Annotated in this window: 40 protein-coding genes, 2 pseudogenes and 1 riboswitch (1 of these 43 cut by a window edge); of the genes and pseudogenes, 21 read left to right on the top strand and 21 right to left on the bottom strand. The window is 70.4% G+C overall.

Annotation, left to right across the window (positions count from 1 at the left end; all coding sequences use genetic code 11):
• The 9 genes and pseudogenes from ACTWQE_RS07500 to def form a co-directional block, all read left to right on the top strand.
• A protein-coding gene (locus ACTWQE_RS07500; protein ID WP_443328022.1) for an SOS response-associated peptidase crosses the window boundary here: on the top strand, positions 1-486 show its 3' portion. Its footprint begins 330 nt before the window's first position; the window shows 486 of its 816 coding nt (coding positions 331-816); its start codon lies beyond the left edge, outside the window; its stop codon occupies positions 484-486.
• A 124-nt stretch (positions 487-610) separates the two neighbouring features.
• Positions 611-1,243 (top strand): alpha/beta hydrolase family protein, encoded by a 633-nt coding sequence (locus ACTWQE_RS07505; RefSeq protein WP_443328023.1) that lies wholly within the window; start codon positions 611-613, stop codon positions 1,241-1,243.
• 320 nt (positions 1,244-1,563) lie between these two features.
• Positions 1,564-2,223: a sigma-70 family RNA polymerase sigma factor gene (locus ACTWQE_RS07510; protein WP_443328057.1), complete on the top strand. Its 660-nt coding sequence runs from the start codon at positions 1,564-1,566 to the stop codon at positions 2,221-2,223.
• Positions 2,220-2,585, top strand: a complete 366-nt coding sequence (rsrA, locus tag ACTWQE_RS07515) for a mycothiol system anti-sigma-R factor (protein ID WP_443328024.1) — start codon at positions 2,220-2,222, stop codon at positions 2,583-2,585. Before ACTWQE_RS07510 ends, rsrA begins: the two co-directional genes overlap by 4 nt.
• 181 nt (positions 2,586-2,766) lie before the next feature.
• A pseudogene (locus ACTWQE_RS07520) lies at positions 2,767-4,140 on the top strand (HD-GYP domain-containing protein); the annotation flags it as partial.
• A 428-nt stretch (positions 4,141-4,568) separates the two neighbouring features.
• A complete protein-coding gene (locus ACTWQE_RS07525; RefSeq protein ID WP_443328058.1) occupies positions 4,569-5,777 on the top strand; it encodes an HD-GYP domain-containing protein in 1,209 nt (402 codons plus the stop codon).
• 254 nt (positions 5,778-6,031) lie between these two features.
• Positions 6,032-6,181: a hypothetical protein gene (locus ACTWQE_RS07530; protein WP_443328025.1), complete on the top strand. Its 150-nt coding sequence runs from the start codon at positions 6,032-6,034 to the stop codon at positions 6,179-6,181.
• 104 nt (positions 6,182-6,285) lie between these two features.
• The gene (locus ACTWQE_RS07535) at positions 6,286-7,269 is read left to right on the top strand and encodes a tetratricopeptide repeat protein (RefSeq protein ID WP_443328026.1); all 984 of its coding nucleotides are present in this window, start codon (positions 6,286-6,288) and stop codon (positions 7,267-7,269) included.
• Between the two features lie 79 nt (positions 7,270-7,348).
• Entirely contained in the window at positions 7,349-7,996 is a 648-nt protein-coding gene (gene def / locus ACTWQE_RS07540) for a peptide deformylase (protein WP_443328027.1), read from the top strand.
• An 86-nt stretch (positions 7,997-8,082) separates the two neighbouring features.
• Here def and ACTWQE_RS07545 read toward each other — a convergent pair whose 3' ends face one another.
• The 5 genes from ACTWQE_RS07545 to ACTWQE_RS07565 all read right to left on the bottom strand — a co-directional run bounded on the left by ACTWQE_RS07545 (position 8,083) and on the right by ACTWQE_RS07565 (position 14,909).
• The gene (locus ACTWQE_RS07545; protein ID WP_443328028.1) at positions 8,083-9,108 is read right to left on the bottom strand and encodes a ribonucleotide-diphosphate reductase subunit beta; all 1,026 of its coding nucleotides are present in this window, start codon (positions 9,106-9,108) and stop codon (positions 8,083-8,085) included.
• A complete protein-coding gene (locus tag ACTWQE_RS07550) occupies positions 9,108-11,507 on the bottom strand; it encodes a ribonucleoside-diphosphate reductase subunit alpha (RefSeq protein ID WP_443328029.1) in 2,400 nt (799 codons plus the stop codon). The genes ACTWQE_RS07545 and ACTWQE_RS07550 overlap by 1 nt, the downstream gene beginning before the upstream one ends.
• 149 nt (positions 11,508-11,656) lie before the next feature.
• A riboswitch (cobalamin riboswitch) is annotated at positions 11,657-11,810 on the bottom strand.
• 202 nt (positions 11,811-12,012) lie between these two features.
• Positions 12,013-13,656 carry a monocarboxylate uptake permease MctP gene (gene mctP, locus ACTWQE_RS07555; protein WP_443328030.1) on the bottom strand — a complete coding sequence of 548 codons (1,644 nt, stop codon included), beginning with the start codon at positions 13,654-13,656 and terminating at the stop codon, positions 12,013-12,015.
• Positions 13,653-13,916: a DUF3311 domain-containing protein gene (locus ACTWQE_RS07560; protein WP_443328031.1), complete on the bottom strand. Its 264-nt coding sequence runs from the start codon at positions 13,914-13,916 to the stop codon at positions 13,653-13,655. Before ACTWQE_RS07560 ends, mctP begins: the two co-directional genes overlap by 4 nt.
• Positions 13,917-14,126: 210 nt before the next feature.
• Positions 14,127-14,909 carry a GntR family transcriptional regulator gene (locus ACTWQE_RS07565; RefSeq protein ID WP_443328059.1) on the bottom strand — a complete coding sequence of 261 codons (783 nt, stop codon included), beginning with the start codon at positions 14,907-14,909 and terminating at the stop codon, positions 14,127-14,129.
• A gap of 310 nt (positions 14,910-15,219) precedes the next feature.
• Between ACTWQE_RS07565 and ACTWQE_RS07570 the strand changes: the two genes are divergently transcribed.
• From ACTWQE_RS07570 to ACTWQE_RS07595, 6 genes are all read left to right on the top strand, one after another.
• A complete protein-coding gene (locus ACTWQE_RS07570) occupies positions 15,220-16,491 on the top strand; it encodes an extracellular solute-binding protein (RefSeq protein ID WP_443328032.1) in 1,272 nt (423 codons plus the stop codon).
• A gap of 91 nt (positions 16,492-16,582) precedes the next feature.
• Positions 16,583-17,578, top strand: coding sequence for a carbohydrate ABC transporter permease (locus ACTWQE_RS07575; protein ID WP_443328033.1), 996 nt, complete (start codon positions 16,583-16,585; stop codon positions 17,576-17,578).
• Positions 17,575-18,405: a carbohydrate ABC transporter permease gene (locus tag ACTWQE_RS07580; protein WP_443328034.1), complete on the top strand. Its 831-nt coding sequence runs from the start codon at positions 17,575-17,577 to the stop codon at positions 18,403-18,405. Before ACTWQE_RS07575 ends, ACTWQE_RS07580 begins: the two co-directional genes overlap by 4 nt.
• An 8-nt stretch (positions 18,406-18,413) precedes the next feature.
• A complete protein-coding gene (locus ACTWQE_RS07585) occupies positions 18,414-19,946 on the top strand; it encodes a glycoside hydrolase family 3 protein (RefSeq protein ID WP_443328035.1) in 1,533 nt (510 codons plus the stop codon).
• A gap of 43 nt (positions 19,947-19,989) precedes the next feature.
• Complete coding sequence (locus tag ACTWQE_RS07590; RefSeq protein ID WP_443328036.1) at positions 19,990-21,060, top strand: SIS domain-containing protein; 1,071 nt, start codon at positions 19,990-19,992, stop codon at positions 21,058-21,060.
• A 469-nt stretch (positions 21,061-21,529) separates the two neighbouring features.
• Positions 21,530-23,026 carry a sensor histidine kinase gene (locus ACTWQE_RS07595; RefSeq protein WP_443328037.1) on the top strand — a complete coding sequence of 499 codons (1,497 nt, stop codon included), beginning with the start codon at positions 21,530-21,532 and terminating at the stop codon, positions 23,024-23,026.
• 291 nt (positions 23,027-23,317) lie between these two features.
• On the opposite strand, the gene ACTWQE_RS07600 is transcribed toward ACTWQE_RS07595, so the two are convergent.
• Together ACTWQE_RS07600 and ACTWQE_RS07605 are read right to left on the bottom strand one after the other, a co-directional pair.
• On the bottom strand, positions 23,318-23,575 hold the full coding sequence (locus ACTWQE_RS07600) for a WhiB family transcriptional regulator (protein ID WP_003983230.1): 258 nt from the start codon (positions 23,573-23,575) through the stop codon (positions 23,318-23,320).
• 317 nt (positions 23,576-23,892) lie between these two features.
• Entirely contained in the window at positions 23,893-24,861 is a 969-nt protein-coding gene (locus ACTWQE_RS07605; protein WP_443328038.1) for a diacylglycerol/lipid kinase family protein, read from the bottom strand.
• Between the two features lie 304 nt (positions 24,862-25,165).
• Here ACTWQE_RS07605 and ACTWQE_RS07610 point away from each other — a divergent pair, with 304 nt between their 5' ends.
• Positions 25,166-25,603, top strand: a complete 438-nt coding sequence (locus ACTWQE_RS07610; protein ID WP_443328039.1) for a hypothetical protein — start codon at positions 25,166-25,168, stop codon at positions 25,601-25,603.
• 117 nt (positions 25,604-25,720) lie between these two features.
• Here ACTWQE_RS07610 and ACTWQE_RS07615 read toward each other — a convergent pair whose 3' ends face one another.
• From ACTWQE_RS07615 to ACTWQE_RS07625, 3 genes are all read right to left on the bottom strand, one after another.
• Entirely contained in the window at positions 25,721-26,689 is a 969-nt protein-coding gene (locus ACTWQE_RS07615; RefSeq protein WP_443328040.1) for an RNA polymerase sigma factor SigF, read from the bottom strand.
• Complete coding sequence (locus tag ACTWQE_RS07620) at positions 26,686-27,099, bottom strand: hypothetical protein (RefSeq protein ID WP_055471204.1); 414 nt, start codon at positions 27,097-27,099, stop codon at positions 26,686-26,688. Before ACTWQE_RS07620 ends, ACTWQE_RS07615 begins: the two co-directional genes overlap by 4 nt.
• Positions 27,100-27,331: 232 nt before the next feature.
• Positions 27,332-27,592, bottom strand: coding sequence for a UBP-type zinc finger domain-containing protein (locus tag ACTWQE_RS07625; RefSeq protein WP_443328041.1), 261 nt, complete (start codon positions 27,590-27,592; stop codon positions 27,332-27,334).
• Between the two features lie 74 nt (positions 27,593-27,666).
• On the opposite strand from ACTWQE_RS07625, the gene ACTWQE_RS07630 reads away from it, so the two are divergent.
• Positions 27,667-29,253 carry a Na+/H+ antiporter gene (locus ACTWQE_RS07630; RefSeq protein ID WP_443328042.1) on the top strand — a complete coding sequence of 529 codons (1,587 nt, stop codon included), beginning with the start codon at positions 27,667-27,669 and terminating at the stop codon, positions 29,251-29,253.
• Positions 29,254-29,442: 189 nt separating this feature from the next.
• Here the strand turns inward: ACTWQE_RS07630 and ACTWQE_RS07635 are convergent, their stop codons facing one another.
• Positions 29,443-30,351: a 1-aminocyclopropane-1-carboxylate deaminase/D-cysteine desulfhydrase gene (locus ACTWQE_RS07635; protein ID WP_443328043.1), complete on the bottom strand. Its 909-nt coding sequence runs from the start codon at positions 30,349-30,351 to the stop codon at positions 29,443-29,445.
• Positions 30,352-30,462: 111 nt separating this feature from the next.
• Positions 30,463-30,696, bottom strand: a complete 234-nt coding sequence (locus tag ACTWQE_RS07640) for a hypothetical protein (RefSeq protein ID WP_443328044.1) — start codon at positions 30,694-30,696, stop codon at positions 30,463-30,465.
• Between the two features lie 405 nt (positions 30,697-31,101).
• Here ACTWQE_RS07640 and ACTWQE_RS07645 point away from each other — a divergent pair, with 405 nt between their 5' ends.
• Positions 31,102-32,220, top strand: coding sequence for a family 2 encapsulin nanocompartment cargo protein polyprenyl transferase (locus ACTWQE_RS07645; protein WP_443328045.1), 1,119 nt, complete (start codon positions 31,102-31,104; stop codon positions 32,218-32,220).
• 56 nt (positions 32,221-32,276) lie between these two features.
• Here the strand turns inward: ACTWQE_RS07645 and ACTWQE_RS07650 are convergent, their stop codons facing one another.
• The 5 genes from ACTWQE_RS07650 to ACTWQE_RS07670 all read right to left on the bottom strand — a co-directional run bounded on the left by ACTWQE_RS07650 (position 32,277) and on the right by ACTWQE_RS07670 (position 37,546).
• Complete coding sequence (locus ACTWQE_RS07650) at positions 32,277-33,227, bottom strand: beta-ketoacyl-ACP synthase III (protein ID WP_443328060.1); 951 nt, start codon at positions 33,225-33,227, stop codon at positions 32,277-32,279.
• Positions 33,228-33,586: 359 nt separating this feature from the next.
• Positions 33,587-33,796, bottom strand: coding sequence for a hypothetical protein (locus tag ACTWQE_RS07655; protein ID WP_443328046.1), 210 nt, complete (start codon positions 33,794-33,796; stop codon positions 33,587-33,589).
• A gap of 530 nt (positions 33,797-34,326) precedes the next feature.
• Positions 34,327-35,811 (bottom strand): UDP-N-acetylmuramoyl-L-alanyl-D-glutamate--2,6-diaminopimelate ligase, encoded by a 1,485-nt coding sequence (locus ACTWQE_RS07660; protein ID WP_443328047.1) that lies wholly within the window; start codon positions 35,809-35,811, stop codon positions 34,327-34,329.
• 1,005 nt (positions 35,812-36,816) lie between these two features.
• A complete protein-coding gene (sodN, locus tag ACTWQE_RS07665; protein ID WP_443328048.1) occupies positions 36,817-37,212 on the bottom strand; it encodes a superoxide dismutase, Ni in 396 nt (131 codons plus the stop codon).
• A gap of 82 nt (positions 37,213-37,294) precedes the next feature.
• Positions 37,295-37,546, bottom strand: coding sequence for a hypothetical protein (locus ACTWQE_RS07670; RefSeq protein ID WP_443328061.1), 252 nt, complete (start codon positions 37,544-37,546; stop codon positions 37,295-37,297).
• Between ACTWQE_RS07670 and ACTWQE_RS07675 the strand changes: the two are divergent.
• A pseudogene (locus ACTWQE_RS07675) lies at positions 37,493-37,633 on the top strand (nickel-type superoxide dismutase maturation protease); the annotation flags it as partial. The gene ACTWQE_RS07670 and the pseudogene ACTWQE_RS07675 overlap by 54 nt on opposite strands.
• A 92-nt stretch (positions 37,634-37,725) precedes the next feature.
• On the opposite strand, the gene ACTWQE_RS07680 reads toward ACTWQE_RS07675, so the two are convergent.
• Positions 37,726-38,403 (bottom strand): CGNR zinc finger domain-containing protein, encoded by a 678-nt coding sequence (locus ACTWQE_RS07680; protein WP_443328049.1) that lies wholly within the window; start codon positions 38,401-38,403, stop codon positions 37,726-37,728.
• Between the two features lie 101 nt (positions 38,404-38,504).
• Here ACTWQE_RS07680 and ACTWQE_RS07685 point away from each other — a divergent pair, with 101 nt between their 5' ends.
• Positions 38,505-39,281, top strand: a complete 777-nt coding sequence (locus ACTWQE_RS07685) for a class I SAM-dependent methyltransferase (RefSeq protein ID WP_443328050.1) — start codon at positions 38,505-38,507, stop codon at positions 39,279-39,281.
• A gap of 479 nt (positions 39,282-39,760) precedes the next feature.
• Here ACTWQE_RS07685 and ACTWQE_RS07690 read toward each other — a convergent pair whose 3' ends face one another.
• The 3 genes from ACTWQE_RS07690 to ACTWQE_RS07700 are packed head-to-tail and all read right to left on the bottom strand — an operon-like array spanning position 39,761 to position 42,463.
• Entirely contained in the window at positions 39,761-40,522 is a 762-nt protein-coding gene (locus ACTWQE_RS07690; RefSeq protein ID WP_443328051.1) for an amino acid ABC transporter ATP-binding protein, read from the bottom strand.
• Positions 40,523-40,525: 3 nt separating this feature from the next.
• Positions 40,526-41,479 carry an amino acid ABC transporter permease gene (locus tag ACTWQE_RS07695; protein WP_443328052.1) on the bottom strand — a complete coding sequence of 318 codons (954 nt, stop codon included), beginning with the start codon at positions 41,477-41,479 and terminating at the stop codon, positions 40,526-40,528.
• A gap of 27 nt (positions 41,480-41,506) precedes the next feature.
• Positions 41,507-42,463, bottom strand: a complete 957-nt coding sequence (locus ACTWQE_RS07700; protein ID WP_443328053.1) for an ABC transporter substrate-binding protein — start codon at positions 42,461-42,463, stop codon at positions 41,507-41,509.
• A gap of 512 nt (positions 42,464-42,975) precedes the next feature.
• Between ACTWQE_RS07700 and ACTWQE_RS07705 the strand changes: the two genes are divergently transcribed.
• Positions 42,976-44,181 (top strand): NAD(P)-dependent malic enzyme, encoded by a 1,206-nt coding sequence (locus tag ACTWQE_RS07705; protein ID WP_443328054.1) that lies wholly within the window; start codon positions 42,976-42,978, stop codon positions 44,179-44,181.
• Positions 44,182-44,211: the final 30 nt, after the last annotated feature.

A 44,211-nucleotide genomic window follows, 5' to 3' on the forward strand; every position in this document is an offset into this window, starting at 1 on the left:
GGCTACTACGAGTGGGTCACCGGCTCCGCCGAGCGCAGTCTGGAGGAGCAGGGGAAGCGGAAGCGCTCGCGCAAGCAGCCGTACTTCGTGACTCCGGCCGACGGCTCGGTGATGGCCATGGCGGGGTTGTACGAGTTCTGGCGGGACCGCTCGCTGCCCGGTGACCATCCACGGGGGTGGTGGGTGACCTGCTCGGTCGTCACGACCGAGGCGGAGACCACACCGCTGCCCGGGGCCTCCGGCGGCGGTCCCCGCTCGCTCGCGGAGATCCATCCTCGTATGCCGCTGGCGCTGCCCGAGGACCGCTGGGCGGCATGGCTCGACCCGTCGCGCACGGACCCGGACGACCTGCGCTCACTGCTCGCCCCGCCGCCGGCCGGGATGGTGCGGGCGTATCCGGTCTCGACGGAGGTCAGCAACGTCCAGAACAACGGTCCGGAGCTGCTGGCCGAACTCGCCGCCCCCGAGGAGGAAACCCTCTTCTGAGAGCCCCCGGGCCGCGCCCTGCACGGCAGGTCGTGCATGTCATGTCCCGCACGGCCCCCTTCATGCCATGTCGCGCACGTCCTTCACGTGCATGACGTGCCCTACACGTCAGGATGGTCGGGTGATGGAGACCGAGATCGTTCCCACTCCCGCGGGTGACGCCCGCATCACCTGGCACCGGGCGTCGAGGAAGCCCCGCCTCGCCCTGGCCCTGAGCCACGGCGCCGGTGGCGGCATCGAGGCCCGGGACCTCCAGGCGCTCGCCGCCGAGCTGCCCGGCGGCGGCGTCACCGTCGCTCTCGTCGAGCAGCCCTGGCGGGTCGCCGGCAAGAGACTCGCCCCCGCGCCGAAGACCCTCGACACCGCCTGGACCGCGCTGTGGCCCGCGCTGGAGAAGCCGGGGCTCCCGGTCGTCGCGGGCGGCCGCAGCGCCGGGGCGCGCGTCGCCTGCCGTACGGCGCGCGGTCTCGGTGCGAGCGCCGTCCTGGCGTTGTCCTTCCCTCTCCACCCGCCCGGCCGCCCGGAGAAGTCCCGCGCCGAGGAGCTGACGGGCGCCGGGGTGCCCACCCTGGTCGTCCAGGGCGGGCGCGATCCCTTCGGCCGCCCGGAGGAGTTCCCGGCGGGCCCGGAAATCGTCGAGGTGCCGTACGCGGACCACGGCTTCGCCGTACCGAAGAAGGCCGGGCCGACGCAGGACGAGACGCTGGGCATCATCACCGGCGCGGTCGCCGCATGGCTGGACCGCATCCCAGGCTGACCCCTCCATGAACCGCGGCCGTGAACCGCGGCGGGACTCCGGGCCGCCGCGCGGCGGAGCGTCCGCTTCCGCGGTCGGGAATGCGCCATGGTCCGCCCGCGTTGTGCGGGGTGTCCGTAGACACAGCACTCGCACGAGGAGAGGGAGTCCGCCGCATGGGTTCGATCCAATGCCCGCCCCGTCCGCAGACCGCCGGCACCGAGTGGTCCCGGACCGTGGTGGCACAGCCCGCTCCGCGCGAGGCGGCGGGCGGAGCGGATCGTCGTCTATTCTCCGATTCGAGCGGGTCCACAACCGGCCCCGCCACGGCGTTGGAGGAGGTGGGTCCGGTCACTGGGACCGACGCAGGGACCGACGACGGCCAGGCACAGGAGACCGCGGCCGAGCGCAATGCGCGCTTCGAGCGGGATGCCCTCGGCTTCCTTGACCAGATGTACTCCGCCGCACTGCGTATGACGCGCAATCCGGCGGACGCCGAGGACCTCGTGCAGGAGACGTATGCCAAGGCGTACGGCTCGTTCCATCAGTTCCGCGAGGGCACCAATCTGAAGGCGTGGCTCTACCGCATCCTCACGAACACCTTCATCAACTCCTACCGCAAGAAGCAGCGTGAGCCGCAGCGCAGCGCTGCCGAGGAGATCGAGGACTGGCAGCTGGCCCGCGCCGAGTCGCATATGTCGACCGGGCTGCGCTCCGCCGAGTCGCAGGCGCTCGACCACCTGCCCGACTCGGATGTGAAGGCGGCGCTGCAGGCGATCCCCGAGGAGTTCCGCATCGCGGTCTATCTCGCGGACGTCGAGGGGTTTGCGTACAAGGAGATCGCGGACATCATGGCTACACCCATCGGCACGGTGATGTCGCGGCTGCACCGCGGCCGCCGCCAGCTGCGCGGTCTGCTGGAGGACTACGCCCGTGAGCGCGGCCTGGTTCCCGCGGGAGCCGGCGCCGCGGCGGACGATCGGAAAGGCTCGGGATCATGAGCTGCGGACAGCCGCACGAGACGGACTGCTCAGAGGTCCTCGACCACCTGTATGAGTTCCTCGACCACGAGATGCCCGAGGGCGAGTGCGCCAAGTTCGAGGTGCACATCGACGAGTGCTCGCCGTGCCTCGAGAAGTACGGCCTCGAGCAGGCCGTGAAGAAGCTGGTGAAGCGCTGCTGCGGCCATGACGACGTGCCCGCGGACCTCCGTTCGAAGGTCATGGGCAGGATCGAGCTGATCCGGGCCGGTGAGGCCGTGCCCGAGCAGACCGTGATGGAACAGGCGGTGGCCGACCAGCAGGCCGCGCAGTCCGAAGCCGGAACCTCCGCGGCGTCCGCCCGCGCCGCCGACTCGGCCTGACCGCGACCGGTCGGCTCCACGGGCCATGGCCGGGGCCTGCTGTCACCCGAAGGTGCGAATCCGGCCCCCCCGGACGGCCTAATACGCCGATGCGCCTGTCCCCGGACGGGCGCGGGCTTATTCTCCCCATCCTGACGCGCACACGAAGTTCGAGCGCACGGGAACCATGGGGAGGAGCGCCATGCGAGCTGTGCCGCCGGGGGCGCGCGCGTATGTACTGTGCGCCGTGTTCGCCGCAGTGGTGTGCGCCGGGCCCGCCTTACGCCCCGGCGCCGGCACCCGGTGGGGCGCCGTCGCCCTCCTGGCCCTCCTCTACGCCGCATCCGAACAGCTGACCCGGTGCCCGTTCCTGGGGCGCCGGGCCCCCTCCGGGACGGGCTCCTTCGTCCCCGTGCTGCTCGCGGGGGCCTTTCTGCTGCCGCCCGCAGCCGCCGCCCTCGTCGCCGTACCCGGCGCGCTCATCGGCCGTGTCGAACAGCAGCCGGTCCGGCTGCGCCGCGTGTGGCGCGCCGCCCAGCTGGCGCTGGCGTCGTGCGCCGCGGCCTACGCCTTCGGCGGCGGGAACCTCATCGAGGACGGCCGGGCCGCCGTCTCCGCCGCGGACTTCCCCTACGCGCTGCTGCCCGCGGCCGCCGCCGCCCTCACCTTCTGCCTGGTCGTCGCCCTCCTCGACGGAGGCATCCTGGTCACTGCCGAGCGCTGCCCACCCCGTACCGCCTGGCGCGGACTGCTGCTGTGCTCGCCGGCGCCGCATCTGGTGCACGGGCTGGCCGGTCTGATGATGGCCGTCCTCTGGCGCAGTCCGTACGGGCCGGTCACGGCCCTGCTCGTGCTCCTGCCCATGTACATCTCCTGCTGGGTCTTCGCGCAGTACCACCGCGAGCGCGCGGCCCACCACGCCACCATCCGCGCCCTGGTCCAGGCCGTCGACATCAAGGACCGCTATACCCGGGGCCACAGCGAGCGCGTCGGCCGCGCCTCCGTGATGATCGCGCGGGAACTCGGCATGGACGGGGACCGCCTGGAAGCGCTGCGCTTCGCGGGGATACTCCACGACGTCGGCAAGCTCGGTGTCCCCACGAGGCTGCTGCGCAAGGACGGGCCGCTCACCCCCGAGGAGCGCCGGGTCATCGAGCTGCACCCCGAGTACGGGCACGAGATGGTGCGGGGCATCGGCTTCCTGGGGGAGGCGCGATCGGCGATTCTGCACCACCATGAGCGGCTGGACGGGCGCGGCTACCCCTATGGACTCTCCGGGCGGCAGATCCCGGAGTTCGCGAGGGTGGTGGCGGTCGCGGACGCGTTCGACGCGATGACGTCCACGCGGTCCTATCGCCGGGCGCGGCCGGTGGCGGCGGCGGTGGCGGAACTCCGCCGGTGCGCGGGGAAGCAGTTCGACCCACGTATGGTCCGGGCGCTGACCCGCGCGCTCGACCGGCACGGCTGGCATCCCAGTGTCACGGCGGACGCCGGCCTGCCTGCGGGCCTCAGCGGAAACGTCCCGCCAAGGGGCCCGGAGGTGCCCTGCCCGGAGGCCGGCACCGTACCCGGACCGGAGACCGGGCCGGGGCCTGGCGCGCACGGGGTGGCGGATTCCGGGCCGGGCGGGCACGCGGAGACGGGGCCGGAGAGCGCGCACGCGGCGATGAGCTCGGGGCCGGGCGGGCACGCGGCGGCGGACTCCGGGCCGGGCGCGCAGACGGAGGGGCCGGGGCGCGTCCCGGTGCCGGACGCCCTGCCCCGGCACACCGCGGACCGTACGCCGTACGCGACCCGGCCGCACCGGGGAGGCCGCCGGTGACCGGCCGGTCGGAGCGGGGGCCGGCGGCCGGACAGGCGGATCCGGATCCGGACCCGGACCCACCGGCGCTCGCGTCCGCGCCCGACGCGGCCCACGCGCCGCGGGAGCACGGGCGGCACCGGGCGGGGCGTACGCCCGATGCCGCGCGCCAGGGTCCCGCGCGGGCGCCCTGGGCCGTACTGGTGGTGCGGTGCGCCGCCGGCGGGCTCGGGGGCGTGGGGTTCGGATGGACGCTCTGGCACGGGATCGAGGAGCCCGGCACCGCGCTCGCCTTCGGGGTGCTCATCGCCGTCGGCGAGCTGGTGCGCTGGGGATCCCACGGCCGCGAGACCGCTCCGCTCGGGGCAGCCGGTGCCCTCGCCTACGCGCTGCTCGGCGAGGTCGCCGGGCGCCACACCGGCCATGGCGTCCTTCAGGTCGTCACCGTCGTCGGTGCCGCCGCTCTCGCCGGCACCGCCACGCATGTGGCCTTCGGCCGCACCACCTCCTCCGACCACCTGACACGCCGCGTCCTCACCGCCGGATTCGCCGCCACCTGCTTCCAACCGCTCTACGACTCCGGCACCTTGGACCGGTGGACCGGCCACGGCCCGTACTATGCGCTTCTGCTGCTCCTCCTGCTCTGCCTCACCGCCCTCTGCGACGCCGTTCTGACCGCTGCCCTCGCCCGCGCCCGTACCGGCTGGCCGTACGGCCCGCTGCTCCGCGACGAGCTGCGCTCCCTGCTCGGCATCGGCTCGGCGATCTGTGCGACCGGGGTGGTGATGGCCCTCGGGGTGGCCGTCGCCGGACTCTGGGCGGTGCCGGTGTTCTGTGTGCCGCTGCTGCTGACGCAGTTCTCCTTCCGCCGCTACGCGGCCGTGAAGGCCACCTACCGGCAGACCATCGCCTCCCTGGCGCGTGCCACCGAGATCGCCGGATACACCCCCGCGGGCCACGCCCGCCGGGTCGCCTGCCTCAGCCGGGCCGTCGGCCGGGAGCTGGGGCTGTCCAAGCCCGACCTGACCGTGCTCGAGTACGCGGCCCTGATGCACGACATCGGCCAGCTCTCCCTTCTCGACCCGGTCCCGGCGGGTGCCACCGAGCCGCTGCCGCCCGAGGAACGGCGCCGGATCGCGCTGCTCGGCGGGGCGGTGGTCCGGCAGACCGGGGTTCCCTCCGAGGTGGCCGTCGTTGTCGAGCGGCAGGCCGACCCGTACCGCGAACAGCCGCTGATCGCCCGTATCGTCCGCACCGTCAACGCCTATGACGATCTGGCGGCCGGCGGCGGTCGCCTGGGCGGGCCGCTGGGCGCCCTGGAGCGGCTCCGGCTGGCCACCGCTCACGACCATGAACCGGGGGTCGTGGAAGCCCTGGCGCGTGTGCTGGCGCGCGGCGACCCACCGCTGTGAACAGCGGGCCCCCGGTACGGGCCGCTTCCCCGCGGCCCCGGACAAGCCCCGGTCAGCCCCCGGACATCGCGGGCCCGCCGCCGAGCACCGGCAGCGTCACCGCGCACGGACGGTCCCCGCCGTGAGGGCGCCCCGGTGCATCCGGGACAGCCGCCCGGCACCGGAACCCACGGGTAATGAGCGCCCGCCGAGATGGGCATGGTTGGATGCGGAGAGAGGGGGTTCGGGGGCCGCTGCGGCGGCAAGGAGCAGTGGTGAGCGTCGAGATCCGGGCTGAGATGGTGGCCGATGTGTGGCAGGTTGTCCTCAGGAAGGGCGACGCCGTCCGCGCAGGCGGCACCGTAGTCGTCCCGGACTCGACGATGACGGAGTTCCGGCGCGCAGCGAAACGCCGGGAACGGTGACCGGGAGCAAGGTGACCGAGGGGGACGTCGTGCAGAAGGGGGACGTCCTGGCCGTCACCGGCTGACCCGGACACGGCACAGCACTGAATCGGCAGGCGGGAATCGTGAGGATCTTCGGCAAGGTACGGCACCGGCCCTCCGCCTCGTGGCGGCAGGCGACCGACCGGGCTTTCACGCTGATCGGCGACGGTCGGTACGAGGACGCAGGCGCGCTGCTCACCCGGGCCGCCGACCTCGAGCCCTGGCTGTCCGAGTCGTGGTTCAACCTCGCCCTGCTGCACAAGTTCCGGCACGACTGGGAGCAGGCGCGCGCCGCGGGGCTGCGCGCCGTCGCCCTCCTCGACCGCGAGGCGGGCGCCCCGGACTGGTGGAACGTCGGTATCGCCGCCACCGCCCTCCAGGACTGGCCGCTCGCCCGCCGCGCCTGGCAGGCGTACGGGCTGAAGGTGCCCGGTGAAGGCGCTCCCTCCGACGAGCCGGTCGGCATGGAGCTGGGCAGCGCGGCGGTGCGGCTCTCCCCGGAGGGCGAGGCCGAGGTGGTGTGGGGCCGTCGGCTCGACCCCGCGCGGATAGAGGTGCTCAGCATTCCGCTGCCCTCGTCCGGACGGCGCTGGGGCGAGGTCGTGCTGCACGACGGCGTCCCGCACGGCGAGCGGGTGACCTCGGCCGGCCCCTCGTACCCGGTGTTCGACGAGATCGAGCTGTGGGCACCGTCGCCGGTGCCCACCTGGGTGGTGCTGCTGGAGGCGGCCACGGAGGCCGACCGGGACGCGCTGGAACGGCTCGCGGCCGATGCCGGTTTCGCCGCCGAGGACTGGTCGTCGTCGGTGCGGCTGCTGTGCCGCTCCTGCTCGGAGAGCAGGATGCCCAGCGACGAGGGCGACGGCGAGCAGCATCTCGACCCGCACGACCACAGTGAGCCGGGTCACCCGGGTCCGCTGGGGCACCGTACGGCGGGCGACCTCTGGGTGCCGGAGCGGGAGTGCGGAATCGCGGCGCCGTCGGGGCTCGTACGCGGTCTGCTCGACGGCTGGGTCGCCGACAGCCCGGACACCCGCGAATGGCGCGATCTCGAAGAGGTCTGCTGAGGCCTTCGCGTGGGGGCCGTAGTCTGTACGAGGCCCCGTTACGGGGGCGGATCAGGCATGAGGAAGGCTTACGGCGGACATGGCGCAGCAGGACAGCGGGCAGCAGGTGGCGGAGGCCGAGGCGAGCGCCTCGGAGTTCCTGGACGACACGGTGGACGCCGAGGCCCGTGAGCAGGCACACCGCGAGCGCGGCACGGCCCGCCCGATCACCGTCGTCGGCAACCCGGTGCTGCACCGTCGGTGCCAGGACGTGACCGAGTTCGACGACGCGCTCGCCCGGCTCGTCGACGACATGTTCGCCAGCCAGCGAGCGGCCGAGGGTGTGGGTCTCGCCGCCAACCAGATCGGCGTCGACCTGCGGGTCTTCGTCTACGACTGCCCGGACGACGACGGCGTACGGCACGTGGGTGCGATCTGCAACCCGGTGATCGACGAGCTGCCCGCCGAGCGGCGGGTGCTCGACGACTCCAACGAGGGCTGTCTGTCGGTCCCCACCGCGTACGCCGCCCTGCCCCGCCCCGACTACGCGGTCTGCCGCGGCCAGGACCTCCAGGGCAACCCGGTCGCGGTCGAGGGCACCGGCTACTTCGCGCGCTGCCTGCAGCATGAGACCGACCACTTGAACGGCTACCTCTACATCGACCGTCTCTCCAAGCGAGACCGCAAGGACGCGCTGCGGCAGATGGAGGAGGGCACCCCGCGCTACGACACGGTGCCCAACGACTGACCAAGCTGTACGTGTAAGGGGCGGCCTCATGCATGGAGGCCGCCCTTACCCGTGCGCCCGACAGCAGGGCTGTTCGGATGCGCCGCTCAGAAGTCGTCGTCGAAGGCGACCGAGCCCTCCACCGCCACCTGGTAGGCGGAGACCCGGCGCTCGAAGAAGTTGGTCAGCTCCTGGACGTTCTGCAGCTCCATGAAGGAGAACGGGTTCTCCGAGCCATAGCGCACCGGCAGCCCCAGGCGACGCAGCCGCTGGTCGGCGACGCACTGCAGATACTCCCGCATCGAAGCGGTGTTCATACCGGGCATCCCGTCCCCGCACAGATCGCGGGCGAACTGCAACTCGGCCTCGACGGCCTCCTCCAGCATCGCCGTGACCTGCTTGCCCATCTCCTCGTCGAAGAGATCCGGCTCTTCCTCGCGGACGGTGTCCACGACCGAGAAGGCGAAGTCCATATGCATGGACTCATCACGGAAGACCCAGTTCGTCCCGGTCGCCAGACCGTGCAGCAGGCCCCGTGAGCGGAACCAGTAGACGTAGGCGAAGGCACCGTAGAAGAACAGTCCCTCGATACAGGCCGCGAAGCAGATGAGGTTCAGCAGGAAGCGCCGGCGCTCCTCCCTCGACTCCAGATGGTCGATCTTCTCGACGGAGTCCATCCACCGGAAGCAGAACTGGGCCTTCTCACGGATGGAGGGAATGTTCTCCACCGCGGCGAAGGCGGCCGCGCGGTCGTCGGGGTCGGGGAGGTAGGTGTCCAGCAGCGTCAGATAGAACTGGACGTGCACGGCCTCCTCGAAGAGCTGGCGGGACAGATAGAGCCGCGCCTCCGGGGAGTTGATGTGCTTGTAGAGGGTGAGCACGAGGTTGTTGGCCACGATCGAGTCACCGGTCGCGAAGAAGGCGACCAGACGCCCGATCATGTGCTGCTCGCCGGCCGAGAGCTTGGCGAGGTCGGCCACATCGGAGTGGAGATCGACCTCCTCCACGGTCCAGGTGTTCTTGATCGCGTCCCGGTAGCGCTCGTAGAAGTCGGGGTAGCGCATCGGACGCAGGGTGAGTTCGAAGCCCGGGTCGAGCAGGTTCTTCTCGTCGCGGTCGGTGGGGGTGGACATTACTGGCAGGCCTCGCAGGACTCGGGGTTCTCCAGCGAACAGGCCACGGCGTCCGCCGGTTCGGCCGTCTGCTGGACGGGGATGGGGGCGGCGGACGCCCCGCCGCCCGCCGCGCGGGCGATCCGGGTGGCCGGGCGCGAGCGCAGGTAGTACGTGGTCTTGAGCCCCTTCTTCCAGGCGTAGGCGTACATCGAGCTGAGCTTGCCGATGGTCGGCGAGGCCATGAAGAGGTTCAGCGACTGGCTCTGGTCGAGATACGGCGTACGGGCCGCCGCCATGTCGATCAGTGCGCGCTGCGGGATCTCCCAGGCCGTGCGGTACAGCGAACGGACGTCGGCGGGGATCCAGTCGAGGTCCTGCACGGAGCCGTTGGACTCCCGCAGGGCCTCCCGGGTCTGCGCGTCCCACACGCCGAGCCGCTTCAACTCCTCCACCAGATAGGAGTTCACCTGGAGGAACTCACCCGACAGGGTCTCGCGCTTGAAGAGATTGGAGACCTGCGGCTCGATGCACTCGTACACGCCCGCGATCGAGGCGATGGTGGCGGTCGGCGCGATGGCCAGCAGCAGGGAGTTGCGCATACCGGTGGTGGCGATGCGGGCGCGCAGCGCCTCCCACCGCGCCGCCCAGTCCGGCTCCCCGGAGGCGCTGGTGAAGTGGTCCGGGTGCAGCACACCGCGCGAGGCGCGGGTGGAGGACCAGGCCGGGTGCGCGCCGTGCCGCTCGGCGAGGTCGCAGGAGGCCTCGTACGCGGCCAGCATGATGCGCTCGGCGATCCGGGTGGAGAGCCGTGCCGCCTCGGGGGAGTCGAAGGGCAGCTTCAGCCGGAAGAAGACGTCCTGGAGGCCCATGACGCCGAGGCCGACCGGCCGCCAGCGCCGGTTCGACGCGGCGGCCTGCCGCGTCGGGTAGAAGTTGATGTCCACGACCCGGTCGAGGAACGTCACGGCGGTACGGACCGTGGCGTCCAGCCGCTCCCAGTCCATCTCCCCGTCCGTGCCCAGGTGCGCCCCGAGATTGACCGAGCCCAGGTTGCAAACGGCGGTCTCCCCGTCGTCCGTCACCTCCAGGATCTCGGTGCAGAGGTTGGAGGAGTGGATGACCTTCCCCGGCTCCGCGGTCTGGTTGGCGGTACGGTTCGCGGCGTCCTTGAACGTCATCCAGCCGTTGCCGGTCTGGGCGAGCGTACGCATCATCCGCGCGTAGAGGGCCCGTGCCGGGACCTGCTTCTGCGCCAGTCCCGCGGCCTCCGCCTCGCGGTAGGCGGTGTCGAACTCATCGCCCCACAGATCGACGAGTTCCGGCACGTCGGAGGGGGAGAACAGCGACCACGGCGCGTCGGCCTCGACCCGGCGCATGAACTCGTCCGGGATCCAGTGGGCGAGGTTGAGATTGTGGGTGCGGCGCGCGTCCTCACCGGTGCTGTCGCGCAGCTCCAGGAACTCCTCCAGGTCCGCGTGCCAGGTCTCCAGGTAGACACAGGCGGCGCCCTTGCGCCGGCCGCCCTGGTTGACCGCGGCGACCGAGGCGTCCAGCGTCCGCAGGAACGGCACGATGCCGTTGGAGTGCCCGTTCGTGCCACGGATGAGGGAACCGCGGGACCGGACGCGGCTGTACGGCAGGCCGATGCCGCCCGCGTGCTTCGACAGCCGGGCGACCTGGTGGTAGCGGTCGTAGATCGAGTCGAGCTCGTCCAGCGGTGAGTCCAGCAGATAGCAGGACGACATCTGCGGGTGCCGGGTGCCGGAGTTGAAGAGGGTGGGGGAGCTCGGGAGGTAGTCGAGACGGCTCATCAGCCGGTAGAGCGCGGCAACTTCGCCGACCGACCGCTCCGACCGGTCCTCCGCGAGACCGCAGGCCACACGGAGCATGAAGTGCTGCGGGGTCTCGATGACCTGACGGGTGATGGGGTGGCGCAGCAGATAACGGCTGTGGAGGGTGCGCAGCCCGAAGTAACCGAAGCGGTCGTCGGCCCCGTCGGCGAGCGCGACCTCGACCAGTGTGTCGAGCCGGTTGGCGTGGGTGCGGACGAACTCCGCGGTGCCGTCGGCGATCAGACCTTCCCGGTGGCCCACCCCGACCGACGCGGAGAAGGAGACGGCGCCCTGGCCGGCGGCCTCGTCGGCGATCGCACGCGTGAGCAGACGCGCGGCCAGCTGCGAGTACTCGGGGTCGTCGGAGATCAGGCCTGCGGCCGCCTCGGTGGCCAGCTCCCGCAACTCGGCCTCGTCGGAGCCCGCGTGCCGGCCCCGGAGGGCGGCCGCGGCGACCCTGCCCGGGTCGGTCGCGGGCAGATCGGCGGTGAGGTCGGTCAGGGTGCGCAGCAGCGCGGTGCCGGGGCCGTCAGCCGTGGTCACCTCGGCCGTGCCCGAGGCCGGATCGGCTGGCGCGATGGTCACGTGGTGCTCTCCCTCGCTCGGCGGGGGCCGCGGGGGGAGGGGCTCGAAGGGCGCCGGCGCGCGTACCTCACCCGGAGCAGGGCAGCACACAGCGCAACGTCCCCCGGCCCAACCCGCGAGGCCCGGACGATTCGTGGCCCGGTTCGGTCGAGCCGGGCAGGCCGTCGGCAGGTCTTCGGACTTGGGCGCGCGGAAGCGTCACTTCATACCGTTGCGGGACAGTTCCGGATTCGCACCGGATTCCCCTGCGGTGACAGCGAGCATGAGCATACATCTTGTGTCGCCGTCCGCATGCAACACCACATCTTGTGTCAGTGGTGAGGGTGGTGCGCTTTGCAGGGGAACACTTGTGGTAACGGCGTCAGGGCGCCGCAGGACGGGGGAGCGGACGCGCCGGGCGGCCCGGATTCCCTTTCGGGATCGCTCCGCGCGGCCGTCAACGACGAGGGCCGCCGCCCCTCGGAGGAGGAGCGGCGGCCCTGTGCCGTACGGCGGGGACAGTCCGTCAGTGCCCGCCGGGCGCCCCCACGGTGGCCGGGGGGAGGTCCCTCTGCACGCCCGGGTCGCCCGCGTCCGCGGTGTAGTCGGACGCGGTGGTCTCATCGATGCCGTCGGGCGCCTTGACCGCCCGGAGCACCACGGTCAGCGCCACGGTGACCACGACGTTGAGGACGAACGCCGTGAGGCCGATGTAGCCGATCTCACCGATGCCGGGGATGATGTCCGCGCTGCCGCCGAAGTGCTTCTGGGCGGGGTTCGTCGGGCTCGGTATGCCGTAGGCCGCGACCGTGCCGTACACCATGCCGACCGCCCAGCCGGCGAGCAGCGCCCAGCGGTGGAACCAGCGGGTGAACAGTCCGCCCACCAGCGCCGGGAACGTCTGGAGGATCCAGATGCCGCCCAGGAGCTGGAAGTTGATCGCCACGGTCTTGTCCATGGTGAGGACGAAGACCAGGGCACCGACCTTGACCAGCAGCGACGCGACCTTGGAGACCTGGGTCTCCTGCGCGGGCGTCGCGTCCGGCTTGATGAAGTCCTTGTAGATGTTCCGGGTGAAGAGGTTGGCGGCGGCGATGGACATGATGGCAGCCGGCACCAGAGCGCCGATGCCGATCGCCGCGAAGGCGACGCCCGCGAACCAGTCGGGGAACATGTTCTCGAACAGCTGCGGGATGGCCAGCTGGCCGTTCTTCACCTTGATCCCGGCGGCGATCGCCATGAAGCCGAGGAAGGCCAGCAGCCCCAGCATCAGCGAGTACAGCGGCAGGATGGTGGTGTTGCGGCGGATCACCTCACGGCTGCGGCTGGAGAGCGTCGCCGTGATCGAGTGCGGGTACATGAACAGCGCGAGCGCCGAGCCGAGAGCCAGCGTGGCGTACGTCCACTGCGCGGGCTCACCGGCCACGAGCGAGCCGCGTGGCTTGTCCGTCACGGGATTGACCTCGGTGAACGCCTCGCCGGCCTTCGCGAAGACGGTGTCGAAGCCGCCGAGCTGGATCGGGATGTAGATGATCGCCACGGCGATGACGATGTAGATCAGCGTGTCCTTGACGAAGGCGATCAGCGCGGGTGCGCGCAGCCCCGAGGAGTAGGTGTACGCCGCGAGCACACCGAAGGCGATCAGCAGCGGAAGGTCCTTGACGAACCAGTGGGTCGACTCGCCGCCGCCCACGCCCATCACATCCAGCACCGCCTGTATCCCCACGAGCTGGAGGGCGATGTACGGCATGGTGGCGAGGATCCCGGTGACGGCGACGGCCAGCGACAGGCCCCTGGAGCCGAACCGGCCGCGCACGAAGTCCGAGGTGGTGACGTAGCCGTGCTTGTGCGACACCGACCACAGGCGCGGCAGAAAGGTGAAGATCAGCGGGTACACGAGGATGGTGTACGGCACGGCGAAGAAGCCCGCCGCGCCCGCCGCGTAGATCGCGGCCGGTACGGCGACGAAGGTGTACGCGGTGTACAGGTCGCCGCCCAGCAGGAACCAGGTGACCCAGGTGCCGAAGCTGCGGCCGCCCAGACCCCATTCGTCCAGGCTCGCGGCATTCTCGGCCCGCCGCCAGCGCGCCGCCAGGAAGCCCATGGCGGTGACCACCGCGAAGAAGAAGATGAAGACGCCGAGTGCGACGCCGTTCACGCCCTCGTTCATTCCGGCGTCCCTCCCTTGCGGACCCGCCGCTCACGGCGGACCAGTATGTAGGCGACCGAGGTGAGAGCGGTGGACAACAGCACCCAGGCCATCTGGTACCAGTAGAAGAAGGGGATACCGATGACGGCCGGTTCGACGCGGGCGTACGAGCCGACCCACAGCATGGCCACGAACGGAGCGATCAGGCACAGGGCCACGATCACACGCGACGGTGTGATCGCGGATGTGATCTCTCCGCTTCTCGGTGGTTGTTCAGACATCGCTGCTGCTCCGTCCCTGGGGTGATCACCTTGCAGTGCGCAGGAAATCTAAGCGAGGGCACCGGCCAGCGTCAGCCCCTGTCCGCATTTCGGTACGGACACACTTGAGAGAACCGCAGGTCAGAGCCGTTCCGGGAGACGGCCTCGGACCGCGGTGCGCGTCCCTGGGCGGCTGGATCCTCAGTCGTCCGGATCCTCATTCGTCCGGTCTCAGTCGTTCGGCCGCCGCAGCCTGGCCACGAACTTGTACCGGTCGCCGCGGTAGACCGACCGCACCCACTCCACCGGCTCGCCGTCGGTGTCGCGCGAGTGCCGCGAGAGCATCAGCATCGGCAGCCCGACGTCCGTACCGAGCAGCCCGGCCTCGCGCGGGGTGGCGAGGGAGGTCTCGATGGTCTCCTCGGCTTCCGCGAGGCGGACACCGTAAACCTCCGCCAGAGCCGTATAGAGGGAGGTGTACTTGGCCAGGCTCCGGCGCAGGGCCGGAAAGCGCTTCGCCGACAGATGCGTGGTCTCGATCGCCATCGGCTCACCGCTCGCCAGCCGCAGCCGTTCGATCCGCAGCACCCGCCCGCCGGTCGCGATGTCGAGCAGGCCCGCCAGTCGGTCGTCGGCCGTCACATAGCCGATGTCGAGCAGCTGAGAGGTGGGCTCGAGGCCCTGTGCCTTCATGTCCTCGGTGTAGGAGGTGAGTTGCAGGGCCTGCGAGACCTTGGGCTTGGCGACGAACGTCCCCTTTCCCTGGATCCGCTCGAGCCGGCCCTCGACGACGAGCTCCTGCAGCGCCTGACGCACGGTGGTACGGGAGGTGTCGAACTCGGCCGCGAGCGTGCGCTCCGGGGGGACCGGGGTGCCGGGCGGGAGTGTCTCGGTCATCTCCAGCAAGTGCCGCTTCAGCCCGTAGTACTTGGGCACGCGAGCCGTACGGTTCGCGCTCCCCGCGCCCCCGGCGCCGCTCGGCCCGCCGCCGTCGGCGCCCCCTTCGGTCCCCATGGCCAGCCTTCCCGACTCGTGTCCTGCTGCCGTCACCGGCTCCTCCGTCATCAGCGGTCACATCGTGGCACGGTCCGGCCTCGTCAGGGCATGGCTCCCGCCCAGGTGTCGGTCCGGTAACGGACTCGACAGCGACTCTTATACACCCTTGACACCCCAAAAGGTCTAGGCCAGGCTGCCAGCACTGGTCTAAACCACTAAAGACCATGTCTCAGAGCCACAGACGGTGCGCGCCCGTGACGAGTCGATCGCGGCCGAGCGGACTCCGGATTGTGGGGGGAGATTTCTGGCGTCCCTTGAGGAGGGTGGCGTGAAGCGGAAGCTCATCGCGGCGGTGGGTGTCGCGGCCATGATGGCCGGAGTCGCGGCCTGTGGGTCCGGCGACGAGGACGGCAAGTCCGGTGCGGACGGATTCAAGGGCGAGACCCTGACCGTCTGGTTCATGGACGGGTCGAATCCCGAGAAGTGGACCAAGGACCTCAAGGCCGAGTTCGAGAAGAAGACCGGTGCCAAGCTGGATGTCCAGGTCCAGCAGTGGAACGGGATCCAGCAGAAACTGACCACCGCCCTGTCGGAGTCCAGCCCGCCGGATGTCGTCGAGATCGGCAACACCCAGACGCCGGCGTACGCGGCGACCGGCGGTCTGGCCGACCTGACCGACTTCAGGAAGGAGGCCGGCGGCGAGGACTGGGTCGAGTCCATGAACAAGCCCGCGGTGCTGGACGGCAAGCAGTACGCCGCCCCCTGGTTCGTCCTCAACCGGGTGGTCGTCTACAACAAGAAGATCTGGGCCGACGCGGGTATCAAGGAGCTTCCGAGGACCCGCGACGCGTTCTTCGAGGACCTCGGAAAGATCAGGGCCAAGGGCAAGGAACCGCTCTATCTGCCCGGACAGAACTGGTACTTCCTCGACGGTCTGCTCGTCGAGAAGGGCGTCGACCCGGTGAAGAAGGACGGGAAGAAGTGGGTCAGCAACCTCGCCGACCCCAAGGTCGCCGAGGCCATGAAGCTCTACAAGAAGTTCCAGTCCTACAGCAAGGCGCCCAAGGACAAGGACGAGGCCACACCGCAGCAGGCCGAGGTCTTCGCCAAGGGGAACGTCGGTGCGTTCTTCGGAATGAGCTGGGAGGCGGCCACCGCCATCAAGGCCAATCCGGAGATCGAGAAGCAGATCGGCTACTTCACCATCCCCGGTGAGACCGCCGACAAGCCCTCGGGTGTCTTCCTCGGCGGCTCGAACCTGGCCATTGCGGCGGGAAGCGAGAAGCAGGAGCTCGCCAAGGAGTTCCTGAAGCTCGCGCTGTCGGACACCTTCGAGGGTGCGCTCTCCGAGGAGAGCGGTGTCATCCCGAACAAGAGGTCGCTCCAGTCCCACCTCGAGGGCAATGCGGCAGCCGAAGCCGCCGCCCCCGCTGTGGCCTCCGGCGGCACGACCCCGCTGATTCCCGAGTGGGCCGCGGTGGAGAACGCACCGAACCCGATCAAGACGTATATGACCGCTGTGCTGTCCGGCAGGACGCCGGCCCAAGCGGCCGAGTCGGTCGAGGCCGAGATCAACAAGAGGCTCGCCCAGAAGCAGTGACACGAGCGGGTTCCGTACGAGCCGGTCGCCCGGCCCGTACGGAACCGCGGCTCGAGGGACCATGCGCGGGCGCGGGGAGGAAGACAGCAGGATGTCCGTACAGTCCGAAGAGGCCAGGAGGACCGGCCTTCCGGCCCGGGTGACCGTACCCGGCCGGCCGCCACCGGGACCGGGGGGTGGGCGTGGCGGCCCGCGACGGCTCGCCGCCGCGGCCCCGTATCTGCTGATCCTGCCCGCCGTCGCGGCGACGGTCCTGCTGCTGGGGTGGCCGCTGCTGAAGAACGGCATGCTGTCGCTGCAGAACCTCAATATGCGGCAGCTGATCCAGCACCTCACGGAGTGGAACGGAATCGGCAACTACCGTGAGGTCCTGGCCAGTTACGAATTCTGGGCCGTCACCGGGCGCACGATCGTCTTCACCGCCGCCAACGTCACGTTGATCATGGTGGCAGGAAGTCTGGTCGGGCTGCTGCTGGGCCGCCTCGGCACGAGAATGCGGCTCCTGTTGTCGCTCGGTCTGGTCCTTGCCTGGGCCATGCCGATCATCGCCGCCACCACCGTGTACCAGTGGCTCTTCGACGCGCGGTTCGGGGTCGTCAACTGGCTGCTGGACACGCTCGGCTGGCACTCGATGGCCGCATTCAACTGGGCCGGCGGACAGTTCTCCACCTTCTTTGTGATCACCCTGCTGATCGTCTGGCAGTCGGTTCCCTTTGTCGCCTTCAATCTCTACGCGGCTCTGACGACGATCCCCCGGGAGCTGTACGAAGCGGCCCGGATGGATGGCGCCGGCGCCTGGAAGTCCTTCACCTCCGTCACCTTCCCCATCCTCAGGCCGTTCTTCCTCGCCACGACCTTCCTCGAAATCATCTGGATCTTCAAAGCCTTCACCCAGGTCTTCGCGATCAATGAAGGCGGTCCCGAACACCTCACCGAGACGCTTCCGGTCTACGCGTACATCCAGGGCATGGGCAATCAGCACTACGGCATGGGCGCGGCCATCTCGGTGCTCACCATCCTGTTGCTGCTGGCCCTGATGTCCACCTACTTCCGGATCGTTCTCCGGCAGGAGAAGGAGGAGCTGTGAGGCGTTCGCTCCCGGCCCGCGTCTGGCCGAACGCGACGGCCCTGGTGCTGTTCGTCGCCTTCGCGTTCCCCGTGTACTGGATGGTGTCCACGGCGTTCAAGCCGAACAGGGACATCATCAGCGAGACCCCGGTGTGGTTCCCCACCGACGCCACCCTCGATCACTTCTCGACAGCGGTGCGCGCGGACGGCTTCTGGACCCTGGTCGGCAACTCCTTCACGGTCACGGTCGTCGCGGTGCTGCTGTCGCTGGTCATCGCGCTGCTCGCGTCCTTCGCCGTCGCCCGTATGCGCTTCCGGGGCCGCCGGGGGTTCGTGCTGGCCGTGATGGTGGCACAGATGGCCCCGTGGGAGGTCATGACCATCGCCATCTACATGATCACGCGGGACGCCGACCTGCTGAACAGTCTCGTACCGCTGACCTTCTTCTACATGATCATGGTGTTGCCGTTCACGATCTGGACGCTCCGGGGCTTCATCGCCGCGGTGCCCAAGGAACTGGAGGAGTCGGCGATGGTCGACGGCTGCACCCGGACCCAGGCATTCCTCAAGGTCGTCTTTCCGCTGCTCGCGCCGGGCCTGATGGCCACCTCGCTCTTCGGCTTCATCACCGCCTGGAACGAGTTCCCGCTGGTGCTCATCCTCAACAAACAGGCCGACCACCAGACCCTCCCGCTGTGGCTGTCCCAGTTCCAGACCGCCTTCGGTGACGACTGGGGCGCCACCATGGCCGCCTCGTCGCTCTTCACCGTTCCCGTGCTGATCGTCTTCCTGATCCTGCAGCGCAAGGCGGTCGGCGGCCTCACCTCCGGCGCAGTGAAGGGATAACGCAGCCCATGACGACCCTCGCACGCGGCACCGACACCCTCACCCGGGACGCTCTCGCCGTTCTCCAGCCCGGATTCACCGGCACCACGGCCCCCGACTGGCTGCTGCGCCGGCTCGGCGAAGGTCTCACCTCGGTGGGGCTGTTCGGACGCAACATCCACTCGCCCGGACAGCTCGCCTCCCTCACCGCCCGGCTACGCTCCGAGCGCGACGACGTGCTCGTCGCCATCGATGAGGAGGGCGGTGACGTCACCCGTCTGGAAGTCCGCGCGGGCTCCTCCTTCCCCGGCAACCACGCCCTCGGCGCGGTCGACGACCCCGCCCTGACCCGGGCCGTCGCCGGTGAACTGGGCCGACGGCTCGCCGCCTGCGGGATCAACCTCAACTGGGCGCCATCGGCCGACGTCAACTCCGACCCGGACAACCCCGTCATCGGCGTACGCTCCTTCGGCTCCGACCCGGAGCTCGTCGCCCGGCACACCGCCGCGTACATCGAGGGGCTCCAGGCCTCCGGAGTCGCCGCCTGCACCAAGCACTTCCCCGGCCACGGCGACACGAATGTCGACTCCCACCACGATCTGCCGCGTATCGGCGCCGATCTGACGACGCTGTACGCCCGCGAGCTCGTGCCCTTCCGGGCCGCCGTCAGGGCGGGCACCAAGGCCGTCATGAGCGCGCACATCCTGCTGCCCGCGCTCGACCCGGACCGCCCCGCGACGCTCAGCCCCCAGGTCCTCGGCAGTCTGCTGCGCGCACCGGAGTCCGAGGGCGGGCTCGGCTTCGACGGTCCGGTCGTCACCGACGGCATGGAGATGCGCGCCATCTCGGAGGTGTACGGCATCGAGCGCGGCAGCGTCCTCGCGATCGCCGCGGGCGCCGACGCCATCTGTGTCGGCGGCGGCCGGGCCGACGAGGACACCGTGCTCCGCCTGCGCGACGCGCTCGTCGCGGCCGTACGCGCGGGTGAACTCGGTGCCGAGCGGCTCGCCGACGCCGCCGACCGGGTCCGCGCCCTGGCACGCTGGACTCTCGCCGCCGGTGCCGCGGAGCGTGCCGCCCCCGCGCCCGACGCCGGACTGACCGCCGCCCGGCGCGCCCTGGAGGTCACCGGCCGAGGCGTGTACGAGCCGCTGCGCGAGCCTCCCTACGTCGCCGCGTTCACCCCGGTCGCGAACATCGCCGTGGGGGACGAGACGCCCTGGGGGATCGCGGCGGAGCTGGCACGGCTGCTCCCCGGAACCCTCAGCGGCACCTACGGCAGTGAGGCCGCGGCCGACGGGCCGTCCGCCATGGCCGCACATGTGCTCGGGGAAGCGGCTGACCGTAGGATCGTCGCAGTGGTCCGCGACACTCATCGGCACCCCTGGATGGCCGGTGCGCTCAACGCCCTGCTCGCCGCCCGGCCCGACACGGTCGTGGTCGAGATGGGAGTCCCCCAGGCGCCGCCCGCCGGAGCCCTGCACATCGCCACCCATGGAGCCGCCCGCGTCTGCGGACGGGCCGCCGCGGAGGTCATCACCGGCGAGCAGCCCGGGAACTGACGGCCGTGGGACACGAACACAGAGCCAACTGGAGGCACCCAGCATGTCCGCCACGACTCCGGCCCAGCACAGCCAGCAGCCGGGCCGGATCATGTCCGGAGAGATGGCCGAGCAGCCCGCGGTCCTGAGCAGGCTCCTCGAGGAGGGCGCGCCCAGGATCCGGGAGACCGCCGAGCGGATCGCGGCGCGGGGCCCCCGCTTCGTCCTGCTGACCGCGCGCGGTACCTCCGACAACGCGGCCCTGTACGCGAAGTACCTGCTGGAGGTGTTGCTGGGCAAGCCGTGCGGGCTGACCTCCATGTCCACCACCACGGCCTACGGCGCCGAGCCCGACCTCACCGACGTACTGGTCATCACCGTCAGCCAGTCCGGCGGCTCCCCGGACCTGGTGGCCTCCACCGAGGCCGCGCGCGAGGCCGGCGCGATCACCCTCGCCGTGACCAACAACGCGGACTCCCCGCTCGCCGCCGTCTCCGAGTTCCATATCGATGTCCTCGCGGGCCCCGAGAAGGCGCTCCCGGCCACCAAGACGTACACCGCGGAGCTGCTGGCGCTCTATCTGTTCGTCGAGGGCTTGCGCGGCGGCGACTCATCGGCCGCCAAGGTGCTGCCGGAGCTCGCCCGGCAGATCCTCTCCCGCCGGGAGGAGGTCAGGGCGCTGGCCGCTCGCTACCGCTTCGCCGAGCGGATGGTGCTCACCTCCCGCGGCTACGGCTACCCGACCGCCAAGGAGGCGGCGCTGAAGCTGATGGAGACCAGCTACATCCCGGCCCTCTCCTACTCCGGTGCCGATCTCCTGCACGGCCCGCTCGCCATGGTCGACAACATCTCGCCGGTCATCGCGATCGTCACCGAGGGCAAGGGCGGCGAGGCCCTGCAGCCGGTCCTCGACCGGCTGCGCGGCCGCGGAGCGGACCTCGTCGTCATCGGCAGCCAGGCGGAGGTCGACAAAGCGTCCGCGGGCTTCGCGCTGCCGACCTCCGGAGTGGCCGAGGAGGTCCAGCCGGTCCTCGAGATCCTGCCCCTGCAGATGCTGGCGTACGAGGTCGCCATCGCCCGCGGCCAGGACCCGGACGCCCCGCGTGCGCTCGCGAAGGTCACCGAGACCCACTGACCGGCCACGCTGCGCACAGGGCGCGGCTCTTCCGCCCCCGCGGGGCTGCCTCGTTCCCGCCCCCGCCGGGCTGCCCGGCCGCCTCGTGCGCTTCCCGAAGGCGGACGGGAGCGATCACGGGCGGAGGGATCGGGAGCCGGCCCGGCGAGCGCGTCCGGCCCGGAAACCACTTCGGGCCACGGCGCCGGGACAGGACCCTCAACCTGTCCGGCACCGCAGCCCGGAGCTGATGCCGGCCGACCGCTGTGCGAGGTGTGCGGTTCCCCGCGGGCGATCGGACCGACCGGGAGGCCACGGCGCAGTCAGGGCAGAGAGCGCCGTATGCCTCATTCCATCCTCCTGTGCGGGGAGGATGGAGGCTTTACCTTTTCATTGTGGACTAGACCATTGACCTCTGTCTACGCGTTCGCGGGCTGTTCACCAAGGCTTCAACGCACTCTGCCACAGGTAGGCTCGCACCGTGCCCTCCATGAACGACCTTGTACGCCAGCACACGGCCCTCAGTGAATCCGACCTCGAGTGGCTGCACCTGCTGGTCTCGGAGTGGCAGCTGCTCTCCGACCTCTCCTTCGCGGATCTCGTGCTGTGGGTGCCCACCCTCGACGGCACCCGCTATGTCTCCGTCGCGCAGATGCGGCCCAACACCGGGCCCACGTCCTACCAGGACGACATGGTCGGTCACCTGGTCCCGCGCGGCCGCCGCCCCATGCTCGACGCCGCCCTCGACGAGGGCCGGATCGTACGGGAGGGCGATCCCGAGTGGCGCGAGGAGGTCCCGGTGCGGGTCGAGTCCATCCCCGTACGCCGTGAGGGCCGCGTGCTGGGCGTCATCGCGCGCAATACCAATCTGCTCACCGTACGGACCCCGAGTCGGCTCGAACTCACCTACCTGCAGAGCGCCTCCGACCTCGCCCAGATGATCGCCGCGGGGGCCTTCCCCTTCCCCGGCCAGCAGGTCGACATGGACGCCTCGCCCCGCGTGGGAGACGGCCTCATCCGGCTCGACGCCGACGGTGTGGTGCAGTACGCCAGCCCCAACGCCCTCTCCGCCTACCACCGTCTCGGCCTCGCCGCCGATCTCGTCGGCCACCACCTCGGCCAGGCGACCGCCGAACTCGCCCCGTCCCGGGGCCCGGTGGACGAAGCGCTCGTCAAGCTCGCCAGCGGCTGGGCACCGCGGGAGACCGAGGTCGAGGGCAACGGCGGGGTGATCCAGTTGCGCGCCATCCCCCTCAAACCCAAAGGCCCCCGCATCGGTTCGCTGATCCTGCTGCGCGACGTCACGGAGCTGCGCCGCCGTGAGCGCGAGTTGATCACCAAGGACGCCACCATCCGGGAGATCCATCACCGGGTGAAGAACAACCTCCAGACCGTCGCCGCCCTGTTGCGCCTCCAGGCCCGGCGTATCGGTTCCGCGGAGGGGCGGGAGGCGCTGGAGGAGGCGGTCCGCCGGGTCGGCTCGATCGCGATCGTCCACGAGACCCTGTCGCAGACCCTCGATGAGCGGGTGGAGTTCGACGAGATCGCCGACCGGGTGCTCGCCATGGTGGCGGAGATCTCTCCGGGACGGGTCAGGGGCCGCCGCACGGGGCGCTTCGGCATCCTGGACGCCGAGGTGGCCACCCCGCTGTCGATGGTGCTCACCGAGGTGCTGCAGAACGCGCTCGAGCACGGCTTCGCGGCCGGGGACTCCCCGGGAGGGGAGCCGGGGCGGGAGACGGGCTCGGTGGAGGTGTCGGCCGTGCGCGGCGGGACCCGGACCGAGGGCCGTCTTCTGGTGACCGTGCAGGACAACGGACGCGGGCTTCCGGAGGGATTCGACCCGCAGCGGGCCGGCAACCTGGGGCTTCAGATCGTACGGACGCTGGTGGAGGGCGAGTTGGGCGGAACGTTCGATATGCGCCCCGCTCCGGAGCGCGGTACGTGTGTGGTCCTCGACATTCCCGTCCGCGCCGAGAAGCACTGAAACCCGGCCGAACGGGCACGGCAGCCGGTCGGATGCGGAGAGCAGCCGGGCGCGGAGGGGCGCGTGCAGACGTCTGGGTCGGGAAAGCAATCAGCTGGGTCGGGAAAGCAATCAGCCCCGGACCGATCGGTCCGGGGCTCAGTGCTCACGTTGCGTGGGTCACCCCCGGGCGCGGCTCCGGGGGGAGCACCGGGGGGTACTGCGCGCTGCGGCTCGGGGGCGGGAGGTGCGTACACACTGTCAACGAGTAATGCCGTCAGGCACACGCGCCGCCCGGGCACAGGGGCTTGATCAGGCGCTGGCGTTGCGCGCCCGGTTGCGAGCGGCGCGGCGCTTCATTGCGCGGCGCTCGTCCTCGCTGAGGCCACCCCATACGCCGGAGTCCTGGCCGGACTCCAGCGCCCACTGCAGGCACTGCTCCATGACGGGGCAGCGACGGCAGACGGCCTTGGCTTCCTCGATCTGCAGCAGCGCAGGACCGGTGTTGCCGATGGGGAAGAAGAGCTCGGGGTCTTCCTCGCGGCAAACGGCGCGGTGACGCCAGTCCATGGCTGCTCCATCTCCTTGTATTACCAGCAGGTTGCTTGTGAATGTGAACGCTTTCACGAATCCCTCCACAAGGGAAGGGGCCTGCGTCCAGTTGCCTGGTGCGGTCCCAGTGGGATGAGGAGGGGTTTCCGGCTCTCAAGGGGGCCCTGTGCGGGCCGTCCCGATCGCCATGAAGAGACTCGCAAACCTCGGCGGCGGATACAACCCCTTCCGGAAAGTTTTTTTTGATTCCTTGGTGTCGTCTGGGTCACAGCCGTCATTCCAGTGGGTGGAGGCTGGCCTAAACGTTCGAGTGGAAGGAGTTTTGCCGGTTCCGCTCACACAATCACACGCAGTGCACGGCGTACGCCTGTGAACGTCACGCTCGTACGCAGTCCCAGGTGGTCACCGTCCATCTGAAAGGGCAGTGGCGCCTGCGAATGCAAGGTGAAGTCCGTCAGGTCGTGCAGTGAGACCGCGTGCTTGCCGTGGGGGCCCCGCTCCGGCGAGGAGGTGAGCAGCTGAGTGGCGTACCGGGCCACCGCGGAGGGGGACAGCCTGCTCAGTCCGAGCACGTCGAGGGCGGTGTCGAAGGATGCCTCGGGGGCGGCGTACACCGGGCGATTGCCCAGGTAGGTCCAGGGGGCGGTGTTGCAGACTATCGACACCACGAGCTGCTCGACGGGGTCGTGGCCGGGGCGCTCCAGGGTGATCGCGCCCTGTCGGCGGTGCTGGTCCTTCAGGAACTGCCGCACGACCTGTCGTATGTACAGCGCATGCGTCGAACGCTTGCCCTGTTCGCGCTGCTGTTCGACTCGGCCGACCACGCCCGCGTCGAAGCCGAAGCCCGCGCAGAAGGTGAACCAGCGGGCGGGGGCGCCCTCGTCCTCCGTGCCCGGTGTGCCGGCCGCCAGGCCGAGTCCGACCGTGCGCTCGCTGTGGTCGTGGAGCGCGTCCAGCAGGGCGCCGGTCGCCTCGATGGCGTCGTTCGGCAGCCCGAGCGCCCGCGCGAAGACATTGGTGGAACCGCCCGGAACGACGGCGAGGCCGGGCAGTGCCTCGGGGGCGGGGCCGTGGTGGAGCAGCCCGTTGACGACTTCGTTGACGGTCCCGTCGCCGCCGAGCGCGACCACCAGCTCCGTCTCGCCGTTCTCGGCCGCCTGGCGGGCCAGGTCGCGGGCGTGTCCGCGGTACTCGGTCGTCACGACATCCAGCTTCAGGTCGCTCGCGAGTGCGTGGATGAGGACGTCGCGGGTGCGGGCACTGGTGGTGGTGGCTGCCGGGTTGACCACAAGAAGCGCGCGCATGCGCAGCAGACTACCTACCCTCTGGTACGCGGCCCAGTCCGGTGGTCCGACCGTCCCAACCGCCGGACGGAACGGGCGGACCTGACGCAGTCGGCACAGACCCTGACGGTCCTGACAGACGTCGCTCTCGGCGGGAAAGTGCCCGGGCGGAGGGGTGGGCCGGGCAGGTCTGATGCCCGGTCGGACGTGACGGGCTCGGGCGGACACGCCGGCCCTGGGAGGCATGACGGGCTTGGCCCCTGACGCGCGGGGGCAGGCCGACCGGGCGCGTGGGAGCACGGCCCCCGGCGGTTACCCTGCTGGGGTGAGCAGCAAGCAGACCCAGTCCTCCGATGACGCCACCCCCGCCGGGCCCCGCCCCGTCCGGCTCGCCGTCGCCTCGGCGCTGGCGGCTCTGGAGGGCGTGGCGCTCGCCGCGTTCGGGGTGTATCTGCTCGTGATGGGGCTGCTCGGCAACCCCGACAGTCCGGCCCAGGCCGAGACGGGCGGTGTGACGCTGCTGGCTCTCGCAGCGCTGCCGCTGGCCGCCGCCCGCGGGCTGCTGCTCAGGCGCCGCTGGAGCCGGGGGCCCGCGCTGATCACCCAGATCATGGCCGTGCCGGTCGCCTGGACACTGGTCAGCACCGGGGGCGCGCTGATGGCCGCCGGGGTTGCGCTGGGTGCCGCGGCGCTGGCCGTACTGGTCCTGCTGGTCAACCCGACGGCGACCGAGGCCCTGGGTATCGCACCGCGCGACGCGTAACCGCACACCGGCGCCCGCCACACCCGTAACGGCCCCGTCGCCCGATCACCGTCGTCACCTCCCGGTCCTCATGTCCCGGGTGTCACATCCCCTCGGGGCCTCGCCCGTGAACGGCACTCACTCCTCCACGAGCAGCTTGTCCCGCAGCTGCGCGAGCGTACGGGCCAGCAGCCGCGAGACATGCATCTGGGAGATGCCGACCTCCTGCGCGATCTGCGACTGGGTCATGTTCCCGAAGAACCGCAGCAGAAGGATCTTCTTCTCACGGGGCGGCAGCTCCTCCAGGAGCGGCTTGAGCGACTCGCGGTACTCGACACCCTCCAGCGCGTCGTCCTCCGCGCCCAGTGTGTCCGCCACCGCCGGGGACTCGTCGTCCGTGTCCGGCACATCGAGGGAGAGCGTGCTGTAGGCGTTGGCGGATTCCAACCCCTCCAGCACTTCCTCCTCCGAGATCCGCAGATGCTCGGCCAGCTCATGCACGGTCGGCGACCGGCCGTGCCGCTGGGAGAGCTCGGCGGTGGCGGTCGTCAGCGAGAGCCGCAGTTCCTGGAGCCGGCGCGGCACCCGCACCGCCCAGCCCTTGTCGCGGAAGTGCCGCTTGATCTCACCGACGACCGTCGGGGTGGCGTAGGTGGAGAACTCCACACCGCGATCGGGGTCGAACCGGTCCACCGACTTGATCAGGCCGATGGTGGCGACCTGGGTCAGATCGTCCAGGGGCTCCCCACGGTTGCGGAACCTGCGGGCGAGGTGCTCCACCAGCGGCAGGTGCATCCGGACCAGGTGGTTGCGCAGCTCGGCACGCTCAGGAGAGTCGTCGGGAAGCCCGCGCAGCTTGATGAAAAGACTGCGGGCACCGCTGCGGTCGTGCGGGTCCGGCAGCTGCCCGTGCTCGTGCTCGTAGGCGTGCTCGGGCTCGTGCTCGCGCTGCGTGCCCGGACGCTGCTCGTCCTGGCGCTGCTGATGCTGATGCTGGTCCATGTGGTCCGCCCGCTCTGCCTGCTGCTGCTCGGGGATGGCCGTACTGGGCACCACCCGCGCGACGCGCCTCTCATCCGGCACCGGCCTGCCCGTCCCGTCCGTCACGGCTGTCCGGGGCCCGCGCCGCGCTTTTTGTGCAGACTGATGCTGACCGTACGGTCCTCTCCGACCGTCGAGTCGACCTCGCCGGCGAGTGCGGAGAGCACCGTCCAGGCGAAGGTGTCGCGCTCGGGCGCGCGGCCGTCGGTCGTGGGCGCGGAGACGGTCACCCGAAGCGCGTCCCCGACCAGGCGGAACACACAGCTGAGTACGCTCCCCGGCACGGCCTGCTGCAGCAGGATCGCGCAGGCCTCGTCGACCGCGATGCGCAGATCCTCGATCTCGTCGAGGGTGAAGTCCAAGCGCGCTGCGAGGCCGGCCGTGGCCGTACGCAACACCGAAAGGTAGGCACCCGCAGCGGGCAGCCGGACTTCCACGAAGTCCTGGGTCCCGGGCTCGCCTGCGATCTGGGACACCCTCACCTCCAAGGTGACACAAGCTGGTTGAGCTTTCCGAGCGCCGGCGCCGCGCCCCGCTGTGAGGCGAGGACGGGCCGACGCGGCACATGGTTCAGCTGCGACGCTATCGCGATCTGCGGGAAGAGGTCTCGCGGACCGGGGAGCGTTACTTATTGTAAGCACGCGGACACGCACAGTGGCTAGGGGTTCTGCGGTCCCAATTCGAAGGGATGCCCGTCCGGTTGGCGGCTCAAGCGATCCGCTGGTCGACAAAGCACCAGCGCCAGCTCTCACCCGGCTCGAAAGAGCGCATGACCGGATGTCCCGTGTCCTCGAAGTGCCGCGAGGCGTGCCGGAGCGGCGACGAATCACAGCATCCCACGTGACCGCACTCCAGGCACAGCCGCAAGTGCACGGGGTGGGTGCCGGCCGCCCGGCATTCCAGGCAGGTGTCGCCCAGCGCGGAGGGCTCGGGGCGCGGCAGTTCCTGAAGATGAGGGCACTCGCTCATGATTGCCAGGTTAGATCGCGTCGAAGCGTGACGCGGTGGCGTCGTCGGCGAGGGATACGGGGTGGAGCGGACGGATGGATGCTTTTCCTCTCCTGGTGCTGGTCGCGGTCAGCGCGGCCGTCGCGGGTCTGGCCCGGCGGACGCCCGTACCCGCGCCGCTGCTGCTGGTGGCCGCGGGCCTGCTCGCGAGCTTCGTCCCGGGCATCCCGGACTACGCCCTGGATCCGGACGTCGTACTTCCGCTGGTGCTGCCGCCGCTGCTGCACCTCGCCGCCCTCGACAGCTCCTACCTCGGGCTGCGCGAGAACGTACGGCCGTTGGCGCTGCTGTCCGTCGGCTATGTGCTCTTCGCGACCGTCGCCGTCGGCGGGGTGGCCTACGCCCTCGTACCGGAGCTTCCGTTGACCGCCGCACTGGTGCTGGGCGCCGTGATCGCCCCACCCGACGCGGTTGCCGCCACCGCCGTCGCCCGCCGGATCGGCCTTCCGCACCGGATCGTGACCATCCTCAAGGGCGAGTCCCTGTTCAACGATGCCACGGCGATCACGGCGTACCGGGTCGCGCTGGCGGGCGCGGTCGGGGAGGGCATGACCTGGGCCGGGGGGATCGCGGAGTTCGCCCTCGCCGCGGGCGGAGGTGTGGGCATCGGTCTGCTGCTGATGGGCCCGCTGCACTGGCTGCGGACCCGGCTGCGGGATCCGTTGCTGCTGAACACCCTGTCGCTGCTCATCCCCTTCTTCGCGTACGGGGCCGCGGAGGCGGTCCACGCGTCCGGTGTGCTCGCCGTCGTGATCGTCGGCCTCTACCTCGGGCACCGGGCCTGGCAGGTCGACTTCGCGACCCGGCTCCAGGAGGAGGCGGTCTGGAAGATGATCGCTTTCATCCTGGAGTCATCGGTCTTCCTGCTGATCGGTCTCCAGCTGAGGATCGTGCTGCGGGGCCTCGACGACTATGCGCCGGGGGAGGCGGCGTGGTACGCGGTCGCCGTGTTCGCAGCGGTGGTCGTCTCGCGCTTCGTCTGGGTCTACCCGGCGACGTATCTCCCCGGGCTGCGGCAACCCGGCGACCCACCGCCGTGGACCCATCCCTTCGTGGTCTCCTGGGCCGGGATGCGCGGAGTGGTCTCGCTCGCCATCGCCTTCTCGATCCCGGAGACCGTGCACGGTGGAGGTGAGTTCCCGGCGCGCAACCTGCTGCTGTTCCTCGCCTTCACGACCGTGATCGGGACGCTGGTGGTGCAGGGGGTGACGCTCCCGCCGCTGATCCGTCTGCTGAAGCTGCCGGGCATCGACGAGCAGCAGTCGCTCCTGATGGAGGCCCAGGCGCAGAACGAAGCGTCGGCCGCGGCACAGCGGAGGCTCGAGGAACTGCTCACCGACCCGCGCAACTCCCTGCCGCCTCCCCTGGAGGAGCGCTTGCGCGCCGTGCTGGAACGGCGCCGCAACGCCGTGTGGGAGCGCCTCGGCGCGGTGAATGAGCTGACGGGGGAGACGGTCGACGAGACCTACCGGCGGCTGGCCCGGGAAATGATCGCCGCCGAGCGCGAGGTGTTCGTCAGGATGCGCGACGAGGGGCGGATCGACGACGAGATGCTGCGGACGCTGCTGCGCAGGCTGGACCTGGAGGAGGCGATGGCGTACGGGAAGGAGCTCGCGGGGTAGGGGACCTCGGGCTCCGGGCGGGCGACGACGGGTCCCGGGCCGGTCACGACGAGTCCGCATCCGTTACGAAGAAACAGCCGGATGCGTCACGAAGAGCCGGAGCCCGTCACTGCGGGTGCGGGCCGGTCGCAAGGATCCGGGGCGGTCGTGGCGGGTACAGGGGTCGGTGCGGGTGCGGGTGCGGGCCGGTCACGGCGGGTCGGAACCCGTCACCACGGCGGCCACGGTCGTGCCGGGTGCGAACGCGCCTTCCTCGGCCAGGGCCGTGAGGCCGTAGAGCATCTTGGCGACGTACAGGCGCTCCACGGACAGGCCGTGCCGGGCTCCGAAGTCCTCGGCGAAGGCGCGGAGTTCGGGGGTGAGCCTGGCATAGCCGCCGAAGTGGAAGCGGTCCTCGATCCGCCAGCCCCCGGTGCGGCCGCCGAACGCCGCGCACTGAAGCCGCTCTGTCTCCTTGTCGAGAAACCCGCCCTTGAGGACGGAGAATCCGATCGCCCTCTGTTCCGCGGCGAGCCCGGCCGCCAGCCCGGCCAGGGTGCCGCCGGTGCCGCACGCCACGGCCGCGACGTCGGCGGCCCTGCGCAGCTCGTGCCCGAGCGCGGAGCAGCCGCGTGCCGCCATCGCGTTGCTGCCGCCCTCGGGCACGAGATGGAAGTCGCCGAACCGGTTCCTCAGATGCCGCACCACCTCCGGCTCGGCCTTGCGGCGGTACGTTCCGCGGTCGAGGAAGACCAGGCGCATGCCGTCGGCAACACACCGGGCCAGGGAGTCGTTGAGCGGTCGGTCGGCCAGCTCCGCGCCCCGTACGACGCCGATCGTGCTCAGCCCGAGCAGGCGTCCGGCGGCGGCCGTGGCCCGCAGATGGTTGGAGTAGGCGCCGCCGAAGGTGAGGAGCGCCGTCCGGCCGTGCTCCGCCGCGGCACGCAGGTTGGGGGCGAGCTTGCGCCATTTGTTGCCGGGGATGTCGGGATGGATGAGGTCGTCCCGCTTGAGGAGGAGCCGGATTCCGCGGCGTGCGAACCGCTCGTCCTCGACCTGCCGCAGCGGCGAGGGCAGCCGCGGCCCCAGTGCGTCGAGGTCGGGTGCCGGAGAGCTCATGGGCCCATTGTCACCTGCGGTGATGCCGCACGGGTGCCGGCGGGCGCGGTCGTACGGACCGGTGGGGGCGGCTGGTCGCCGCTCCCACCGGTCCATCGTGGCGCTCGGGGCTCAGCTGCGCAGGAAGACGTCTACATGGGCCGCGGCATGACGGTCGACGGCGTCCAGCGCCTGCTGGGTCCCCTCCGGGGTGCCCGTGCCGTGGCGCTCCGCGTAGTACGCCGCGCCCAGTCTCTTCAACAGGTCGTGTCCCGTCCGCTGGGCCTGGACGTCGTCCAGCTTCTGCTTGCCCTGTGTGAGCCCGCGCTGCGCCTGCTCCTTGGCGCGGTCCAGGAACCCTGCCATGTGCTGCCTCCTGCGATCGGTGTGAATGGGGCGGAAGCCGACAGTCGCCTTCGTGCCTCGGCCGGTCCACGGCCTGCCGTGGGCCGGTCCCCGTGGGCCGGGTCCGTCGTGGTGAGAAGTGGGAGGAATCGGTGCCTTCAGGGTAGTCCACCAGGCTCCTCGCGCCCTTGTCGCACGCCGTCGTACGCCCGTCGGGTGGGCCGCGGAGCGTCCAGGCGGCGGGAGGTCCTGGGGGCTGCGTGCCCTCCGGCTGGGGCCTGCGGGGCTTCCGGCCGAGCGTCAGGGGCGGGTCGGGTGCGGGGCCGCGGGGTGTCCGGCGGGGCGTAGGGCATCCGGCGGAGGGCGCCGCCCCGGACGGCCGGTCTCACCCGGGAATGGGGTGACCTATTCCCACTCATTTGAGTAATGGTCGGCGGCCGAGGCGGCTGTCAGGATGAACGAGCAGGTGGGAAACGCGTGTGGCCAAGCCGAGGGGTGGGGACCGTGGATACCTTCACGCAGAGCCGCGAGTGCCGGGAGGCCGCGGATCTTCTCGAACGGTCGCGGAAGACGGTGAATCCCGCCCTGCGGGCGGCGGTCGACTCGCTGCCCGCCTCGATGCGGCGGATCGCCGCGTACCACTTCGGCTGGCAGGACGCCCATGGTGCGGCGACCGGAGGGAACGCGGGCAAGGCCATCCGGCCGGCCCTGGTCCTGGCTGCCACCCGGGCCCTCGGAGGCCGGGCCGAGCAGGCCGTGCGGGCCGCCGCCGCGGTGGAGCTCGTGCACAACTTCACGCTGCTCCACGACGATGTCATCGACCGCGATCCGACCCGTCGCCACAGGCCCACCGCCTGGGCCGTCTTCGGAGTGCCCCACGCCATTCTCGCCGGGGACGCGCTGCACTCGCTGGCCCTGCGGATCCTCGCCCAGGACCCGCACCCGGCCGCCACCGAGGCGGCCGGCCGGCTCGCCGCCTGCGTCGTCGAGCTGTGCGACGGCCAGTACGCCGACTGTGCCTTCGAGCAGCGGTCGGATGTCGGGCTCGACGAGAGCCTGGCCATGGCCGAGTCCAAGACCGGGGCCTTGCTCGGCTGCGCCTGCGCGCTCGGCGCGCTGTGCGCCGGGGCGGGAACGAGCGCGGCCGACGCCATGGATGCCTTCGGCAGAGAGGCGGGGCTCGCCTTCCAGCTCATCGACGACCTCATCGGCATCTGGGGGGATCCGGCCAGCACGGGCAAGCCCGCCGGGGCCGACATCGTGGCCCGGAAGAAGTCCCTCCCCGTGGTCGCCGCCCTGACGTCGGGCACGCCCGCCGCGGCCGAACTCGCGGACCTGTACGCCATGGAGGGCCCGCTGGACGGTGACGACCTGCGGCGCGCCGCGGACGCGGTCGAGCGTGCGGGAGGACGGGACTGGGCGCAGCGCGAGGCGTGCGTCCGAATGGCGTCCGCGATGGACCGGCTGGCCCGGGCGGTGCCGGACCTCGCCCAGGCCGGGGATCTGCTGTCCCTCGCGGAATTCGTCACCCGCCGCAACCGCTGAGAGAACGCGTGCGGCGGCTCCGGCCCGGGGCGGGTCTGCGTCCCGGGCCGAGGCCGCTACGGACAGCGGATGACCTGGCCCGCGTACGAGAGGTTGCCGCCGAAGCCGAAGAGCAGCACGGGGGCGCCGGACTCGACCTCACGGCGCTCCACCAGCTTCGACAGGGCGAGAGGGATGCTGGCGGCCGACGTGTTGCCGGACTCCACGACATCCCTGGCGATCACCGCGTTGACCGCGCCCAGCTTGCGGGCGACCGGCTCGATGATCCGCAGGTTGGCCTGGTGCAGGACGACCGCCGCGAGGTCCTCCGGCCGGACCCCGGCCTGTTCGCACACGCGCCGGGCGATGGCGGGGAGCTGGGTGGTGGCCCAGCGGTAGACCGCCTGGCCCTCCTGGGCGAAGCGGGAGGGCGTGCCCTCGATCCGTATGGCGTGGCCCATCTCCGGGACCGAACCCCACACCACCGGGCCGATGCCCGGCTTCTCCGCGGGCTCCTCGGTGGCGACGACCACGGCCGCCCCGGCGCCGTCGCCGACCAGCACGCAGGTCGACCGGTCCGTCCAGTCGGTGACCTCGCTGAACTTCTCGACACCGATCACCAGCGCCCTGCGGGCCGATCCCGCCCGGAGGGCGTGGTCCGCGGTGGCCAGGGCATGGGTGAACCCGGCGCAGACCACGTTGAGGTCCATGACGGCGGGGGAGGGGAGGCCGAGCCGGGCCGCCACGCGCGCCGCGGTGTTGGGGCTGCGGTGGACGGCCGTGCAGGTGGCGACGAGGACGAGGTCGATGTCCGCCGCGGAGAGGCCGCTGCTCGCCAGAGCCTTGGCCGCGGCGGCCGCGGCCATCTCGTCCACGGACTCGTCCGGCCCGGCGACATGGCGTGTACGGATGCCGACCCGGCTGCGGATCCATGTGTCGCTGGTGTCGACCATGGCCGCCAGGTCGTCGTTGGTCAGCACCGTGGCGGGCTGGTAGTGGCCGAGAGCCAGTACATGTGACCCGGTGATCATCGGGGGTCTCCCTGTTCATGCGGTGCCGGTACGTACCCATACTTGAGCCGACCGGGCGGTAATGAGAACGGGTGATCCACCAACGTTGTGCCGCGAGATCTGGAGGGCCCCGCACCTCACCGGCCGGTGCCACCCGCTCCGGACAGCCCGAGTGGGCCCGACCGGCTCTGCGGTCGGGCCCACTCCAGCTGTAGTGCTCAGCCGAACGGCATCCGGCGCGTCACACATCCCCGGTCTCCCAGCGGGCAGCCCTGGTCACCATCCGGAGCGCCGGCCCCTCGGAAGCGAGGTCGGAGCATGGGTCCGGCCCGGGTCAGCCGGAGTGAGTGTCCCGGCGGCGTGCCGTGGTCATCGCATCAGTGCTCGGCCTCGTAGTCGTGCATACGCTCGGCCAGCGGGAGAGGTGTCTCGTCGTGACCAGTGACGGACCCACTTGCCATGCGCGCGCACACCCCTCCGCAGGCGAGGAGTTGTTTGTCGCTGTGGTGTGAGACCACCACCGCATCGGTGTCCGGTGCGCTCCGGTAGTCGGTGCGGCAGACGATACAGACCAGCCCGGCAATCATCTCCTCGGTCGGTTCCGTAGGGCTGTGACGTCGGTTTGAGATCGCGTCAGATGAATACATACGTAGCAATCCTCTTGCACATGGCGTGACAGCGGGACTGGAGCGATTTCTGGCCAAGGCCAGAAGTCTCCTCGTGCTGTCGCGGACCCGGCTGTCGGGCCGACGACTCGTTGCGCACTCCGTGGTGACCGGCGGGTCGGCCCCTCTCCCGAACCCGCTGCGCCCGGCCGTGCCGTTCCCCCGGGGTCGGCGCCACGACGGATGACGGCATCCGAGGTGGCGGGGTATCGCCACCGTACTCTCGTCCCCTCTCGGGAGTGGACCGGTCCTCTTCCAGGCGGCGAGTGTCCGCCTTCCTTCGTGACTCCGACGACACCGCACGGCGCAGACGTGGTCAAGGCCGGTCGCCCAGGTCGTTGACCCGTGCAAGCGCACGTCCGCTCTGTTCACGGCGCTGTGCAGGCACCCGGGGGATCAGTTCGGCTCGGTCAGCCAAGGCCCGCTCAGCGGTAGCCTCTCCGGCCGTTGCCCTACGCCCCGGCGAGTTCGCGCACCATCGCCATGTCGCTGAACGGGAGTAGTTTCTCACCGACGATCTGGTACGGCTCGCTCCCTTTCCCCGCGACCAGGACGATATCGTCCGGTCCTGCGGCGGACAGGGCGAAGGCGATCGCCCGACGGCGGTCGGCGAACCGCTCGAACGGTGTGCCGGCCGCCGTAAGACCGGGGGTGATCTGGTCCAGGATCTTCTCGGGGTCTTCGGTGCGGGGGTTGTCCGAGGTGAGGACGCACAGGTCGGAGTGGGTTCCGGCGATTTCCCCCATCTCGGCGCGCTTGGTGGTGTCCCGGTCCCCGCCGCAGCCGAAGACAGTGATGACCCGGCCGGAGGCGAAGCCCCGGATGGTGGTCAGGACCTTCTCCAGGGAGTCCGGGGAGTGGGCGTAGTCCACGATCACGCACGTGCCGCCCGGGGTCTCGAAGCGTTCGAACCGGCCGGGGACGGGAGGCATCCGGTCGAGCGCGGCGACCAGTCCCGCCACGTCATGACCCAGGACGTGGCAGGCCGCTACGGTGGCCAGTGCGTTCGCCACGGAGAACCGGCCCGGGACGGGGATCGCCGCCGGGTACTTGCGGCCGTCGTGATGCAGGGTGAAACGCGTGCCGGAGGCGTCCACGAAGAGGTCCGTCGCCCGGTAGTCCGCCTCGGTGTCGAGGGCATACGTGGCCACCGCGCCGGGCATCATCGTCCGGATCCCGGCGCCCACCGAGTCGTCGGCGTTCACCACCGCGCTTCGGCACAGGCCCTGGAACAGGCGCAACTTGGCGTCCCGGTAGTTCTCCATCGTTCCGTGGTCGTCCAGGTGATCCTGCGTGAGGTTGGTGAAGACGCCGACGTCGATGAAGGAGTGGTCGACCCGGTGTGTCAGCAGGCCCATGGACGTGGCTTCCAGTACGACGCTCCCGGCCCCGCGGTCACGCATGCATGCCAGCAGGTACTGGAGGTCCGGCGATTCCGGCGTGGTCAGTACCGACCTCGGCATCGGGATCAGTTCGTCCCCGATCCGGCTGCCGGCCGTGCCGATGACGCCCACCTCGGCGCCCTCGGCGATCCGCAGCACGGACTCGACCATGTAGGACACCGATGTCTTTCCGTTGGTGCCGGTGACCGCCACCATGTCCATCTGCCGCCCGGGCTCGCCGTGGTAGCGGGAGGCGACGATCGCGGCCGCGGTCCGCGTGTCCGGGACGCGTACGGCGCACACGCCCGCGGCCGACGCCCACACCGACGCCGGAAGACCGGGCCCCCCTCCGTCGACGAGTACGGCCGCCGCGCCGCGTGCGAGGGCCGGTCCGACGGACTCGGGGCCGCCGCCACGGTGGCCGGGCACCGCGATGAACAGTGAGCCCGGCGAGACCCGGTGAGCGTCGAAGCACGCCCCCGCGGTGATCCGCGTTTCCGGACTGCCCTGAAGAACCTGGTGGTCGTGCCCGGCCAGCAGCTCGCTCAGCTTCATGTGATCCCTTCGAAGGTGGCTCGACCGATCGCGCGGCCGTTGCCAGGCGGCAGCGCCGACGGCGTGCCGGCAGCTGCGGTGGTGGTGATCTGCGGTGGCGGTCCGCGGTAGGTGATGCGAAAGCGATGCCAAAGGTGCGGCGGGGGCATCCCGGGCCAGCGGGACGCGGCAGCTCAGTCCTGCGCGCAGGGGCGAGGGGTGTTCACGGAGACGAGTGACCACCAGGGACGTGACCCGCGGGCGGCTCAGGGGCTCGGACGGTGACCGGGCAGGGGCCCGGGGAAAGGCGGCTGAGGATCGCTAGCCGTGGCCGTGCAACGCCGTGCGGCCGGTCTCCGGCGCCTCGGCGTCAATCGCACTCGACGGGCTGACGGCGACCGCACCGGCGGCAACCGGGCACAGCACGCAAGAGGTCTGCCGCAGGCGTTCCCTCATCGCACATGTCCGACCCATGGGGGCGAGTGTACGGCCAATGGAGCGGTGCGGATCCCCATGCGACCGGCCGGCACCGCCGACCGCCGGGCCGACGGCCACTCGCCGTAGCATGGTGCCGCCCTTCCGCAGGCCAGGCCTCTACGCCGAGGGAATGTGCACAGCGGGGCAGCCGGATCGCCCCCTCCGAAGAGCGGGACGCGGGGCGCGGATCCAGGTGCCGTGAGGGCTGCGGTGACGGGAGCGATCCTGCAGCATGAACGGGACCAGGGGCTCGCCGGGAAGGCCGCGAAGCCCGTCCCGCGGTCCCCGAGCGGCACCCTGGCGAGAGCTCCGGCACTCCGCTCACGCAAGAGCCCGAATGACACAGCGCCCCGGCCGACCAGGGCGCTGCCCAGCAGGCCGGACGGGTCCCCGCCGGCGCGCGGTGGGCCGTATGGCATACGAGACCCGCAAGCGACATACGACCGCACCCGGTCCGTCATGGACTCCGTACGGGGAGTCGTGCGGACCGGGTGCGGCCAGAAGAGCCCTGCGACATGGGAAAGCGCAGGTCACATGGTTAAGCCAAGATCAGGCCTTCTTGGTCTCCCAGAAGATCTTGTCGATCTCGGCGATGAGGTCCAGCAGCTTCTGGCCGGACGCCGGGTCGGTCGAGCCCTTGGCGGCGCTCGCGGCCTTCAGCGCATCGTTGACCAGCTGGTGGAGCTGCGGGTACTTCTCGAAGTGCGGGGGCTTGAAGTAGTCACTCCAGAGCACGGAGATGTGGTGCTTCGCAAGCTCCGCGCGCTCCTCCTTGATGACAATGGCCCGGGTGCGGAAGGCCGCGTCCTCGTTGGCCTGGTACTTCTCCTGAATTGCCTTGACGGACTCGGCCTCGATACGGGCCTGCGCCGGGTCGTAGACGCCGCAGGGCAGATCGCAGTGGGCGCTGACCTGCACCTTGGGGGCGAACAGGCGGGCGAGCATAGAGCTGTCCTTCCTCGTGATCGTCTTCTCACGTGGGAGATTACTCCGTGGCGGAGACCTTTTCGCGAGTGCCCCAGGGGGCTTAGGACAAAAGTCCAGTGTCACGCTGGTACTGGTGGAGGAACGGACCGGGAGGTGCCGGATGCCCGAGGGTGGCCGGTGGCAGGGGTACGAGCAGGGCCGCGATCGTGAGCCGGAGCGCCGGGGTGCGCTGCCGTACGGGCTCGCCGAGGTGGTAGGGCCGTCCATGGCCCCGACGCTGCACCCGGGGGACCAGCTCGTGGTCCAGTACGGCGCGACGGTACGGCCGGGCGATGTCATCGTGCTGCGGCACCCGATGCAGCAGGACCTGCTGATCGTGAAGCGTGCTGTGGAGCACCGGGAGGGCGGCTGGTGGGTGCTGGGCGACAATCCGTTCGTCGAGAACGACAGCCGGGAGTTCGGCACCGTCCCCGATGAGCTGGTGCTGGCCCGCGCCCGCGTACGGCTGCGGCCCCCGAGCGCGCTCCGGGGTCAGCGGTCGCCGGGGGCGCTGCTGTGCTGGGCGGTCTCGGCCGTCCGGCCTCTGAAGCCGGTACGTTCGGTGCGCTCCGTGCGATCCGCACGCTCCGGCCCGGGCTCCGAGCGTTCGCTCTCCAAGCGTTTGCGGGCCCGGTAGGCCGCCACGTTGGCACGCGTCGCACAGCGGTCCGAGCAGTAGCGCCGCGAGCGGTTGGTCGAGGTGTCCAGGTAGGCGTTGCGGCAGGGCGCGGCCCGGCAGATGCCGAGGCGGTCCACGCCCAGTTCGGTGAGGTGGAAGGCGAGCCCCATCGAGGCGGTCGCGGCGTAACCGGCGGTCGCGTTCGCCGGGTGGTCGGCGATATGCATGTGCCAGTCGGGCCGGCCGTCCGCGTCGCGTGTCTCGTGGCCGGAGACCTGCGGGCTGACCGGGAACTCCATCAGCAGGGCGTTGAGCAGGTCCACGGCCCGTACCTCGTCGCCCTCGTCGGCGGCCTCGAAGATCGAGCGGAGCCGGCCGCGTACGGTACGCAGCCGGGTGACATCGGCCTCCGTCGCCCGCCGGGCGGCCTGCGAACCGGCGCCGAAGAGCGCCCGTACCGCCTCGACCGACGTCAGCTCGTCCTTGCCGCGGGCCGGATCCTCGCTGTTGACCAGACGGACGGCATAGTCCGAGTAATAGGCCAGTTCCAATTGTGGTCCTTACGGGGGCGGTCTACGGTCGGTGGTGAGCGGTGTAACGAGCGAGTCAGCTTCGAGGGTATTACGTATCGGGGGATACGGGAGGGATCGGCATGACGGAGACCGTGGCCCGCGCCGACTGGGCGGCCTGGCAGAGCAGTTGGGACCGGCAGCAGGAGTGGTATCTGCCGGACCGCGAGGAGCGTTTCCGGGTGATGCTCGACATGGTCGAGGCGCTGGTGGGCCCCGAACCGAAGGTGCTCGATCTCGCCTGCGGTACCGGCAGTATCTCGGACCGGCTGCTGCGCCGGTTCCCCCGGGCGGTCAGCACCGGTGTCGACCTCGACCCGGCGCTGCTGACCATCGCCCGCGGCACCTTCGAGGGTGAGAGCAGGGCCGAGTTCATCACCGCGGACCTCACCGACCCCGGGTGGACGAGCAGGCTGCCGCACCGGCAGTACGACGCGGTCGTCACCGCGACCGCTCTCCACTGGCTGCGGAGCGAGCCGCTGAAGCGGCTCTACGGAGAGATCGCCGGGGTGGTGCGGGACGGCGGGGTGTTTCTGAACGCCGACCACATGCCCGACACGTCCACCCCTCGCATCAACGAGGCCGAGCGCGCCTTCCGCCACGCGCGGCAGGAGCGGGAGAAGGGGGCGGGCGTCCAGGACTGGCAGGACTGGTGGCGCGACGTGGCGGCCGACACGGTCCTGGCGGGACCGGCGATCGAGCGTTTCAAGATCTTCGGCAATCCGATCGACGGAGACCACAGCGACGGAGAGGTGCAGTCGGTCGCCTGGCACGCGGAGGCGCTGCGCGCCGCGGGCTTCGGTGAGGCGCGGGCCGTGTGGTGCTCGCCGACGGACGCGGCGGTCCTCGGACTGAAGTGACCCTCAAGTGACCCCGGCCCGCGTGGCCCGGGATCATGGGACGCTCACGGGACCCGCCTCGCACGGCAACCGCTTCGCGCAGCTCTGTCTCGCGTGGCATGCCTACGCGGTCCCGCCTCTCGCGCGGCATGCCTACGCGGTCCCGCCTCTCGCGCGGCTCTGCCTCGGGCGGTCCCGCCTCGCGCGGCTGTCTCGGGCGGTCCGGCCTTGCGCGGCTCTGCCTTGGGCGGTCCGGCCTCGCGCGCGGTCCTGCCCGGCGTAGCTCTGCCTCCGCGACCCTGACTCGCGCCCTGCCCCGGCGAACGCGGCTGCGTCTCATGCCGCCCCGGGGCGTCCGGACCTTCCCCTGCAACGGAACTCCGGGAAACGCCGGAGTCCCCGAACCAACACGTTCGGGGACTCCGGGGGTCGGGGCTCGTCGCCGTCGGCCCTCGAAGGACGCGGACAGGGTCCGCAGGGCTCCGAGGGCTCGAGCGGGCTCAGAGCACCTTGGAGAGGAATCCCTTGGTCCGCTCGTGCTGCGGGTTGCTCAGCACCTCCCGCGGGTGGCCCGACTCGACCACCACACCGTCGTCCATGAAGACCAGCGCATCGCCGACCTCCCGGGCGAAGCCCATCTCGTGGGTGACGACGATCATGGTCATCCCGTCCTCGGCGAGACCGCGCATGACGTCCAGCACGTCACCGACGAGCTCCGGGTCCAGGGCCGACGTCGGCTCGTCGAAGAGCATGAGCTTCGGCTCCATCGCCAGCGCGCGGGCGATGGCCACGCGCTGCTGCTGCCCGCCGGAGAGCTGGGTGGGGTAGCTCCCGGCCTTGTCGGCCAGGCCGACCCGGTCGAGCAGCCGCGCGGCGCGCTCCCGCACCACCGCCTTGGTCTCGCCCTTGACCTGGACGGGGGCCTCCATGACGTTCTCCAGCGCCGTCATGTGCGGGAAGAGGTTGAACCGCTGGAACACCATGCCGATGTCCCGGCGCCGCAGGGCGACCTCGCTGTCCTTGAGCTCGTAGAGCTTGTCGCCCTTCTGCCGGTAGCCGACCAGGTCGCCGTCGACGTAGAGCCGGCCGGCGTCGATCTTCTCCAGGTGGTTGATGCACCGCAGGAAGGTGGACTTCCCCGACCCGGAGGGGCCGATGAGGCAGAAGACCTCGCGCGGGGCGACCTCCAGGTCGATGCCCTTGAGGATGTGCGCGGGACCGAAGGACTTGTGGACGCCCTCGGCCTTCACCATCGCGTTCATGGGTCAGACCCCCTGACGGTTGCTGAAGGAGGTCAGGTTGACCTTGAGCCGCTGGAGCGGGGTCAGCGGCAGAGTGCGCGTCGCACCCTTGGCGTAATGCCGCTCCAGATAGTACTGGCCGATGCTGAACAGGCTGGTCAGCACCAGGTACCAGACGGAGGCGACCAGAAGGAGCTCGAAGGTGGCGAACGAGGTCGAGCCGATGTTCTGGGCCGCGCGCAGCAGGTCCACGTACGACACGACCGTCACCAGCGACGAGGTCTTGAGCAGGTTGATGAACTCATTGCCGGTCGGCGGGATGATCACGCGCATGGCCTGCGGGAGGACCACGCGGCGCATGGTCTTCGTGCTGGTCATGCCGAGGGCGTGCGACGCCTCGGTCTGTCCCTCGTCCACCGACTGGATGCCCGCACGCACGATCTCCGCCATGTAGGCGCCCTCGTTCAGGCCGAGCCCGAGCAGGGCGACCATGAACGGGGTCATGACGTCGGTCATCTCGTCCTTGTAGAAGCCGAGATTGAGGACGGGGAAGATCAGGGCGAGGTTGAACCAGATCAGCAGCTGCACCAGCACCGGTGTGCCACGGAAGAACCAGATGTAGAGCCAGGCGACGCTGCCGGTCACCGGGTTCTTCGACAGCCGCATCACAGCGAAGATCAGGCCGAGGACCAGGCCGATGAGCATGGAGAGCACGCTGATCAGCAGGGTGCGGCCGGCACCCGCCAGAATGCGGTCGTCGAAGAGGTAGTCCCCGACCGTCGTCCAGCGGATGTTGCCCTGCGAGAAGGAGTACACCAGCAGGGCCAGCAGACCGAGGACGACCACGGCGCTGATCCAGCGGCCGTAGTGCCTGACCGGGATGGCCCGGATCTCCTCGGGTACCACAGAGGTCTCCTTGGAGACCTGGCGCCCGCCGGGGTGGTTCCCGGCGGGCTCCTTGTCGAACTTGTCACTCACTGCGACTGCCCTTCGAATGGACCTGGATCAGGAACCGGCGTTGACAGTGGCCTTGTCCACGGCGCTGTCGGTCACGTCCCACTTCGCGAGGGCCTTCTCGTAGGAGCCGTCGGCGATGCTCCTGTCCAGCGCCTCCCTGAGGGCGTCGCGCAGCTGGGTGTTGTCCTTGTCCACCGCGATACCGAACGGTCCGGCCTCGGTCTGGTCGCCCGTGACCTCGAAGTCATCGCCGCCGCCGGCGGTCTTCGCGATGTACGACGCGACGGGGAAGTCGTTGAGGTCGGCCACCGCGCCGCCGGACTTCACCCGGGTCTGGGCCTCGGCGTCGCTGTCGAAGGACTCGATCGTGAGCTTGCCCTTCTTCTCCTTGTCGCACTTCTTGGCCTGGTCCTTGAAGGTGGTCTCGTAGATCGTGCCGCGCTGGACGGCGACCTTCTCGCCGCACAGGTCGTCCAGCGACTTGATGCCCTTCGGGTTGCCCTTCTTGACGAGGAGCGAGACGCCCGAGTTGAAGTAGTCGACGAAGTCGACGCCCGGCCCGGCCTTCTTGCCCTTGTCGTCGATGCCCTGCTGGCGCTCCTTGGTGTCACTCATCGCGGACATGATGACGTCCGAACGACCGGAGTTCAGACCGGTGATCAGACCGTCGAAGGTGCCGCTGGTGAACTGGAACGTCACCCCGAGCTGCTTCGACAGGGCGTTGGCGACCTCGGGGTCGACGCCGACGATCTTGCCACCCTCCTCGAACTCCATCGGGGCGTACGTGGCGTCCGTGCCGACCTTGATGACCTTGGATTCCTGGATCGACTTGGGCAGCTTGGAGAAGAGGGGCGCCGCGCTTCCCTGGACGCTCCCGCCCTCCTTGCCGCCTTCGGTCTGGTCGCCGCACGCGGTCAGCAGCAGGGCGCCGGTGACCGCGATCGCGCCGGCTGCGGCCATCCGGGATCTGGCTGCGGCCGCACGACCTGAGGTGCTTGCGGTCATTGCTGGTTCCTCCTGCAGGTGAGGGAATGCGGGTGGCCGGGCACACGTATTCGAGTGTGGCCACCGTGTGTGATGGGCGCATCTTGCCATCCGGACGGCTCCGATCAGGGGGCCAGTCGTGTCAAAATCGGATAACGGGCGACCCCCTTGACGTGCCGGGCCTCTCCTGACGACGGGACTGTGCGGCGCGTTTCCGGAGCGACATCACGGCACCTTCTTCGAGATGTCTTATTACATGGACATCCGGTAGCAGTTTTACCGATTTCACCGTAAACGCGAAGTGACGGTACGGCGCTGCAATGGAAGTCACTCGTCCATGGATCCGTGCGTCCGGTAGAAAAGACCCTTACACCCCTCACCCGGGGCTCAGGGCGCGTGTGCGGCGCGCCCGGCGTTCGTACCTTCCCCCGTGCGGCGGCCATCCGCCAAGCAGGGCAACGGACGCGGTGCCCGCCCGCTCCTCAACCTGGGGCGGTTTACCCTCAACAGAATTCAGACAAAGGGGTCAACAAGTGGCAGCGGAGATCGTGAATCCTCGCAGTGGCGGCGATACGGACGGCGAAGGGCTCTTCGATCCGGCCTTCGCACTCCACCGCGGCGGCAAGATGGCCGTCCAGGCGACGGTGCCGGTCCGGGACCGGGACGACCTGTCCCTCGCCTACACGCCGGGCGTCGCCAAGGTGTGCAGCGCGATCGCGGAGCAGCCGGAGCTCGTCCATGACTACACCTGGAAGTCGCAGGTCGTGGCCGTGGTGACGGATGGCAGTGCGGTGCTCGGGCTCGGTGACATCGGTCCGGAGGCGTCGCTTCCGGTGATGGAGGGCAAGGCCATCCTCTTCAAGCAGTTCGGCGGGGTGGACGCTGTCCCGATCGCTCTGGACTGCCGGGACGCCGACGAGATCGTGGAGACCGTCGTCCGGCTCGCTCCGTCCTTCGGCGGGGTGAACCTGGAGGACATCTCCGCCCCGCGCTGCTTCGAGATCGAGCGGAAGCTCCAGGAGCGCCTGGACATCCCGGTCTTCCATGACGACCAGCACGGCACGGCGGTCGTCACGCTCGCCGCGCTCCGCAACGCCGCTCAGCTCACTCAGCGGGGGCTCGGCCAGCTGCGCGCCGTGATCTCGGGTGCCGGCGCGGCGGGAGTCGCCATCGCCAAGATCCTCGTCGAGGCCGGCATCGGTGATGTGGCGGTCTGCGACCGCAAGGGCATCGTGAGCCAGGACCGCGAGGATCTGACGGACGTGAAGCGGGAGCTGGCGGGCTTCACCAACAAGGCCGGGCTCTCGGGGTCGCTGGAGACGGCTCTGGACGGGGCGGACGTCTTCATCGGCGTTTCCGGTGGCACGGTCCCGGAGACGGCGGTGGCGACGATGGCGAAGGACTCCCTGATCTTCGCCATGGCCAATCCGAACCCGGAGATCCACCCCGAGGTCGCGAGCAAGTACGCGGCCGTGGTCGCCACCGGGCGCAGCGACTTCCCGAACCAGATCAACAACGTGCTCGCCTTCCCGGGGATCTTCGCGGGGGCGCTGCAGGTGCGGGCGTCGCAGATCACGGAGGGGATGAAGCTGGCCGCCGCGGAGGCGCTGGCCGCCGTGGTGGCCGACGAACTGAGCGCGGACAAGGTGATTCCGTCGCCGTTCGACGAGCGGGTCGCTCCGGCCGTCACGGCGGCCGTGGCCGCCGCGGCGCGCGCGGAGGGCGTTGCCCGGCGGTAGCCACCGCCGGGCGTGGCCTGCTTGATACGG

This window comes from Streptomyces sp. 8N706 (assembly GCF_052245415.1).
Taxonomy (GTDB): domain Bacteria; phylum Actinomycetota; class Actinomycetes; order Streptomycetales; family Streptomycetaceae; genus Streptomyces.

Bases quoted from the DNA above. Each gene is read 5' to 3' on its own strand.
- ACTWQE_RS07505 (WP_443328023.1), top strand. From the start codon at position 611: ATGGAGACCGAGATCGTTCCCACTCCCGCGGGTGACGCCCGCATCACC.
- rsrA (WP_443328024.1), top strand. From the start codon at position 2,220: ATGAGCTGCGGACAGCCGCACGAGACGGACTGCTCAGAGGTCCTCGAC.
- def (WP_443328027.1), top strand. From the start codon at position 7,349: ATGGCGCAGCAGGACAGCGGGCAGCAGGTGGCGGAGGCCGAGGCGAGC.
- ACTWQE_RS07545 (WP_443328028.1), bottom strand. From the start codon at position 9,108: ATGTCCACCCCCACCGACCGCGACGAGAAGAACCTGCTCGACCCGGGC.
- mctP (WP_443328030.1), bottom strand. From the start codon at position 13,656: ATGAACGAGGGCGTGAACGGCGTCGCACTCGGCGTCTTCATCTTCTTC.
- ACTWQE_RS07560 (WP_443328031.1), bottom strand. From the start codon at position 13,916: ATGTCTGAACAACCACCGAGAAGCGGAGAGATCACATCCGCGATCACA.
- ACTWQE_RS07565 (WP_443328059.1), bottom strand. From the start codon at position 14,909: ATGGGGACCGAAGGGGGCGCCGACGGCGGCGGGCCGAGCGGCGCCGGG.
- ACTWQE_RS07575 (WP_443328033.1), top strand. From the start codon at position 16,583: ATGTCCGTACAGTCCGAAGAGGCCAGGAGGACCGGCCTTCCGGCCCGG.
- ACTWQE_RS07585 (WP_443328035.1), top strand. From the start codon at position 18,414: ATGACGACCCTCGCACGCGGCACCGACACCCTCACCCGGGACGCTCTC.
- ACTWQE_RS07590 (WP_443328036.1), top strand. From the start codon at position 19,990: ATGTCCGCCACGACTCCGGCCCAGCACAGCCAGCAGCCGGGCCGGATC.
- ACTWQE_RS07595 (WP_443328037.1), top strand. From the start codon at position 21,530: ATGAACGACCTTGTACGCCAGCACACGGCCCTCAGTGAATCCGACCTC.
- ACTWQE_RS07600 (WP_003983230.1), bottom strand. From the start codon at position 23,575: ATGGACTGGCGTCACCGCGCCGTTTGCCGCGAGGAAGACCCCGAGCTC.
- ACTWQE_RS07605 (WP_443328038.1), bottom strand. From the start codon at position 24,861: ATGCGCGCGCTTCTTGTGGTCAACCCGGCAGCCACCACCACCAGTGCC.
- ACTWQE_RS07625 (WP_443328041.1), bottom strand. From the start codon at position 27,592: ATGAGCGAGTGCCCTCATCTTCAGGAACTGCCGCGCCCCGAGCCCTCC.
- ACTWQE_RS07630 (WP_443328042.1), top strand. From the start codon at position 27,667: ATGGATGCTTTTCCTCTCCTGGTGCTGGTCGCGGTCAGCGCGGCCGTC.
- ACTWQE_RS07635 (WP_443328043.1), bottom strand. From the start codon at position 30,351: ATGAGCTCTCCGGCACCCGACCTCGACGCACTGGGGCCGCGGCTGCCC.
- ACTWQE_RS07640 (WP_443328044.1), bottom strand. From the start codon at position 30,696: ATGGCAGGGTTCCTGGACCGCGCCAAGGAGCAGGCGCAGCGCGGGCTC.
- ACTWQE_RS07645 (WP_443328045.1), top strand. From the start codon at position 31,102: ATGGTCGGCGGCCGAGGCGGCTGTCAGGATGAACGAGCAGGTGGGAAA.
- ACTWQE_RS07655 (WP_443328046.1), bottom strand. From the start codon at position 33,796: ATGATTGCCGGGCTGGTCTGTATCGTCTGCCGCACCGACTACCGGAGC.
- ACTWQE_RS07660 (WP_443328047.1), bottom strand. From the start codon at position 35,811: ATGAAGCTGAGCGAGCTGCTGGCCGGGCACGACCACCAGGTTCTTCAG.
- sodN (WP_443328048.1), bottom strand. From the start codon at position 37,212: ATGCTCGCCCGCCTGTTCGCCCCCAAGGTGCAGGTCAGCGCCCACTGC.
- ACTWQE_RS07685 (WP_443328050.1), top strand. From the start codon at position 38,505: ATGACGGAGACCGTGGCCCGCGCCGACTGGGCGGCCTGGCAGAGCAGT.
- ACTWQE_RS07690 (WP_443328051.1), bottom strand. From the start codon at position 40,522: ATGAACGCGATGGTGAAGGCCGAGGGCGTCCACAAGTCCTTCGGTCCC.
- ACTWQE_RS07700 (WP_443328053.1), bottom strand. From the start codon at position 42,463: ATGACCGCAAGCACCTCAGGTCGTGCGGCCGCAGCCAGATCCCGGATG.